The 57304-nt window shown below is 64.3% G+C and carries 49 protein-coding genes, 1 tRNA gene and 1 pseudogene (2 of these 51 only partly in view); 25 read left to right on the top strand and 26 right to left on the bottom strand.

The features are described from left to right. The 5 genes from ACLCGK_RS13385 to ACLCGK_RS13365 all read right to left on the bottom strand — a co-directional run. A protein-coding gene (locus ACLCGK_RS13385) for a phosphoadenylyl-sulfate reductase (protein ID WP_003259694.1) crosses the window boundary here: on the bottom strand, positions 1-497 show its 5' portion. Its footprint begins 238 nt before the window's first position; only the first 497 of its 735 coding nucleotides appear in the window; its start codon is at positions 495-497; its stop codon lies beyond the left edge, outside the window. Positions 498-663: 166 nt separating this feature from the next. Continuing rightward, positions 664-2007 carry an aminodeoxychorismate synthase component I gene (gene pabB / locus ACLCGK_RS13380; RefSeq protein WP_410952173.1) on the bottom strand — a complete coding sequence of 448 codons (1344 nt, stop codon included), beginning with the start codon at positions 2005-2007 and terminating at the stop codon, positions 664-666. 212 nt (positions 2008-2219) lie between these two features. Beyond that, positions 2220-3200 (bottom strand): alpha-L-glutamate ligase-like protein, encoded by a 981-nt coding sequence (locus tag ACLCGK_RS13375; protein ID WP_013971907.1) that lies wholly within the window; start codon positions 3198-3200, stop codon positions 2220-2222. After that, positions 3200-4735 carry an inactive transglutaminase family protein gene (locus ACLCGK_RS13370; RefSeq protein ID WP_410952172.1) on the bottom strand — a complete coding sequence of 512 codons (1536 nt, stop codon included), beginning with the start codon at positions 4733-4735 and terminating at the stop codon, positions 3200-3202. Before ACLCGK_RS13370 ends, ACLCGK_RS13375 begins: the two co-directional genes overlap by 1 nt. Before the next feature lie 5 nt (positions 4736-4740). Then, positions 4741-5277, bottom strand: coding sequence for an ATP-dependent zinc protease (locus ACLCGK_RS13365; protein WP_025338438.1), 537 nt, complete (start codon positions 5275-5277; stop codon positions 4741-4743). Between the two features lie 329 nt (positions 5278-5606). On the opposite strand from ACLCGK_RS13365, the gene ACLCGK_RS13360 reads away from it, so the two are divergent. The 6 genes from ACLCGK_RS13360 (at position 5607) to prpD (ending at position 14259) form a co-directional block, all read left to right on the top strand. Then, a complete protein-coding gene (locus ACLCGK_RS13360) occupies positions 5607-6323 on the top strand; it encodes a GntR family transcriptional regulator (RefSeq protein ID WP_013971909.1) in 717 nt (238 codons plus the stop codon). Continuing rightward, positions 6320-7210 carry a methylisocitrate lyase gene (gene prpB, locus ACLCGK_RS13355; protein WP_003259689.1) on the top strand — a complete coding sequence of 297 codons (891 nt, stop codon included), beginning with the start codon at positions 6320-6322 and terminating at the stop codon, positions 7208-7210. The genes ACLCGK_RS13360 and prpB overlap by 4 nt, the downstream gene beginning before the upstream one ends. 167 nt (positions 7211-7377) lie before the next feature. Then, positions 7378-8505, top strand: a complete 1128-nt coding sequence (gene prpC / locus ACLCGK_RS13350) for a 2-methylcitrate synthase (protein WP_075044544.1) — start codon at positions 7378-7380, stop codon at positions 8503-8505. Between the two features lie 191 nt (positions 8506-8696). Then, on the top strand, positions 8697-11285 hold the full coding sequence (gene acnD, locus ACLCGK_RS13345) for a Fe/S-dependent 2-methylisocitrate dehydratase AcnD (protein WP_015269715.1): 2589 nt from the start codon (positions 8697-8699) through the stop codon (positions 11283-11285). Between the two features lie 144 nt (positions 11286-11429). After that, the gene (prpF, locus tag ACLCGK_RS13340) at positions 11430-12620 is read left to right on the top strand and encodes a 2-methylaconitate cis-trans isomerase PrpF (RefSeq protein WP_013971913.1); all 1191 of its coding nucleotides are present in this window, start codon (positions 11430-11432) and stop codon (positions 12618-12620) included. 154 nt (positions 12621-12774) lie between these two features. Next, positions 12775-14259, top strand: coding sequence for a 2-methylcitrate dehydratase (gene prpD / locus ACLCGK_RS13335; RefSeq protein ID WP_410952171.1), 1485 nt, complete (start codon positions 12775-12777; stop codon positions 14257-14259). A 172-nt stretch (positions 14260-14431) separates the two neighbouring features. Here the strand turns inward: prpD and acnB are convergent, their stop codons facing one another. Further along, a complete protein-coding gene (gene acnB, locus ACLCGK_RS13330) occupies positions 14432-17041 on the bottom strand; it encodes a bifunctional aconitate hydratase 2/2-methylisocitrate dehydratase (RefSeq protein WP_023661205.1) in 2610 nt (869 codons plus the stop codon). 406 nt (positions 17042-17447) lie between these two features. Here acnB and ACLCGK_RS13325 point away from each other — a divergent pair, with 406 nt between their 5' ends. Then, on the top strand, positions 17448-17927 hold the full coding sequence (locus tag ACLCGK_RS13325) for a DUF1289 domain-containing protein (RefSeq protein ID WP_015269719.1): 480 nt from the start codon (positions 17448-17450) through the stop codon (positions 17925-17927). A gap of 130 nt (positions 17928-18057) precedes the next feature. Here ACLCGK_RS13325 and queD read toward each other — a convergent pair whose 3' ends face one another. Both queD and ACLCGK_RS13315 read right to left on the bottom strand, forming a co-directional pair. After that, positions 18058-18414: a 6-carboxytetrahydropterin synthase QueD gene (gene queD / locus ACLCGK_RS13320; protein WP_015269720.1), complete on the bottom strand. Its 357-nt coding sequence runs from the start codon at positions 18412-18414 to the stop codon at positions 18058-18060. 53 nt (positions 18415-18467) lie between these two features. Further along, positions 18468-19547, bottom strand: a complete 1080-nt coding sequence (locus ACLCGK_RS13315; RefSeq protein WP_410952170.1) for a patatin-like phospholipase family protein — start codon at positions 19545-19547, stop codon at positions 18468-18470. A 197-nt stretch (positions 19548-19744) separates the two neighbouring features. Here ACLCGK_RS13315 and ACLCGK_RS13310 point away from each other — a divergent pair, with 197 nt between their 5' ends. From ACLCGK_RS13310 to ACLCGK_RS13290, 5 genes are all read left to right on the top strand, one after another. Further along, entirely contained in the window at positions 19745-20056 is a 312-nt protein-coding gene (locus ACLCGK_RS13310) for a PepSY domain-containing protein (protein WP_003256549.1), read from the top strand. Next, positions 20056-20370 carry a PepSY domain-containing protein gene (locus ACLCGK_RS13305; RefSeq protein ID WP_410952169.1) on the top strand — a complete coding sequence of 105 codons (315 nt, stop codon included), beginning with the start codon at positions 20056-20058 and terminating at the stop codon, positions 20368-20370. Before ACLCGK_RS13310 ends, ACLCGK_RS13305 begins: the two co-directional genes overlap by 1 nt. Then, the gene (locus tag ACLCGK_RS13300; RefSeq protein WP_013971919.1) at positions 20371-21039 is read left to right on the top strand and encodes a response regulator transcription factor; all 669 of its coding nucleotides are present in this window, start codon (positions 20371-20373) and stop codon (positions 21037-21039) included. Next, on the top strand, positions 21036-22355 hold the full coding sequence (locus ACLCGK_RS13295; RefSeq protein WP_015269723.1) for a sensor histidine kinase: 1320 nt from the start codon (positions 21036-21038) through the stop codon (positions 22353-22355). Before ACLCGK_RS13300 ends, ACLCGK_RS13295 begins: the two co-directional genes overlap by 4 nt. A gap of 262 nt (positions 22356-22617) precedes the next feature. Next, entirely contained in the window at positions 22618-23772 is a 1155-nt protein-coding gene (locus ACLCGK_RS13290; protein WP_410952168.1) for an HPP family protein, read from the top strand. Here the strand turns inward: ACLCGK_RS13290 and ACLCGK_RS13285 are convergent. Beyond that, a complete protein-coding gene (locus ACLCGK_RS13285; protein ID WP_023663489.1) occupies positions 23746-24612 on the bottom strand; it encodes a LysR family transcriptional regulator in 867 nt (288 codons plus the stop codon). The genes ACLCGK_RS13290 and ACLCGK_RS13285 overlap by 27 nt on opposite strands. A 180-nt stretch (positions 24613-24792) precedes the next feature. Between ACLCGK_RS13285 and ACLCGK_RS13280 the strand changes: the two genes are divergently transcribed. Next, positions 24793-26682 (top strand): propionyl-CoA synthetase, encoded by a 1890-nt coding sequence (locus tag ACLCGK_RS13280; protein WP_410952167.1) that lies wholly within the window; start codon positions 24793-24795, stop codon positions 26680-26682. A gap of 127 nt (positions 26683-26809) precedes the next feature. On the opposite strand, the gene zapE is transcribed toward ACLCGK_RS13280, so the two are convergent. Continuing rightward, complete coding sequence (gene zapE / locus ACLCGK_RS13275; RefSeq protein ID WP_410952166.1) at positions 26810-27880, bottom strand: cell division protein ZapE; 1071 nt, start codon at positions 27878-27880, stop codon at positions 26810-26812. A 158-nt stretch (positions 27881-28038) separates the two neighbouring features. Here zapE and ACLCGK_RS13270 point away from each other — a divergent pair, with 158 nt between their 5' ends. After that, positions 28039-28464: a DUF1810 domain-containing protein gene (locus ACLCGK_RS13270; RefSeq protein WP_003256418.1), complete on the top strand. Its 426-nt coding sequence runs from the start codon at positions 28039-28041 to the stop codon at positions 28462-28464. A 1-nt stretch (position 28465) separates the two neighbouring features. Here ACLCGK_RS13270 and ACLCGK_RS13265 read toward each other — a convergent pair whose 3' ends face one another. Beyond that, positions 28466-28708: a DUF465 domain-containing protein gene (locus ACLCGK_RS13265; RefSeq protein WP_013971925.1), complete on the bottom strand. Its 243-nt coding sequence runs from the start codon at positions 28706-28708 to the stop codon at positions 28466-28468. Between the two features lie 260 nt (positions 28709-28968). On the opposite strand from ACLCGK_RS13265, the gene ACLCGK_RS13260 reads away from it, so the two are divergent. Then, positions 28969-29043, top strand: a tRNA-Gln gene (locus ACLCGK_RS13260). Between the two features lie 93 nt (positions 29044-29136). Here ACLCGK_RS13260 and ACLCGK_RS13255 read toward each other — a convergent pair. The 3 genes from ACLCGK_RS13255 to ACLCGK_RS13245 are packed head-to-tail and all read right to left on the bottom strand — an operon-like array spanning position 29137 to position 34264. Continuing rightward, positions 29137-31524: a hybrid sensor histidine kinase/response regulator gene (locus tag ACLCGK_RS13255; protein ID WP_100413134.1), complete on the bottom strand. Its 2388-nt coding sequence runs from the start codon at positions 31522-31524 to the stop codon at positions 29137-29139. A gap of 13 nt (positions 31525-31537) precedes the next feature. Continuing rightward, on the bottom strand, positions 31538-31999 hold the full coding sequence (locus ACLCGK_RS13250) for a response regulator (RefSeq protein ID WP_015269730.1): 462 nt from the start codon (positions 31997-31999) through the stop codon (positions 31538-31540). Between the two features lie 15 nt (positions 32000-32014). Continuing rightward, the gene (locus ACLCGK_RS13245; protein ID WP_410952165.1) at positions 32015-34264 is read right to left on the bottom strand and encodes an ATP-binding protein; all 2250 of its coding nucleotides are present in this window, start codon (positions 34262-34264) and stop codon (positions 32015-32017) included. Positions 34265-34527: 263 nt separating this feature from the next. Here ACLCGK_RS13245 and ACLCGK_RS13240 point away from each other — a divergent pair, with 263 nt between their 5' ends. The 7 genes from ACLCGK_RS13240 (at position 34528) to ACLCGK_RS13210 (ending at position 40856) form a co-directional block, all read left to right on the top strand. Continuing rightward, positions 34528-35055 carry a spore coat U domain-containing protein gene (locus ACLCGK_RS13240; protein WP_405047146.1) on the top strand — a complete coding sequence of 176 codons (528 nt, stop codon included), beginning with the start codon at positions 34528-34530 and terminating at the stop codon, positions 35053-35055. 30 nt (positions 35056-35085) lie between these two features. Next, positions 35086-35622, top strand: coding sequence for a spore coat U domain-containing protein (locus ACLCGK_RS13235; RefSeq protein ID WP_410952164.1), 537 nt, complete (start codon positions 35086-35088; stop codon positions 35620-35622). A gap of 18 nt (positions 35623-35640) precedes the next feature. Further along, complete coding sequence (locus tag ACLCGK_RS13230) at positions 35641-36171, top strand: spore coat U domain-containing protein (protein ID WP_054573133.1); 531 nt, start codon at positions 35641-35643, stop codon at positions 36169-36171. 3 nt (positions 36172-36174) lie between these two features. Continuing rightward, on the top strand, positions 36175-36678 hold the full coding sequence (locus tag ACLCGK_RS13225) for a spore coat U domain-containing protein (protein ID WP_410952163.1): 504 nt from the start codon (positions 36175-36177) through the stop codon (positions 36676-36678). Positions 36679-36717: 39 nt separating this feature from the next. Continuing rightward, positions 36718-37494 carry a molecular chaperone gene (locus ACLCGK_RS13220; RefSeq protein ID WP_023662546.1) on the top strand — a complete coding sequence of 259 codons (777 nt, stop codon included), beginning with the start codon at positions 36718-36720 and terminating at the stop codon, positions 37492-37494. Between the two features lie 99 nt (positions 37495-37593). After that, positions 37594-39891, top strand: coding sequence for a fimbria/pilus outer membrane usher protein (locus ACLCGK_RS13215; RefSeq protein WP_410952181.1), 2298 nt, complete (start codon positions 37594-37596; stop codon positions 39889-39891). Further along, complete coding sequence (locus ACLCGK_RS13210; RefSeq protein WP_410952162.1) at positions 39888-40856, top strand: spore coat protein U domain-containing protein; 969 nt, start codon at positions 39888-39890, stop codon at positions 40854-40856. The genes ACLCGK_RS13215 and ACLCGK_RS13210 overlap by 4 nt, the downstream gene beginning before the upstream one ends. A 193-nt stretch (positions 40857-41049) precedes the next feature. Here ACLCGK_RS13210 and ACLCGK_RS13205 read toward each other — a convergent pair whose 3' ends face one another. From ACLCGK_RS13205 to ACLCGK_RS13185, 5 genes are all read right to left on the bottom strand, one after another. Further along, the gene (locus ACLCGK_RS13205; RefSeq protein ID WP_024086645.1) at positions 41050-42198 is read right to left on the bottom strand and encodes a M14-type cytosolic carboxypeptidase; all 1149 of its coding nucleotides are present in this window, start codon (positions 42196-42198) and stop codon (positions 41050-41052) included. 109 nt (positions 42199-42307) lie between these two features. After that, on the bottom strand, positions 42308-43081 hold the full coding sequence (locus tag ACLCGK_RS13200; protein ID WP_023662542.1) for an AraC family transcriptional regulator: 774 nt from the start codon (positions 43079-43081) through the stop codon (positions 42308-42310). 36 nt (positions 43082-43117) lie between these two features. Beyond that, positions 43118-44350, bottom strand: coding sequence for an MFS transporter (locus tag ACLCGK_RS13195; RefSeq protein WP_410952161.1), 1233 nt, complete (start codon positions 44348-44350; stop codon positions 43118-43120). A gap of 289 nt (positions 44351-44639) precedes the next feature. Then, complete coding sequence (locus ACLCGK_RS13190; protein ID WP_085721258.1) at positions 44640-44873, bottom strand: hypothetical protein; 234 nt, start codon at positions 44871-44873, stop codon at positions 44640-44642. Next, positions 44863-45645 carry a VacJ family lipoprotein gene (locus tag ACLCGK_RS13185; RefSeq protein ID WP_191472933.1) on the bottom strand — a complete coding sequence of 261 codons (783 nt, stop codon included), beginning with the start codon at positions 45643-45645 and terminating at the stop codon, positions 44863-44865. The genes ACLCGK_RS13190 and ACLCGK_RS13185 overlap by 11 nt, the downstream gene beginning before the upstream one ends. A 168-nt stretch (positions 45646-45813) precedes the next feature. Here ACLCGK_RS13185 and ACLCGK_RS13180 point away from each other — a divergent pair, with 168 nt between their 5' ends. Both ACLCGK_RS13180 and ACLCGK_RS13175 read left to right on the top strand, forming a co-directional pair. Further along, positions 45814-46524: a response regulator gene (locus ACLCGK_RS13180; protein WP_003256403.1), complete on the top strand. Its 711-nt coding sequence runs from the start codon at positions 45814-45816 to the stop codon at positions 46522-46524. Further along, positions 46521-47876, top strand: a complete 1356-nt coding sequence (locus ACLCGK_RS13175; protein WP_015269743.1) for an ATP-binding protein — start codon at positions 46521-46523, stop codon at positions 47874-47876. The genes ACLCGK_RS13180 and ACLCGK_RS13175 overlap by 4 nt, the downstream gene beginning before the upstream one ends. Here ACLCGK_RS13175 and ACLCGK_RS13170 read toward each other — a convergent pair whose 3' ends face one another. From ACLCGK_RS13170 to ACLCGK_RS13150, 5 genes and pseudogenes are all read right to left on the bottom strand, one after another. After that, positions 47877-48341, bottom strand: a complete 465-nt coding sequence (locus ACLCGK_RS13170; protein ID WP_013971940.1) for a DUF1348 family protein — start codon at positions 48339-48341, stop codon at positions 47877-47879. Between the two features lie 153 nt (positions 48342-48494). Beyond that, positions 48495-48923, bottom strand: a pseudogene (locus ACLCGK_RS13165) (LLM class flavin-dependent oxidoreductase); the annotation flags it as partial. 4 nt (positions 48924-48927) lie between these two features. Continuing rightward, positions 48928-49731, bottom strand: coding sequence for a 2,5-didehydrogluconate reductase DkgB (gene dkgB / locus ACLCGK_RS13160; RefSeq protein WP_410952160.1), 804 nt, complete (start codon positions 49729-49731; stop codon positions 48928-48930). Between the two features lie 355 nt (positions 49732-50086). Further along, entirely contained in the window at positions 50087-50581 is a 495-nt protein-coding gene (locus tag ACLCGK_RS13155; RefSeq protein WP_013971943.1) for a DUF934 domain-containing protein, read from the bottom strand. Beyond that, positions 50565-52217 (bottom strand): nitrite/sulfite reductase, encoded by a 1653-nt coding sequence (locus ACLCGK_RS13150; RefSeq protein WP_013971944.1) that lies wholly within the window; start codon positions 52215-52217, stop codon positions 50565-50567. Before ACLCGK_RS13150 ends, ACLCGK_RS13155 begins: the two co-directional genes overlap by 17 nt. Positions 52218-52430: 213 nt before the next feature. On the opposite strand from ACLCGK_RS13150, the gene ACLCGK_RS13145 reads away from it, so the two are divergent. Beyond that, on the top strand, positions 52431-53507 hold the full coding sequence (locus ACLCGK_RS13145) for an ABC transporter substrate-binding protein (RefSeq protein WP_410952159.1): 1077 nt from the start codon (positions 52431-52433) through the stop codon (positions 53505-53507). A 263-nt stretch (positions 53508-53770) separates the two neighbouring features. On the opposite strand, the gene ACLCGK_RS13140 is transcribed toward ACLCGK_RS13145, so the two are convergent. Further along, on the bottom strand, positions 53771-53986 hold the full coding sequence (locus ACLCGK_RS13140) for a DUF2970 domain-containing protein (RefSeq protein WP_003256398.1): 216 nt from the start codon (positions 53984-53986) through the stop codon (positions 53771-53773). 171 nt (positions 53987-54157) lie between these two features. Beyond that, a protein-coding gene (gene metH, locus ACLCGK_RS13135; protein ID WP_013971946.1) for a methionine synthase crosses the window boundary here: on the bottom strand, positions 54158-57304 show its 3' portion. The gene runs 561 nt beyond the window's last position; only the last 3147 of its 3708 coding nucleotides appear in the window; its start codon lies beyond the right edge, outside the window; the stop codon is at positions 54158-54160.

The following is a 57304-nucleotide window of genomic DNA, read 5'->3' as shown; positions in this document are numbered from 1 at the left end:
GTGCGTTCGGGCGTGGAGAACGCGCTGTCGATTTCCACTGCGGCCACCTGGCTGCGGGTGCCCGGGCTCTGGTCGCGGCGCTGGCCGGTGGCCCAGGCGCTAACGGTGGCCAGCTTGCGGCGCAGCGGCTCGATCTTGCGGATGCCGCAGCACTCGCCGTGGCCGTCCTTGTAGAAGCTGAACAGGCCCTTTTCCTTGACGAACGGGTCGAGCTTGGCGCGGTCGGGGCTGAGGATTTCGATTGGCAGGTCGTACTGCTCGCGGACCTGGTCGATGAACCGGTAAGTCTCCGGGTGCAGGCGGCCGGTATCGAGGCTGAACACCTTGACCTGCTTGTTCAGCTTCCAGGCCATGTCCACCAGCACCACGTCCTCGGCGCCGCTGAAGGAGATCCACAGGTCATCACCGAAGTGCTCGAAGGCAAGCTTGAGGATGTCCTGCGGGGACTTGTTGGCATAGGTCGCGGCCAGGGCGGCGACGTCGAAGGGTTGGCTCATCAGGCGGTTTCCATCTTGGCTGTGGCGCTGTGCGCTCGTAGTGAGGTGATGGTAACAAAAAATGCCGGGTTAGGCGGGCTTGGAGTCGGTGGCGCCTGCGCCCACAGGTACAGCGCACATCTGCCAGTTGTGGGAGCGGGCGAGCCCGCGAAGCAGGCGCCGCCGATCACAAGCCCTGCAAGGTCTCCATCAACACCCGCACCTTGGCAATCGACTCTTCATATTCGGCCTGCCACTCGGAGTCGGCCACCACCGCGCCGCCGCCCCAGCAACTGACCTGCCCACCCTTGACCAGCAGGCTGCGAATGGCAATCGAGCTGTCCATCTCGCCGCGCACATCCACGTAGAGCAGTGAGCCGCAGTACAGCGCCCGGCGTGCCGGCTCCAGTTCATCGATGATCTGCATGGCGCGGATCTTCGGCGCGCCGGTGATCGAACCGCCGGGGAAGCTGTCGCCGATCAGGTCCAGGGCATCCTTGTCGCTGGCCAACTGGCCGGTGATGCTGCTGACCAGGTGGTGCACGTTGGGGTAGCTCTCCAGGCTGAACAGCTCCGGCACCTTCACCGAGCCGATCTCGCAGGTACGCCCCAGGTCGTTGCGCAGCAGGTCGACGATCATCAGGTTTTCCGAGCGATCCTTGGGGCTGTGCAGCAGCTCCTCGGCATTGCGCATGTCTTCTGCCGGGTTGCTGGCGCGCGGGCGGGTGCCCTTGATCGGCCGGGTTTCCACCTGGCGCTGGCTGACGCGGATGAAGCGTTCGGGCGAAAAGCTCAGCAGGGCGCTGCCGTCGGCCAGTTGCTGGTAGCCGGAGAAGGGGGTGGGGCAGGCTTTGCGCAGGGCCTGGTAAGCGTGCCACGGGTCGCCCTGGCAGGGCGCGCGGAAGCGCTGGGTAAGGTTGATCTGGTAGCAGTCGCCGGCCTGGATGTAGCGCTGCACCTGGTCAAAGGCGGCCTTGTACTGCTCGGGCTGCAGGTCGCCGGCCATCGGCGCGAGTAGCTGGAAGCTGCCGCTTTCCGCGTTGTCGACACCTTCGAACAGGGCGGTCAGGCGTTCCCGTTCGCTGCCCGGAAGGCTCGGGTGGAACACCAGTTGGCTGGTCGCGCACTGGTGGTCGGTCACCAGCGCCCAGGCATACAGGCCCAGTTGCGCGTCCGGCAGGCCAAGGTCGTCCACGGCCAGGCTGGGCAGGTGTTCCAGGCGGCGGCCGAAGTCATAGCTCAGGTAGCCGATCAGGCCGCCAGCAAACGGCAGCTCGCTGCCTGCGGGCAACTGCGCATGGCCCAGTCGTGCCAGGCCGGCGCGCAGGCGCTGGAGGAAGGTGCGGCCATCTTCGTCGGGCTGCGCTTGCAGGTGTTGCAGCGGCCAGGCGCTGAGCAGGTCGAAGCGCCCGCGTTCGGCGCCGGGGCGGGCGCTGTCCAGCAGGATGGCACCGGGGGCCTGGCGCAGGCGGGCGAAATAGGCGGCAGGGTCGGGCTGGTAGGGCAGGGGGTGGAGCGTACAGGTCGGCATCAGTGTGGACGGCGATGTAAAAGCGAGGAGGGCGATTGTAGACCTGTGCAGGAAATGCGCCTAGCGCTGGGCGCGACATTCAACATTGTGTTTGGCGCCGGGGGCTGCTTTGCAGCCCATTCGCAGCACAAGGCTGCTCCTACAGGAGATAGCGTAAACCTGTAGGAGCAGCCTTGTGCTGCGAATGGGTCGCAAAGCGGCCCCCCGGGTTGCTAGCGCGGATGCACGTGCCCGAACAAACCTTGCGATACTCGCACGCGCTGTTCGGCATCTTCGCTGATGCCATCCTTGGCCAGCGCTTCCAGGTGCGCCTCGATGGCGTGGGTGCGCTGGGTCAGGCCGCAGTCGTTGGCGATCTGGATGTTCAGGCCGGGGCGGGCGTTGAGTTCGAGGATCAGCGGCCCCTTGTCCTGGTCCAGTACCATGTCGACACCGATGTAGCCCAGGCCACACAGCTCGTAGCAGCCGGCCGCCAGCTTCATGAAACCGTCCCAGTTCGGCAACTGCACGCCATCCACCGCATTGGTGGTGTCCGGGTGCTTGCTGATGATGTTGTTCAGCCAGGTGCCGCGCAGGGTAACGCCGGTGGCCAGGTCGACACCCACGCCGATGGCGCCCTGGTGCAGGTTGGCCTTGCCGCCGGACTGGCGGGTCGGAAGGCGCAGCATGGCCATCACCGGGTAGCCCATCAGCACGATGATGCGGATGTCCGGCACGCCTTCGTAGCTGATGCTCTTGAAGATCTGGTCGGGGGTGACCCGGTACTCGATCAGTGCGCGGTCGCGGTGGCCGCCCAGCGAGTACAGGCCGGTGAGGATGCTCGAGATCTGGTGTTCGATCTCCTCGTGGCTGATGATCTTGCCCGATACCGTGCGGTAACGGTCCTCGAAGCGGTCGGCGATCACCAGGATGCCGTCACCGCCAGCACCCTGCGCCGGCTTGATGACGAAATCGTTGCGCCCGCCGATGATCTGGTCGAGCTTCTCGATCTCTTTCTCGGTCTCGATGATGCCGTACATTTCCGGCACATGGATGCCGGCCGCCAGGGCGCGCTCCTTGGTGATGATCTTGTCGTCGACGATCGGGTACAGGTGGCGCTTGTTGTACTTCAGCACGTAGTCCGCGTTGCGCCGGTTGATACCCATGATGCCCCGGGCCTCCAGGGCTTTCCACGTCTTGATCAGGCCAAACATCAGGCGTCAGCCTTCTTCAGGAATGCCTTGAAGCGCACGAGCTCGGTCAGGCGGTAGCCGCGGTAGCGACCCATTGCCAGCATGAAGCCCACCAGGATCAACAGCACGGCCGGGAAGGTGAACACGAAGTACACCAGCTCCGGCACCATCATCAACAGGTGCGCCAGGGAAGCGGCGAACAGGGTGCCGATGGCCACTTTCATGGCATGACCGCCGCCACGCTCTTCCCAGGTGATGGACAGGCGCTCGATAGTCATGGTCAGGATCACCATCGGGAACAGCGCTACCGACAGCCCGCGCTCCAGGCCCAGCTTGTGGCTGAACAGGCTGATGGCGGCAATCAGCACCACGACGAAGGTCAGGACCACAGACAGGCGTGGCAGCATCTGCAGCTTCAGGTGTTCCAGGTACGAGCGCAGCGACAGGCCCAGGGCGGTGATTACCGTGAACAGCACGATACCGAAGCCCAGCTGGGTCTCGCGGAAGGCCAGGGCGATCAGTACCGGGGTGAAGGTACCCAGGGTCTGCAGGCCGACCAGGTTGCGCAGCACCAGGATCACCAGCACACCGATCGGGATCATCACCATGATCATGAAGGTTTGCTGGGTCTGCAGCGGCAGGCCGTACAGCGAATATTCGAGGAAATCGGCGTCGGTATTCTCGTCGGTCAGCTTGGCCAGGCGGATGGCGTTCATCTCGCTGTTGTTCATGCTGAAGGTAACGTTGGCCTTCTTGCCGCCATCGACGGTGATCAGGTTGTCGTCACCGGTCCACCACAGCAGGCGATCGCTGGGCAGGCCCTGCTCGCCGGTGTCGGGGTTGAAGTACAGCCAGTCGGAGCCATTGAAGCTGCGCAGCCACAGTTCCGGGGTTTGCGGGGTGTCGGCCACCAGGCGAATGGTGTGCACCTTCTCCATCGGTACGTGGGCGATCGACAGCAGCAGGTCGATGACCTGGGCCTTCCTCATGGCCGAGGTGTCGCCGGCCAGCAGCAGCTTGACGTTGTCGTCGTTGAGGTTGTTGACCCGCTTGATGGTCTCGCTGACGAAGGTCTCGACGTCGGCCGAGTGCTGGCGAATCGGCGCCATCAGGGCCTCGGCGGCGATCTTTTCGGGGCCTTCCACTGCCAGGCTGTCACGGAAGGTCGGGCCTTTGACCGTGGTCTTCTCGTTGCTGTAGCGCTTGGTCAGCACCAGGCGGTAGTAGAGGGTCTGATTGCCGCTGGCGCGGCGGGCCGACCAGGTGACCTTGCGGTTGCCGTCGGCACGGTTGACGCTCACCCCATAGTTGTTGGAGATGAAGCTCTCGTTGAGGCTGACGTAATCGCGGTTCAGCGGTGGCACGAACATCTGCACCTTGACCGGGTCCTTGGTGCTGGCCACGAACTCGACCTTGGCGTCGATATTCCACAGGTCGTCGGTTTCATCCTCGGTTACCGGGATGCCGAGTACGAAGATCTGATAAGCCGTGACCGCCACGCCCAACAGCACCAGCACGGTGATCAGGACTTTCAGATGGAGGGTAAGAGAGCGCATCGGGATTACTCTGCTTTGGGAGCGTCGGTGGCACAGGCAGGTTTGCCGGCCGCGTATTTAAGGCTTGGGTCGACCAGCGCGTCGAAGTGCTTGAGCGCCTCGGAGCCGATCAGCAGCGGGAACTGGAAGGCGCTGCGGTCGGTGAGGTTGACTTCGATGGTGCGCATGGCCTGGCCCATGCAGATTTCAAGTTCGATGACCGGGCGCGCGGTGTAGGCCTTGCCCGATTCGGCATCATAGTCGCCGGCCCGGCGCTTGATCTTGCTTACGCGTGCCAGCGGGCGTTCGATGGGGTGCGAATGGGCGGCGTCGATGGCCAGGTAGAAGCGCACCCAGCTTTCGCCGTTGCGCTTGAAGCGCTTGATGTCGCGGGCGCTGAGCGACGCGGTCTTGGCGCCGGTGTCGAGCTTGGCGGCCACTTCCAGGTCCAGGTCGCCCAGGCGTGCATATTCGTTGAGACCGTACACGGTCTTGCCTGCGGCCTGGCCAAGGGCCGGCAGCAGGGTGAGGCAGAGCAGCAATAATGCGGGTGTAAGTCTCATATTCCTGGCGCGGTGCAGTGCAAGGTTCGGGGCTGTTTTCAAAGCCATGTTCAGAGCCGTGTTCAGGGCAAGGCGACTGGCAGCGACTGCGCAAGCTTCCTCGTTAATCTGTCAACAGCATGAATGGATGACAGACAGGCTATCCATACTCCATCGGAGGCGCGGCATTCTATCACGCCGGCGCCTTGACGCCAGCGGTGCGCGATCTGACAGCACCGGGCTGGCATTAGTTCGTTCTTAGACAATTGTCGACAATATTGATTTTGTCTTTGACTGCTTCGGTCTAATTCGCTAATTTCTGGCAAAGAGTTTTTCAAGGTGTCGACAATATGCAGGACCTATCCACCCCCAGCCCGGTGCTGACAGACGAAACGGAAACCTTGTCCGAAAACGTCTTCCGGCGCATCCAGGCAGCTATCGTCAAGGGCGATATCGCCCCCGGCAGCAAGATTTCCGAGCCGGAGCTGGCGCGTACCTATGGCATCAGCCGCGGGCCGCTGCGCGAGGCCATCCACCGCCTCGAAGGCCAGCGCCTGCTGGTGCGCGTGCCGCATGTGGGGGCGCGGGTGGTGTCGCTCAATCATGCCGAACTGATCGAGCTGTACGAAATTCGCGAATCGCTGGAAGGCATGGCTTGTCGCCTGGCCGCCGAACGCATGAGCCAGGCCGACATCGACGAACTGCGCCGGGTGCTCGACACCCACGAGCGCGATGCCGCATTCCAGGCCGGCCTGGGCTATTACCAGCAGGAAGGCGACTACGACTTTCATTACCGGATCATCCAAGGCAGCGGTAACCAGACCCTGGTCAAGATGCTCTGCGGCGAGCTGTACCAGCTGGTGCGCATGTACCGCATCCAGTTTTCCGCCACGCCCAACCGGCCGCGCCAGGCCTTTGCCGAACACCACCGCATTCTCGATGCCATCGCCGACCGTGACGGCGAGCTGGCCGAACTCCTGATGCGCCGCCACATCGGCGCGTCCAAGCGCAATATCGAGCGTCACTATCTGGACGCCCACAACAACAGCCCACGAGGTGAGAAATGACTGTGAAGAGCACCCCCGGTCAGCGTTTCCGCGACGCCGTTGCCGCTGAACATCCGCTGCAGGTGGTTGGCGCCATCAATGCCAATCATGCCCTGCTGGCCAAGCGCGCCGGCTTCAAGGCCATCTACCTGTCCGGTGGCGGCGTCGCCGCCGGTTCGCTGGGCCTGCCAGACCTGGGCATCAGCGGCCTGGACGATGTACTCACCGATGTGCGCCGCATCACCGACGTGTGCGACCTGCCGCTGCTGGTGGATGTCGACACCGGTTTCGGTGCCTCTGCCTTCAACGTCGCCCGTACCGTGCGCTCGATGAGCAAGTTCGGCGCTGCCGCCATCCATATCGAGGACCAGGTTGGCGCCAAGCGCTGCGGCCACCGCCCGAACAAGGAAATCGTCAGCCAGCAGGAAATGGTCGACCGCATCAAGGCCGCAGTCGATGCCCGTACCGATGACAGCTTCGTGATCATGGCGCGTACCGACGCCCTGGCCGTCGAGGGCCTGAACGCCGCCCTGGACCGCGCCGCCGCCTGCGTCGAGGCCGGTGCCGACATGATCTTCCCGGAAGCCATCACCGAGCTGCAGATGTACAAGACCTTCGCCGACCGGGTGAAGGCACCGATCCTGGCCAACATCACCGAATTCGGCGCCACGCCGCTGTACACCACCGAGGAGCTGGCCTCGGTCGACGTGTCGCTGGTGCTGTACCCGCTGTCGGCGTTCCGCGCCATGAACAAGGCAGCCGAGAACGTGTACACCGCGCTGCGCCGCGACGGCACGCAGAAGAACGTGATCGACACCATGCAGACCCGCATGGAGCTCTACGATGCCATTGGTTACCACGCCTTCGAGCAGAGCCTCGATGCGCTGTTTGCCCAGAAAAAAGGTTGAGCCTGTGAGGGCCTCATCGCCGGCAAGCCGGCTCCCACAGGTACCGCACAAGGTTCGAGCCCTGTGCAAGACATTGTGGGAGCTGGCTTGCCGGCGATAGGGCCGATACAGCCACCCCCGAATTAGCCAGAAAGAATCCATAACAAGTTCAAGAAAGGAGAAACACCATGGCCGAAGCAAAAGTACTCAGTGGCGCAGGCCTGCGCGGCCAGGTGGCCGGCCAGACCGCGTTGTCGACCGTGGGCCAGGCCGGTGCCGGGCTGACCTACCGTGGTTACGACGTGCGTGACCTGGCCGCTGGTGCCGAGTTTGAAGAGGTCGCCTACCTGCTGCTGTACGGCGAGCTGCCGAGCAAAGCCGAACTGGCCGACTACAAGCGCAAGCTCAAGGGCCTGCGTGACCTGCCGCAAGCCCTGAAGGAAGTGCTCGAGCGCATCCCGCGTGACGCCCACCCGATGGACGTGATGCGCACAGGTTGCTCGGTGCTGGGTACCCTGGAGCCCGAACTGACCTTCGAGGCCCAGCGTGACAAGACTGACCGCCTGCTGGCGCTGTTCCCGGCGGTGATGTGCTACTGGTACCGCTTCACCCACGACGGCGTGCGTATCGACTGCACCAGCGACGAAGACACCCTCGGTGGCCACTTCCTGCACCTGCTGCACGGCAAGAAGCCGAGCGAGCTGCACGTCAAGGTCATGAACGTGTCGCTGATCCTCTACGCCGAGCACGAGTTCAACGCCTCGACCTTCACCGCCCGCGTCTGTGCCTCGACTCTCTCCGACCTGTACTCCTGCGTAACCGCTGCCATCGGTTCGCTGCGCGGCCCGCTGCATGGCGGTGCCAACGAGGCGGCGATGGAGCTGATCGAGCGCTTCCAGAACCCGCAGGAAGCCACTGCCGAGCTGCTGCGCATGCTCGAGCGCAAGGACAAGATCATGGGCTTTGGCCATGCCATCTACAAAGAGTCCGACCCGCGCAACGAGGTGATCAAGGGCTGGTCGAAACAGCTCGCCGACGAAGTGGGTGACAAGGTGCTGTACCCGGTTTCCGAAGCCATCGACAAGACCATGTGGGAGCAGAAGCGCCTGTTCCCCAACGCCGACTTCTACCATGCCTCGGCGTACCACTTCATGGGCATCCCGACCAAGCTGTTCACCCCGATCTTCGTCTGCTCGCGCCTGACCGGCTGGGCGGCGCACGTCTTCGAACAGCGCGCCAACAACCGCATCATCCGCCCGAGCGCCGAGTATGTCGGTGTCGAGCAGCGCCAGTTCGTGCCGATCGAACAGCGCTGACAGGCCGTACCTGTGGGGGCCTGTTCCGGCCTCATCGCCGGCAAGCCGGCTCCCACAGGTATTGCACTGCTCCTGAGGCTGGTGCAGTCCCTGTGGGAGCCGGCTTGCCGGCGATGAGGCCGGAACAGCTGACACAGGGCTGCAACTAGAAAGCTATCCACGACCGTACCGTGACCGAGCCTGATAACGATATGAACACTGCATTCCGCAAGCACCTGCCAGGCACCGACCTGGACTACTTCGATGCCCGCGCGGCGGTCGAGGCCATCAAGCCCGGCGCCTACGATGGTCTGCCTTACACCTCTCGCGTACTCGCCGAGAACCTGGTGCGCCGCTGCGACCCGGCTACCCTCGACGCCTCGCTGGGCCAGCTGATCGAGCGCAAGCGCGACCTCGACTTCCCGTGGTTCCCGGCCCGCGTGGTGTGCCACGACATTCTCGGCCAGACTGCACTGGTCGACCTCGCCGGCCTGCGTGACGCCATTGCCGACAAAGGCGGCGACCCGGCCCAGGTCAACCCTGTGGTGCCGGTGCAGCTGATCGTCGACCACTCGCTGGCCGTCGAGTGCGGTGGTTTCGACCCGCAGGCCTTCGAAAAGAACCGCGCCATCGAAGACCGCCGCAACGAAGACCGCTTCCATTTCATCAACTGGACCAAGAAGGCGTTCAAGAACGTCGACGTGATCCAGCCGGGCAACGGCATCATGCACCAGATCAACCTGGAGAAGATGTCGCCGGTGATTCACAACGACCGTGGCGTGGCCTACCCGGATACCTGCGTCGGCACCGACAGCCACACCCCGCATGTCGACGCCCTGGGCGTGATCGCCATCGGCGTGGGTGGCCTGGAGGCCGAGAACGTGATGCTCGGCCGTGCCTCGTGGATGCGCCTGCCGGAAATCGTCGGCGTCGAGCTGACCGGCAAGCTGGCGCCGAACATCACCGCCACCGACCTAGTGCTGGCCCTGACCGAATTCCTGCGCAAGCAGAAAGTCGTCGGCGCCTACCTGGAGTTCCACGGCGAGGGTGCACGTGCCCTGACCCTGGGCGACCGCGCCACCATTTCCAACATGGCCCCGGAATATGGCGCCACTGCGGCGATGTTCGCCATCGACCAGCAGACCATCGACTACCTGCGCCTGACCGGTCGCGAAGAGCAACAGGTCAAGCTGGTGGAAACCTATGCCAAGGCCACCGGCCTGTGGGCCGACAGCCTGGGCGGTGCAGTCTACGAGCGCACGCTGAGCTTCGACCTGTCGAGCGTGGTGCGCAACATGGCCGGCCCGTCCAACCCGCATGCCCGCGTCGCCACCAGCGACCTGGCGGCCAAAGGCATCGCTGGCAGCTGGGAAGAAGTGCCAGGGCAGATGCCAGATGGCGCGGTGATCATTGCTGCCATCACCAGCTGCACCAACACCAGCAACCCGCGCAACGTGATTGCCGCAGGCCTGCTGGCGCGCAATGCCAACAAACTGGGGCTGGCCCGTAAGCCGTGGGTCAAGTCGTCGCTGGCGCCTGGTTCCAAGGCCGTGCAGCTGTACCTGGAAGAAGCCGGGCTGGAGAAGGAGCTTGAGCAGCTCGGCTTTGGCATCGTCGCCTTCGCCTGTACCACCTGCAACGGCATGTCCGGTGCCCTGGACCCGGTGATCCAGCAAGAGATCATCGACCGTGACCTGTACGCCACTGCCGTGCTGTCGGGTAACCGCAACTTCGACGGGCGCATCCATCCGTATGCCAAGCAGGCCTTCCTCGCTTCGCCGCCACTGGTGGTGGCATACGCCATCGCCGGTACCATTCGCTTCGACATCGAAAAGGATGTACTGGGCGTGGTCGATGGCAAGGAAATCCGCCTCAAGGATATCTGGCCCAGCGACGAAGAAATCGACGCGGTGGTACGTGCTGCGGTCAAGCCGGAGCAGTTCCGCAAGGTGTACATCCCGATGTTCGCCATCGAGGAAGACCGTGGGCCGAAGGTGGCGCCGTTGTATGACTGGCGCCCGATGAGCACCTACATCCGCCGCCCACCGTACTGGGAGGGTGCCTTGGCCGGTGAACGGACCCTGCGCGGCATGCGCCCGCTGGCAGTGCTGCCGGACAACATCACCACCGACCACCTGTCGCCGTCCAACGCCATCATGCTCGACAGCGCTGCCGGCGAGTACCTGGCGAAGATGGGCCTGCCGGAGGAGGACTTCAACTCTTACGCTACCCACCGTGGCGACCACCTGACCGCCCAGCGCGCCACCTTTGCCAACCCCAAGCTGTTCAACGAAATGGTGCGCAAGGAAGACGGCAGCGTGAAGCAGGGCTCGCTGGCGCGTATCGAGCCGGAAGGCAAGGTCACCCGCATGTGGGAGGCGATCGAGACCTACATGGAGCGCAAGCAGCCGCTGATCATCGTCGCCGGTGCCGACTACGGCCAGGGTTCGTCCCGTGACTGGGCGGCCAAGGGTGTGCGCCTGGCCGGTGTCGAGGCGATCGTCGCCGAAGGCTTCGAGCGTATTCACCGTACCAACCTGGTGGGCATGGGCGTGCTGCCGCTGGAGTTCAAGCCGGGCACCGACCGCAAGACCCTCGGGCTGGATGGCAGCGAGACCTATGACGTGCTGGGCGCGCGTACGCCGCGGGCGACGCTGACCCTGGTGGTTACCCGCGCCAACGGCGAGCGTCTGGAGGTACCGGTGACCTGCCGCCTGGACACCGCCGAGGAAGTGTCGATCTACGAGGCTGGCGGGGTGCTGCAGCGCTTCGCTCAGGACTTCCTCGAAGCGACCGCCTAATTGCAGGGGGCCGCTTTGCGGCCCATCGCGACACAAGGCCGCTCCTACAAGAGTTACCAATTCCCTGTAGGAGCGGCCTTGTGTCGCGATGGGCTGCAAAGCAGCCCCAGAGGCCATATGCATCTCAGACAGGACAGCACATCCATGGCTCATGTACCGCAAGTAAAAATCCCCGCCACCTACATCCGTGGCGGCACCAGCAAAGGCGTGTTCTTCCGCCTGCAAGACCTGCCCGAGCAGGCGCAGATCCCCGGCCCGGCCCGCGACGCACTGCTGCTGCGGGTGATCGGCAGCCCCGACCCTTACGGCAAGCAGATCGACGGCATGGGCGGTGCCACTTCGAGCACCAGCAAGACCGTGATTCTGTCGCAGAGCATCAAGCCTGAGCACGACGTCGACTATCTGTTCGGCCAGGTCAGCATCGACAAGGCCTTCGTCGACTGGAGCGGTAACTGCGGCAACCTCTCCGCCGCGGTCGGTTCGTTCGCCATCAGCAGCGGCCTGGTCGACCCGGCGCGCATTCCGCGCAATGGCATCGCCACCGTGCGCATCTGGCAGGCCAACATCGGCAAGACCATCATCGCCCATGTGCCGATCACCGAAGGTGAAGTGCAGGAAACCGGCGACTTCGAGCTGGACGGGGTGACCTTCCCGGCCGCCGAGGTGCAGCTGGAATTCCTCGATCCGGCGGCCGACGAAGATGGCGACGGCGGGGCGATGTTCCCCACCGGCAACCTGGTCGATGACCTCGAGGTGCCGGGTGTCGGTACGTTCAAGGCGACCCTGATCAATGCCGGCATCCCGACCATCTTCGTCAATGCGGCGGATATCGGCTACACCGGCACCGAACTGCAGGACGCCATCAACGGTGACTCGCAGGCGCTGCTGCGCTTCGAGACGATTCGCGCCCATGGCGCCGTGCGCATGGGCCTGATCGACAACGTCGACCAGGCTGCCGGGCGTCAGCACACGCCGAAAGTGGCTTTCGTCGCGCCGCCGAGCACCTACACTGCGTCCAGTGGCAAAGCGGTGCAGGCAGGTGATATCGACCTGCTGGTACGGGCCTTGTCGATGGGCAAGCTGCACCATGCAATGATGGGGACGGCCGCGGTGGCCATCGGTACCGCGGCGGCCATTCCGGGCACGCTGGTCAACCTCGCCGCAGGCGGGGGCGAGCGCAGCGCCGTGCGTTTCGGCCACCCCTCGGGCACCCTGCGGGTGGGGGCCGAGGCGCGCCAGGTGAATGGTGAATGGACAGTGACCAAGGCAATCATGAGCCGCAGTGCTCGCGTGCTGATGGAGGGCTGGGTTCGCGTGCCTGGCGATAGCTTCTAACGCACCACTGGCGCTCGGCTTTAGTTCGTTGGGGCCGCTTTGCGCCCCTTCGCGGGCAAGCCCGCTCCTACACGGTTAGCGCGGTACCTGTAGGAGCGGCCTTGTGTCGCGAAGGGCTGCAAAGCAGCCCCGGCAATTCTGAAGGGAGCTGGATATGAGCGCCAACGTAGACCTCAACGCCCGCCCGGACTACGACCGGGTGCTGCAAACCCTTGCCGATTACGCCCTTACGTACCGGGTCGAATCCGCCGAAGCCCTGGATACCGCGCGCAACTGCCTGATGGATACCCTCGGCTGCGGCCTGCTGGCCCTGCGCTTCCCCGAATGCACCAAGTTGCTAGGCCCCCAGGTGGAAGGCACCGTGGTGCCCAATGGCGCCCGCGTGCCCGGCACCGCTTACCGCCTCGACCCGGTCAAGGCTGCCTGGGACATCGGCTGCACGGTTCGCTGGCTGGACTACAACGATACCTGGCTGGCCGCCGAATGGGCCCACCCCTCGGATAACCTTGGCGGAATCCTGGCCGTTGCCGATCACCTGTCGCAGAAGCACGTGGCCGCAGGTGAAGCACCGCTGCTGATGCGCGATGTGCTCGAAGCCATGGTCATGGCTCACGAGATTCAGGGCGTGATGGCGCTGGAAAACGCCTTCAATCGCGTTGGCCTCGACCATGTGATTCTGGTCAAGGTAGCCTCCACCGCCGTGTGCGCCAGGCTGATGGGGGCCAACCGTGAGCAGATGCTGAGCGCCTTGTCCCACGCGTTCGTCGATGGCCAGGCGCTGCGTACCTACCGCCATGCGCCCAACGCTGGTTCGCGCAAATCGTGGGCCGCCGGGGATGCTTCCAGCCGTGGCGTGCGCTTGGCCGACATTGCCCTGCGTGGCGAGATGGGCGTGCCTGGCGTGCTCACCGCGCCGCAGTGGGGCTTCTACGATGTGCTGTTCAGCCACACCAACAAGGACCTGGCGCTCAAGCCGTCCGAGCAGCAAGAGCTGCGCCTGCCGCAAGCCCTGGGTAGCTACGTGATGGAAAACGTGCTGTTCAAGGTCAGTTTCCCTGCCGAGTTCCACGCCCAGACCGCCTGTGAGGCTGCGGTAACATTGCATCCGCTGGTACGTAACCGCCTGCACGAGATCGACCGTATCGTCATTACCACTCAGGAGTCGGCGATCCGCATCATTTCCAAGAGCGGCTCGCTGGCCAATGCCGCTGACCGCGACCACTGCCTGCAGTACATGGTGGCAGTGCCGCTGATTTTCGGGCATCTGGTGGCCGAGCATTACGAAGACGCCTTCCATGCCAACCACCCCAGTATCGACCGCCTGCGCGAGAAGATGGAGGTGGTGGAAGACCCACGCTTCAGCCGTGAATACCTGGAGCCGGACAAACGCTCGATCGCCAATGCGCTGCAAGTGTTCTTCAAGGATGGCAGCAGTACCGAGCAGGTGGTGGTGGAATACCCGATCGGGCATCGCCGGCGGCGAGGGGAGGGCATACCGTTGCTGGAGGCCAAGTTCAGGGACAACCTGGCGACGCGCTTTGCGCGGCAGCGGTGTGGGGAGATCGTGGATGTGTGCAAGGACCAGCAGAAGCTGGAGCAGATGGCGGTGCACAGGTTTGTGGATTTGTTTGTGATCTGAATCGGCCTCTTCGCGGGCTTGCCCGCTCCCACAGGCACAACGCAGACCTGATGGCAGTGGTGTACCTGTGGGAGCGGGCAAGCCCGCGAAGAGGCCGGTAAAGCCGACACAACCCCCACAAAAAAGCCCCGGCATTTCTGCCGGGGCTTTCCTTTACATCTTACAACTCAGCTTACGCCTGAACTACCGGGATCTTGGCGTTGGCTGCCGCTTCGCGGAACTCGGCGATCTGGTCGAAGCTCAGGTAGCGGTAAACGTCGGCAGCCATGCTGTCGATGTCCTTCGCGTACTGCATGTACTCTTCGACGGTCGGCAGCTTGCCGATGATCGAAGCGACAGCGGCCAGCTCGGCCGATGCCAGGTACACGTTGGTGGCGTCGCCCAGACGGTTCGGGAAGTTACGGGTCGAGGTGGAGACCACGGTCGAACCGGTCTGCACACGTGCCTGGTTACCCATGCACAGCGAGCAGCCTGGCATTTCCATGCGCGCGCCAGCCTTGCCGTAGATGCCGTAGTAGCCTTCTTCGGTCAGCTGGTGAGCGTCCATCTTGGTTGGCGGAGCCAGCCACAGACGGGTCGGGATACCGCCCTTGACCTTGTCCAGCAGCTTGCCGGCAGCGCGGAAGTGGCCGATGTTGGTCATGCACGAGCCGATGAACACTTCGTCGATCTTCTCGCCCTGTACCGAAGACAGCAGGCGGGCATCGTCCGGGTCGTTCGGTGCACAGAGCACAGGCTCTTTCACTTCGGCCAGGTCGATTTCGATGATCTCGGCGTATTCGGCATCGGCGTCGGCCGACAGCAGCTCAGGCTTGGCCAGCCAGGCTTCCATGGCCTGGGCGCGGCGCTCCAGGGTGCGGGCATCGCCGTAGCCTTCGCCGATCATCCAGCGCAGCAGGGTGATGTTGGACTGCAGGTACTCGGCGATAGCCTTCTCTGGCAGCTTGATGGTGCAACCGGCAGCGGAACGCTCGGCCGAGGCATCGGACAGCTCGAAGGCTTGCTCGACGGTCAGCTCGTTCAGGCCTTCGATCTCGAGGATGCGGCCGGAGAAGATGTTCTTCTTGCCCTTCTTCTCGACGGTCAGCAGGCCCTTCTGGATGGCGTAGTAAGGGATGGCGTGGACCAGGTCACGCAGGGTGATGCCTGGCTGCAGTTTGCCCTTGAAGCGCACCAGCACGGATTCTGGCATGTCCAGCGGCATGACGCCGGTGGCGGCGGCGAAGGCCACCAGGCCGGAACCGGCCGGGAACGAGATGCCGATCGGGAAGCGGGTGTGCGAGTCGCCACCGGTACCCACGGTGTCAGGCATCAGCATGCGGTTCAGCCAGCTGTGGATGATGCCGTCGCCCGGGCGCAGCGACACGCCGCCACGGGTGCGGATGAAGTCTGGCAGGGTGTGGTGGGTGGTGACGTCGATCGGCTTCGGATAGGCCGCGGTGTGGCAGAACGACTGCATCACCAGGTCAGCGGAGAAGCCCAGGCACGCCAGGTCCTTCAGCTCGTCGCGGGTCATCGGGCCAGTGGTGTCCTGGGAACCGACGGTGGTCATCTTCGGCTCGCAGTAGGCACCTGGGCGCACGCCCTGGCCTTCCGGCAGGCCGCAGGCACGGCCGACCATTTTCTGTGCCAGGGTGAAGCCCTTGCCCGAATCGGCAGGCTGCTCCGGCTTCTTGAACAGGTCGGAGGCGCCCAGGCCCAGTTCGGCACGGGCCTTCTCGGTCAGGCCACGGCCGACGATCAGCGGGATACGGCCGCCAGCGCGGACTTCATCCAGCAGCACTTCGGTTTTCAGCTCGAAGGTGGTGACCAGTTCGTCGCTGCCGTTACGGCGCACTTCGCCCTTGAACGGGTAAACGTCGATGACGTCGCCCATGGCCAGGTTGGTGCAGTCGAATTCGATCGGCAGGGCGCCGGCGTCTTCCATGGTGTTGTAGAAGATCGGGGCGATCTTGGTACCGAAGCAGAAGCCACCGGCGCGCTTGTTCGGTACGTACGGGATGTCGTCGCCGAAGAACCACAGCACCGAGTTGGTGGCGGATTTGCGCGAAGAACCGGTACCGACCACGTCACCGACGTAGGCAACTGGGTAACCCTTGGCCTTGACCGCTTCGATCTGGGCCAGCGGGCCGACCGAACCAGGCTGCTGCGGCTCGATGCCGTCGCGGGCCATCTTCAGCATGGCCAGTGCGTGCAGCGGGATGTCAGGGCGCGACCAGGCGTCCGGGGCAGGGGACAGGTCGTCGGTGTTGGTTTCGCCAGGCACCTTGAACACGGTCAGGGTGTACTTGTCGGCGATGGCCGGACGCGAGGTGAACCACTCGCCGGCAGCCCAGGATTCCAGCACGGCCTTGGCGTGAACGTTGCCGGCCTTGGCTTTTTCGGCCACGTCATGGAAGGCATCGAACATCAGCAGGGTGTGCTTGAGCTGTTCGGCCGCGACGGCGCCCAGTTCGGCGTCATCCAGCAGTGCGACCAGCGTTTCGATGTTGTAGCCGCCCTGCATGGTGCCCAGCAGTTCGGTGGCGTGCTTGCGGTCGATCAGAGGCGACTTGGCTTCGCCTTTGGCGACGGCGGAGAGGAAAGCGGCCTTGACATAGGCAGCTTCGTCGACCCCTGGCGGTACGCGGTGGGTGATCAGGTCTACGAGGAAGGCTTCTTCGCCGGCCGGCGGGTTTTTCAGCAGCTCGACCAGGCCTGCAGTTTGTTCGGCGTTCAGCGGCTGGGGCACGATACCCAGGGCGGCACGCTCTTCGATGTGTTTGCGGTAGGCTTCAAGCACAGTTATTTCCCTCATCAGTGGTCCCTAAAGGGGGTCCGGGACGCTCATCCAGCATTCAATGCACCCATGCGCTGCCACGGCTTTGTGGGCCGCCCAGCCAGAGTCGCAAAGAATCCTTACAGAAGCTGCTTTCAAAGTTTTACGCCTGCAGAACGGGGAGCTGATGAGGGCTGGCACGGGCATGCGAGGGATGCATGGCCCGGGCCAACGCCGTTCTACCGGATGAACTGTGCTCGTGACGCTTTGAAAACAGCTTCCAACGGACATTGTTGCCTTTGAAAAGGCGGGATGATTCTACGGCAAAAAAAGCCCGAAGGTAAGGCGGCGAAGATGACTTTAACGAGTGACCCTGGTTAGACAAAGGGCTAACATGGGTTCGTGTTCCATCGCCAAGCTGTTGTTTTTCATGTCCAACAAGTCCATCAAGACCCCTTGTGTCGGCCTGTGCTCCACGGTTTACGGAGACACGGTTTGCCGTGGCTGCAAGCGGTTTCACCACGAAGTGATCAGCTGGAACGGCTACGACGATGCGCAGAAGCGCGCCGTGTGGCTGCGCCTGGAGCAGCTGCTGGTGCAGGTGATGATGGCCAAGCTGGAGGTGTTCGACAAAGGTTTGCTGCGCCAGCAACTGGAGCAGCGTTCCATCCGCTTTGTCGAGCAGCAGTCGGAATATTGCTGGGCGTACCAGCTGATTGCCCGCGGGGCGCGGATGATCCGTGACCTGGAAGCCTATGGCATGGTGCTGTTGCCGGAATTTCGCGACTGGGAGCTGCCGCAGTTGCGCGACGCCATCGACCGCGAGTTCTTCCTGCTGTCCGAGGCGCATTACCAGCGCTACATCGCCCCCGGTTTCCTGCGCGATGCCTTGGAGGCGGGGCAGGGCTGAAGCTTTGTTGGTGAAGCTGCCAGCCTCTTCGCGGGCACGCCCGCTCCCACAGGTGTATCACAGACCTCGAGAACGGTGGGCATCCTGTGGGAGCGGGCATGCCCGCGAATGGGCTGGTGCGTTTACCAAATCAGTCGCCGGTATATTCGCAACCGCTGGTGCAGGTTTCGTGGATGCGCACCTTCGACAGTTCCGGCAGCAGCGGCTTGACCTGGTCCCAGATCCACTTGGCGATCACTTCGCTGGTAGGGTTTTCCAGGCCCGGGATGTCGTTCAGGTAGTTGTGGTCCAGTTGCTCGTAGATCGGCTTGAAGACCGCCTTGATCTCGGCGAAGTCGCGGATCCAGCCGGTGTGCGGGTCGAGCGGGCCGGTCAGGTGCAGGCCGACCTTGAACGAGTGGCCGTGCAGGCGACCGCATTTGTGCCCGGCAGGGACGTGCGGCAGGCGGTGGGCCGACTCGAATGTAAATTCTTTAAAAATTTCCACGCTGTCATAACTCTGTGTGAATCAAGAATGCGCGCAGTCTACCAGCATGGCCGCTACAAGGCTTGCAGGCGTTCATGCAACCGCCCGGTGGCAATCAGCTCCAGCAGCTCGTCGCCCAGCCGCTGGCTCTCGGCAATGGCCTTGTACCAGTAGCGCTTGCGGCCAGGCGCATCGCCCATGAAACGCTTGAAGTCATTGCGGTCGGGCAGCTTGCCGTAGGGCAGGGCCGCCAGGTACTGCGGCGAGGGCGTCATCAGCAGCACGTTCTGCAGGCGCGTGGCATCGCCCTTGCGCCAGGGCAGGGCCTTGTCGAACCAGCCGGGTACGACCTTGTCGGTGAAGTGCGGGTACAGCACCAGGTCGTCGCCGCGGTAGGGCAGGTCGAGGTGGTAGTCGAGCAGGCCGCCGTCGCGGTAGGTGCCTGCACCTGCGCCAGGGATGTCTTTCACGCCTTCCATGACCATGGGGATGGAGCCCGAGGCAAGCAGGGCATGGCGCAGGTTGGCCAGGTCCAGCGGCAGGCAGCGCGAGGGGAAGTCGGTCAGTGCGTCGAGCGGCGGCGTGGCGCGGCCGTCGTGCAGGATGATGCGCTCGAAGTGCCGTGCCAGGCGCGAGCGGCCGAGCAGGTTGCTGGCGATCACCGAACCCAGGCCCAGGCCCAGGCGGCCCCGATGGTCGTGGGCGAGCTGGCCATGGCTCTTCACCACCAGGATGTTCAGGCGATAGTGCGGGTTGGCCAGCAGCTGGCTGTCGCGGCCTTGCAGCAGGTCATCGAGCATGTGTTGGCAGCTGCGGCTGATTTCGGCCGGGGTGACGCCCTTGGCGAAATCCTGCTCGGTGTACAGTTCGCCCAGGCGACGGATGCCTGCTACCGGGTCGTCGAGGCAGGCACTGGCAAAGCGCCAGGCGCCGATCGAGGCGCCGATCAGCGCACGTTGGCGTGGTGCCGACGGCAGCCACTCACCGAACAGCGCCAGGTCCAGGCCCTGGATGCCCAGCGGCTTCGGCCCGCCAGCCGCACCCGGCAGCACACCGACATCGGCCGCCTGCAGGCCGCGCTCGCGGACCTGCCGCAGGGCACGTTGGCCGGCCTTGAAGGTGAGGGCGGGGTATTTCATGTGAATGGCGCTCATGGCGGGTCTCTTGGGCGGCAGGCGAGTCATTGTAAAGGGTTCAAGGCATGCACAGGTATTTGTGCCATTGCCGAGGCCTGTGATGAACGGGTGGGAGCTGCGCTATCATGGCGCCAGTTGTTTTCAGGTTGAATTAAGGACCGGTGGTTAATCTTAACCCCGTAGACAACTTGCACAGTTCTCAGGAGAGAAGAACGATGAAACGCATGACTGCCCTGTTCACCGTAGCCGCCGCCCTTGCCCTGGGCGCCCATTCCGCCATCGCCAAGGATGTGCAGCCCGACGAAGTGGTCAAGCTGGTAAATGCCAAGACCGTCAAGTCGCTGGACGAACTCAAGGCCGCCGCCGTGGCCAAGCACCCGGGTGCCACCGTCACCGACTCGGAACTTGAAGATGAGTACGGTCGCTACGTCTACAAGGTCGAGCTGCGCGACACGCAGAACGTCGAATGGGATGTGGCGCTGGACGCCAAGACCGGTGAAGTGCTGAAGGACGAGCGGGACAACTGATGATCCACCTACTGCGGCCGGCGCGCTACTTCGCGCTGGCGCTGCTGGCCGTGTGTTCCCTGGCCGTTGCCCGTGACCTGGACCAGGACGAAGCTCTGGAACTGCGCCAGAAGGGCATCATCCTGCCGCTCGAGCAGCTGTTGGAAACCGCCCTGGGGCGTCACCCCGGGGCGCGCCTGCTGGAGGCCGAGCTGGAAGAAGACGACAATCGCTACGAATACGAAGTCGAGTTGCTGACAGCTGAAGGCGTGGTGCGCGAGATCAAGCTCGACGCCAGCAGCGGTGCCCTGCTCAAAGACGAGGAAGACGACTGAATGCGCCTGTTGCTTGTCGAGGACAATGTACCGTTGGCCGATGAACTTACCGCCGGCCTGCAGCGCCAGGGCTACGCCGTGGACTGGCTGGCCGATGGCCGCGACGCGGTGTACCAGGGCCAGAGCGAACCCTACGACCTGATCATCCTGGACCTTGGCCTGCCGGGCCTGCCGGGCCTGGAGGTGCTGGCCCAGTGGCGTGCCGCCGGCCTGGCCACGCCGGTGTTGATCCTTACTGCCCGTGGCTCGTGGGCCGAGCGTATCGAAGGGCTGAAGGCCGGGGCCGATGATTACCTGAGCAAACCCTTTCACCCCGAAGAACTGCAGCTGCGCATCCAGGCGTTGTTGCGCCGTGCCCGTGGCCTGGCCAACCAGCCAACGCTGGAAGCGGCCGGACTGCATCTGGACGAAAGCCGGCAGTGCGTGAACCGTGACGGCGTGGATATCCAGCTGACCGCCGCCGAGTTCCGCCTGCTGCGCTACTTCATGCTGCATCCGCAGCAGATCCTGTCCAAGAGCCACCTGGCCGAGCACCTCTACGACGGTGAAACCGAGCGCGACTCCAACGTGCTGGAAGTGCACGTCAACCACTTGCGACGCAAGCTGGGCCGCAGCGTCATCGAGACCCGCCGCGGGCAGGGCTACATCTACGCCGGGAGCGCCGCGTGAAGTCGATCCAGGCGCGCCTGAGCCTGGGCCTGGTGGCGGTGCTGGTGGTGGTCGGCCTGGTGCTTGCGCAGCTGACCCTGTGGTTGTTCGAGGTCGGCCTGCAGCGCTACCTGGAGAATGGCCTGCGCAAGGAAAGCGAAAACCTGCTGGTGGCCCTGGTGCGCGGGCCTTCGGGTCTGCAGCTGGATGAGCGGCGTATCTCGGCCGCCTACCAGCGGCCGTTTTCCGGCTATTACTTCCGCATCGATTTCGATAAAGGCACCTGGCGTTCCCGGTCGCTGTGGGATCTGGACATGCCCAAACCCGCCGCGCCGGGCCTTTCCGACAGCCACGAACTCGGCCCGGAAGGCCAGCAACTGCTTGCCCTGCGTGCCGACTACCGGCGCCTGGGCCAGGACATCTCGATCAGCGTGGCACAGGATTATTCGCCGGTACGCGAAGGTTTCCGGCGCCTGCAGCAGATCGGCCTGGGCATGGGCCTGGTGGCGCTGATCCTGGTGCTGGTGTTGCAGCGCATCACCGTGACTCGCTCGCTGCGGCCGCTGGAGCGGGCACGCCAGCAGATCGCTCAGTTGCAGCAGGGCCAGCGCTCGCAGCTGGATGCCGAAGTGCCCAGCGAACTGGCGCCGCTGGTGGGGCAGATCAACCACCTGCTGAGCCATACCGAAGACAGCCTGCGCCGCTCGCGCAATGCCCTGGGCAACCTGGGCCATGCATTGAAGACGCCACTGGCGGTGTTGCTGAGCCTGGCCTCCAGCGAGCGCCTGAAAGACCTGCCGGATGTTCGCGCGCAGATGCGCGAGCAACTGGAGCAGATTCAGCAGCGCCTGGCGCGTGAGCTGAACCGTGCGCGCCTGGCGGGGGATGCGCTGCCTGGTGCGCAGTTCGACTGCGACGTCGAGCTGCCGGGGCTGCTGGGGACACTGGGCATGATCCATGGCGAGGGCCTGCTGCTGGCCAGGGATGTGCCGCCCGGGCTGCTGCTGCCTTGGGACCGCGAGGACATCCTGGAGCTGCTCGGCAACCTGCTGGACAACGCCTGCAAGTGGGCCGACAGCGAGGTGCGGCTGGGTATCGCGCCGAGTACCGATGGCTACCAGGTGTGGGTCGATGATGATGGCCCCGGTATCCCCGAGGGCCAGCGGCAGCAGGTGCTGGAGCGCGGCTCGCGGCTGGACGAGCAGGTAGACGGGCACGGGCTGGGGTTGGGCATCGTGCGCGATATCGTCGAGGCCTGGGGCGGGCGCCTGGCGCTGCTGGATAGCCCGTTGGGCGGCTTGCGGGTAAGCATCGACTTGCCGCGCAAGGCTCGGTAATGCCGGGGCCGCTTTGCGGCCCATCGCCGGCAAGCATGACCCCGTGGGCCATATCACCACTGCAAAAAAAATGCAGTACAGCCGCATTTTTTTGAATTAGCCCAATCTCGCCCCACCCGGCAAAATTCCCCCACGAAACCCTGTGGTTTCCATCTCTCCACGGACGGAGCCCCTTGTGCTATTGCGACCGCAATACGAGGCCCAGGCCACCTCGGCTGGGCTTTCTTTTTAACCAGAAAAACTACAGATTCCGATTACCTACATGCCTGCCTCGCGTTTCGAAAGTCGTTTGCAGCGGCTGTTGCCAGCGCCCCTGAATATTCCCCCCAAAGAATGGTTGCGTGCCGGTATCGGCGCGTTGTTCGGCCTTTTCCTCGCCGGCTGGCTGACCAGCATGGCCTACGGCCCCAGCATTGCCTTGCACCTGCTCGGCCCGCTGGCGGCTTCGGCCGTGCTGGTGTTCGCCGTGCACTCCGGCCCATTGGCCCAGCCCTGGCCTGTGCTGGGCAGCTACGCCTTGGCCGGTGCGGTCGGCCTGGCCATGCGCCAGGGCTTCGGCCCGCAGCTGTGGGTTGCCGCTGCAGCCCTGGGTATCTCGATTCTGGTGATGTGCCTGCTGCGCTGCCTGCACCCGCCAGGCGGCGGGGTGGCGGTGAGCGCGGTGCTGGCCGACCCCGGGCTTACCGCCATGGGCGACCACCTGCTGGAGCCGGTGCTGCTCAACGCGTTGATCCTGGTAGCGGTGGCGATCCTCTACAACCACCTCACCGGCGTGCGCTACCCGAAAGGCGCGGTGCCGCGCAAGGACCTGCACCACACCCATGACCCGCTGCCCAGCGAGCGGGTCGGCATCCGTGGGGAAGACCTGGATCAGGCTCTGGAAGAACTGGGCGAGTTCGTCGATGTCACCCGTGACGAACTGGAGCGCATCATCCTGGCCACCGAGCAACACGCCCTGCAGCGCAGCCTCGGCGGCATCACCGCGGCCTCGGTGATGTCCCGCGACGTGCAGTTCGCCACGCCCGACACCACTCTGGAGCAGGCCTGGAAACTGCTGGCCAGCCACCACCTGAAAACCCTGCCGGTACTGCAGCAGGGCAAGTTGGTGGGAATAGTCAGCCTCAGCGACCTGGTCGGCCCGGCCATGCAGCGTGGCCGCTTCAGTTGGCGCGGGTTGTTCGGCCGCAAGGCGGTGCGCATGGAGCAGGTGATGAGCCGCCGGGTAATCAGCGTCAGCAGCCAGCACCCGCTGGAGCGCTTGCTGCCACTGCTGTGCGAACAGGGCCTGCATTGCCTGCCGGTGCTCGATGCCGACCAGTTGGTGGGGGTGATCACCCAGACCGATCTGATCGCCGGCCTCAAGCGCCAGTTGCTCAGCGAGGCCGAGGCTTCAGATAAGCGGGTCCCAGCGTTGTGACCAGTCGCTGGCGCCGGCGGCTACCAGCCGGCGCAGGATGGCAAAGGCCTGTTGCAGGGCTTCGCTGTCGCGCTTGCGCGGGTACACCAGGAAGGTCGGGTAGGTGAATTCCGGCGCCTGCGGTACCCGCTCGAACACCCCGCTGTCCAGATAGGCCTGCACTACCCGCGTGCGGAAGTAGCCACTGCCGCCCTGGTCGAGTATGAACTGCAAGGCCAGCGGGCCCAGGTTGAAACTCAGCGCCGGGCGCGCGCAGTCGGGCAGGGCGGCATCGTGCTGGCGACGGAAGGCTTCGCCCCAGTCGATATAGATGTACGGGTCTGGCTGGGCGACCCGGCGCACACGGATCAGCTTTTCCTCCATCAGCTGCTCCACCTGCAGGCCCGGGCCGTAGGTCGGCTGGTAGACCAGCGCGGCATCCAGCAGGCCCATCTCGACCTTGCGCAGCAGCGATTCGCCGTCGCTCACCTCGCTGCGGATGGCATGGCTGGGCAGCTCGCGGTGCAGGGCACTGACCCAGTCGAGCAGCATCGGGTTGCCCAGGCTCACCTCAGCGCCCACGTGCAGCACTTGCTGGCAGCCTTCGGGCAGCGGCAGGTCGCGACGCGCCGCTTCCCAGGTTTGCACCATCTGGTTGGCATAACTGACGAATGCCTCGCCGTCGCTGGTCAGGCTGGCGCCGTTGCGGCTGCGCACGAACAGCTGGCAGCCCAGTTGCTGCTCCAGGCGCTGCACCCGCGCGGTGATCGCCGTCTGTGACACGAACAGGCGTTCGGCGGCGGCGACCAGGCTGCCGCAACGCACGATTTCCAGAAAGGTACGGGCCTGATCGATGTCCATGAGCTGCTCGGTGGCTGAAGGGGTGGCCTATTCTAGAGGCTTTGCACCGTTATGGGGCGTTTTTGCGTTGTCTGCAAATTTGCAGGTCGGTTGTGACTTTAGTCCCATGGCGGCGCGGGTGTAGCGGTCCATACTCAAGTTTCGCCCTTCAATAACAACAAGTACCGGGTTTCTTTCGATATGAGCTACCAGCACAGCTACGCCCATTCCATTTCCGACCCTGCCGCTTTCTGGGCGGAGCAGGCCGCGCACCTGGCCTGGCACCGCAAGCCGGCCCTCACGCTGCAAGAAAATGCCGACGGTACCCACCGCTGGTTTGCCGATGGCCGCCTGAACAGCTGCTACCTGGCCCTCGATCACCAGATCGAGCAGGGCCGTGGCGAGCAGCTGGCGCTGATTTACGACTCGCCGGTGACCGGTGTGCAACAGGCCTACACCTACCACCAACTGCGTGACGAGGTGGCGCGCCTGGCCGGTTTGTTACGCCAGTTGGGGGTGAACAAGGGCGATGGCGTGATCATCTACATGCCCATGGTGCCGCAGGCGGCCATGGCCATGCTTGCCTGCGCGCGGATTGGCGCAGTGCACTCGGTGGTGTTCGGTGGCTTTGCCGCCAACGAGCTGGCCTTGCGCATCGACGATGCCCGGCCGACGCTGCTGCTGACGGCGTCCTGCGGGCTGGAGTTCGACCGGGTGATCGAATACAAGCCGCTGGTCGATCGTGCCCTGCAACTGGCCCGCCACCAGCCGCGCAACGTGCTGGTGCTGCAGCGCCCGCAGGCGCGTGCCCAGCTGCAGCCAGGCCGCGACCTGGACTGGCAGGCGGCATTGGCCAAAGCCGAGCCGGTGCCACCGGTGGAACTGGATGCGGGTGATCCGCTTTACATCATGTACACCTCTGGCACCACCGGCAAACCCAAGGGCATCGTGCGGGAAAACGGCGGCAATGCCGTCGCGCTGTGCTACGCCATGCGCCATATCTACGGCATGCAGGCCGGCGATGTGTGGTGGGGCATATCCGACGTGGGCTGGGTGGTTGGCCATTCGCTGATCGTCTATGGGCCGCTGATGAGCGGCTGCACCACGGTGTTCTACGAAGGCAAGCCGATCCGCACCCCGGATGCCTCGGCCTACTGGCGGGTGGTGGAGCAATACAAGGTCAACGCATTGTTCTGCGCCCCTACGGCCATGCGCGCCATCCGCAAGGAAGACCCTGAGGGGGAGCTGATCCGCAAGCACGACCTGAGCTCGCTGCGCCAGTTGTTCCTGGCTGGCGAGAAACTGGATTCCAGCACCCACGAATGGCTGGAACGGGTCAGTGGCAAGCCGGTGCACGACCATTGGTGGCAGACCGAGACCGGCTGGCCGGTCACCGCGCCCTGCGTAGGGCTGGAAGGCAGTGCGGCGAAGCCCGGGTCGAGCAACCGGGCGGTGCCGGGCTACCACGTGCGCGTGCTGGATGACGAGGGCCACCTGCTGGGGCCCAACCACCAGGGCTCGATCGTCATCGCCCTGCCATTGCCGCCCGGGTGCAGCCAGACGCTTTGGGGCGACCACGAGCGTTACCTGCAGGCTTACCTGCGGACTTACCCGGGGTATTACCACACGGGTGACGGTGGCTACCTGGACGATGACGGCTTCGTCTACATCATGGGGCGCACCGATGACGTGATCAATGTGTCCGGGCACCGGCTGTCCACCGGCGAGATGGAAGACCTGGTGGCACGCCACCCGGCAGTGGCCGAGTGCGCGGTGATTGGCGTGCATGACGAGATCAAGGGGCAGGTGCCGTTGGCGCTGGTGGTGCTCAAGGACGGCGAGGGCATTGCTGAGGCGCAGTTGCTGGTGGACCTGGTGGGCAGCGTGCGCGAGGAGATTGGCGCGTTGGCGTGTTTCAACCGGGTGCGGTTGGTGAAGCGACTGCCCAAGACCCGCTCCGGGAAGATTCTGCGGGCGGTGCTGCGCAAGATTGCCGACGGGCAGGACTATTTGCCGCCTTCGACCCTGGATGACCCGGCGGTGCTGGGGGAGATCGAGGCGGTGCTGGGGGATTTGCCCAGGGCTGGCTGAGGGTTTGACCTTGCTGGCCTCTTCGCGGGTAAACCCGCTCCTACAGGGATGTCACAGGCCTTGAGAACTGTGCAATACCTGTGGGAGCGGGCGTGCCCGCGAAGAGGCCGGCCCGGGCAAAGCAGTTCTAGGGTCCTACCTGATGCAGCTGCCCCAACCGGCTGCGCGTACGCATCAGGTCGGCAAGCGGCCCGCCCAGGCTTTCTTCCAGTGGCCGCTTGCCGATCACCAGCACCTGCCGGTCCTGGTCATACAGCACATCCACCAGGTTGACGAAGCGCTGCTGCGCCGCCAGGGAACATTCCGACAAGTCATCCAGCCCATCGATGATCCACTCATCGTATTGCCCGGCCAGCACCAGGTAGTCGATCACTGCCGTGGCCTTTTCGCACAGGTCGTCGAAGCCCAGCACCACCCGCCGGCCGTCCACCGCCAGTGCGCGCAGCGGGCGCTTGTTCACTTCCAGCATCACCGGCTGCGGCTCGGGCACATTCAGCGCCTGGCGCTGCGCTGCATTGCCCGGCCAGACATAGTGGCCCCGGGTAAAGCGCTGATGTTCGCGGTTGGCCGGCAGGCTGCGGAAATCGGTATCGCCCCCCACTTCCAGCACTTCCATCGCGCTGTTGATCAGGCGGATCACCGGCAGGAAGCGCTCGTGGTACAGCGGGTTGGGCAGCAGCCCTTCGGGTGCATAGTTGGACGTCACCAGCAGGAATACGCCACGGCTGAACAACGCATTGAACAGCCGCGTGAGCAGCATGGCATCGCCAATGTCGTGCACATGTAATTCGTCGAAGCACAGCACCTGGCAATCACCCACCAGCTCGTCGAGGGTCGCGCCCAGTGCATCATCCAGCGCCCGGTGGCGGTGCATGCCCTGGTGCAGGCGGGCAAAGAAGTCATGGAAGTGCAGGCGCAGCTTGGCCTGCACCGGCACGGCCTGGAAAAAGCCGTCGAGCAGCCAACTCTTGCCACGGCCCACCGAACCGTACAGGTACAGGCTGCGTGGCTGGCCTTGTTCGAGCTGCGCCAGCTGTTCGGCCATGCAGTGGATTACCCGGCGTTGGCCGTCGCTGAGTTGGTAACCGCGGCTGTGCGCCTTGTCCTCGAACCAGCCGAGCAGTTCGCTCTGGTTGGCGGCGGCGCCGCGCAGGCGTTGGCCAAGCTGGCGTAGCGGGGTAGGGATCCAGGCAGGCAAAAGCAAAGCTCCTTGGGCGATGGCAGGGCAGGGTGCAGCTTGCCCGAGGGCAGCCATTTTGACTAATACAGAAAGTGCGCGGCAATCATCGCCTGACGAGATAGGTTCGCCATGCAGGCGTACAGTAAAGGCTGGAACCGGTGCGAGGAGGGGCGAGCATGCACGCCGACTTTGATCTGCAGCGCTTCGTAGAGGCGCAGAACCCTGTGTATGACCAGGTGATGCAAGAGCTGCAGGCCGGGCGCAAGCGCAGCCACTGGATGTGGTACGTGTTTCCGCAGCTCGATGGCCTGGGCCACAGCGCCATGGCCGAACGCTATGCGCTGGCCGGTATCGACGAAGCCCGTGCCTACCTGGCTCATCCGCTGCTCGGCCCGCGCCTGCAAGCGTGCGTGACTGCGCTGTTGCAGCACCATGACAAGAGTGCCCGTGAAATGCTCGGCAGCCCTGACTACCTCAAGCTGCGCTCGTGCCTGACCCTGTTCGCCCAGGCCGCGCCCGGCAACCCGTTGTTCCAGCTGGCGCTGGTGCAGTTCTACGACGGTGAGCCGGACGCCCTGACGCTGGCCATGTTGCAGGGTTAGTTCAGGCCTTTTGCTCCAGTTGGCGCTCGATCATGTACTTCACTGCCAGCCGACGTTCTTTCAGGCGGCGCAGGTCTTCATCCTCGAAGTTGCCCGCCGAAATCGACTCGGCGGCCAGCACCTGGTTGTCGATGTCCATGTATTCGTCCAGCAGACGGTCCAGTGCCTTGTCCTGCTGTCGGCGCTGCTGGACGATTTCGCGCGGGTAGTGCAAGTCCTGGTAAAGATCGTGGGAGACAGGCATGGGGTCCTCCTTGGTCAATGCAGATGGCTCATCTGATTGGAAGGGAGGAATGCGATTGTGTTGAAGCCAAGCGGGCGGAAAGCGACGGATGGTCGCCTCGCCAACTGCGAAAATGACTAACTCGCTGTTTTTTGGTAATTTTTTTTCATCAGGGGGTTCACAGACCGAAAGTTTGTTGTTAAAGTGCCGCGCATTCCAAGACAACAACCCAGTTGTCACTCAGTTGGAATTGTCAGAGCAGCAGATGCTGCATCCGATACAGGGGCGTCGCCAAGCGGTAAGGCAGCAGGTTTTGATCCTGCCATGCGTTGGTTCGAATCCAGCCGCCCCTGCCATTTTCTTGCTTCAAACGTATCTCGGTCCGGTGCTTGGAAATACAAGCGCTGGGCTTTGTCGTTTCCACAGGTTTTGCCGAAGGCTCTGTTCGGTCACCTGGCCGTTCCAAGCATCTCGTTCAGCAAGCGGGCCAGTTCATCGGCCTGTACCGGCTTCTGGATCACCAGGCTGCCCGGCAACTCCAGTCCCTGCAACTCTGCATAACCGGTAAGAAGCACCACCGGCAGGTGCGGGTAGCGCTCGCGCGCCGCCAGGGCCAGTTGCGCACCGTTGAACTCGGGCATGGCGAAATCGCTCAGTAGCAGGTCGATCTGCTCATCCAGCAAGGCCAAAGCCTGTTCGCCACTGTGCGCCTGGCGTACCTGGTAGCCGTACTGGCGCAACACATCACCAAGCATGTCGCGTACCAGATGGTCGTCATCCACCAGCAGCACGGTGCGATTACAACCGCTTTCGCTAGTCGAGTGGCTGAGCAGCGACGGCATCGGTTCGTTGACGGCTTCACCCTTGACTGCCGGCAGATACACGGCCACCTGCGTACCACGCCCCGGCGTGGTGTCGATGCGCACGCCACCCCCGGACTGTTTGGCGAAGCCGAATACCTGGGCCAGGCCCAGGCCCGAACCCTTGCCGATATCCTTGGTGGTGAAGAACGGTTCGAACACCTTGGCCAACACCTCTTCGCTCATGCCGCAGCCGGTATCGCGGATACTCAGCATCACGTACTCGCCCGGGTCCGGGTCTTCCGGGCGCTGTGGACGTGCGTCGATCCGGGTGTTGCGGGTCGACAGCGTCAGCTGGCCACCGTCGGGCATGGCATCGCGGGCATTGATCGCCAGGTTGAGAATGATCATTTCGGTCTGGGTCGGGTCGGTCAAGGCCTGCCACAGGGTTGGTTCCAGGTCCAGGCGCACCGAGACATTGCCGCCCAAGGTGCGGCGCAGCAACTCTTCCAGCCCGGCCAGGGTGCGGTTGAGGTTCAGCGCCACCGGCTCCAGGCGCTGGCGGCGGGAGAAAGCCAGCAACTGCGAGGTCAGCTTGGCGCCGCGCTCGCCGGCTTCGCGGATGTGCTTGAGCCGCGCACTGGCCTTTTCCAGGTCGGCTTTGGCCAGGTCGCGCTCAAGGAAGCTGGCGCCGGTGAGGATTACCGTCAGCAGGTTGTTGAAGTCGTGAGCCACACCGGCGGTCAGCTGGCCGACCGCTTCCAGGCGCTGCATCTGCTGCAGCGCGGCCTCGATGCGTTCGCGTTCGGCGATCTGCTCGCGCAGGCGGGCGTTGGCTTCGGCCAGGCCCAGGGCGGCCTCGCGCTCGCTGGTGATGTCGCGTGCCACCACATACAGCAGGGTGTCTTCCGGCACCACCACCCAAGACAACCAGCGCTGCTGACCACCGGCATCCAGAATACGCCCGACAAAGCGGGCGCTGGTGCGACCATGGGCGAGGGCGGCCAGTTCGGTGAGCATCAGTTCCTGGTCATGCTCGGGCAGCAGGTGCAGCAAGGACGACTGGCTCAGACGTTCGCGGGACAAGCCCAGGCTGGCTTCCCAGGCGGGGTTCAGCGCGACTGGGGTCAGGTCCTTGTTGAGCACGGCCAGCAAGTCTTGCGACAGCTCCCAGGCACGGTCGCGTTCGCGGGTGCGGCGCTCGACCCTTTCCCCCAGCATTTCGTTGAGCTGGCGCAGTGCCTGGGTGGCCAGGCGTTGGGTGTGGATGTCCTGCAACACCCCGGAAAAGCGCACGCACTGGTCGTTGACGAACCGGCTCTGGCCGCTGCTGAGCAACCAGCGCGGTTCCAGGCCGTCGGGTTGGGCGATGCGGAATTCGACCCGATACAGGCCGCCACCTTCCGGGCACATGGCCTGTTCCACCGCCTCGCGCACCTGCGGCAGGTCGTCGGGGTAGATGCCGGCGTAAAACACCTCGAGGCTCATTTCAGTATCGGTGGGTAGACCGAACAGGGTCTTGCAGCGGTCATCCCACAACAACAGGCCTTCCTGCGGGCGCATGTCCCATGTGCCCATGCCGGCAGCGTCGATGGCAATGCGTGCACGTGCCTCGACGTCTGCCAGGGCCTCTTCGGCGCGGCGCCGGCGCTGGCGCTCCTGCACTTCGGTCAGGGCCCGGCGCACGGCCTTGGGCAGCAGCGGCAGGTTCTTCTTCAGCACATAGTCGGTGGCGCCCAGGCGGATCATTTCCACCGCATGTTCTTCGCCATAGATACCAGACAGGAAAATGAACGGAATGTCGGGTGCCAGGCGCTGGGCGATGGCCAGCACATCGGTGCCGGACGAGCCCGGCAGCACGCAGTCGCACAAGATCAGGTCGTAGTGGGCCTCGCTCAGGGCTTGCTCGACACCGGCATGGTCGAACACCAGCTGCGCCTGCACCTGCAACCCGCTGCGTTCCAGGCGCATCAGGGTCAGCTCGGCGTCCATCGAGTTGTCTTCGACCATCAGCAGTTTCAGCGGCGTTGGCTGCATCGTCGCGGCCACCTCAGATGCTGCCACGCCGGTTCAGGCGCAGCGAGCCGGGTGGCGGTTCGTTGAGTACCGCCCAGAACACCCCCAGGTCGGAAATGGCGGCGACGAATTCCTTGAACTCCACCGGCTTGACCACGTACGCGTTCACCCCCAGCTCGTACGCGCGCAGCAGGTCGGGCTCCTCGCGCGAGGACGTCAGCATCACCGTCGGGATACTGCGCAGCTCGGCGGTGGCGCGCACTTCCTTCAGCACCTCCAGGCCGTCGACCTTTGGCAGTTTCAGGTCCAGCAGCAACACGGCGGGGTTGCCATCGTCACGTTCGGCATAGGCATTGCGCCGAAGCAGGTAGTCGAGTGCCTCGGCACCGTCACGCAGCACAATGACCTCGTTGGCCAACTGGCTGCGCTCCAGCGCCAGGAGCGTCAGCTCCAGGTCCCGTGGGTTGTCTTCGACCAGCAGGATGGGTTTGAGCATGATGGTAGCGGTGCCTCAGGTAGTTGCGGGATGGCGCGGGAGGGTGAAGTGGAAGGTTGCACCCTGGCCAACCTTGCCATGGGCCCAGACCCGGCCGTCATGGCGTTCGATGATGCGACGCACGCTGGCCAGGCCGATCCCGGTGCCTTCGAAGTCTTCCATGCGGTGCAGGCGCTGGAACACGCCGAACAGTTTGTTGGCGTAGGCCATGTCGAAGCCCACGCCGTTGTCGCGAATACAGATCTCGGTTTCGCCCGGATGTTGCACGGCGCTGATGCCGATGCGCGCCGGTGTGCGCCCACGTGTGTATTTGATGGCGTTGGCCAGCAGGTTGTGCAAGGCCATGTTGATGAACGCCGGGTCACCGACCACCTTGGGCAGTTGGGCGATGTCCCAGACAATTTCGCGGTTTTGGTAGTCGGGCGCCAGTTCGCTGCGAATGGCCTCGACCAGGGCGTTGAGGTCGACCTCGGACAGGCGCAGGGCCGAGCGGCCCATTTGCGAGAAGTTGAGCAGGTTGTCGACCAGGCTTCCGGCAAAATGCGCGGCTTCCTCGATGTGCTGCAAAAAACGCCTGCCGCGCTCGCTGAGGCTCTGGCCCTCGATTTCGCCGAGCAGTTCGGAGTAGCCGGCAATATGGCGCAGGGGGGCGCGCAGGTCATGGGACACGCTGTAGGAAAACGCTTCGAGCTCCTTGTTCGAGCGGCGCAGCTCCCCAGCCAGCTGCGCCAGTTCCTCGGCCTTGCGCAGGACAATGCCGAGCACTGCCGTGCGCAACTCCTGCACGCCTTCGATGACCAGCGGGTGCCAGGGTTCACAGTAGCCGCGCAGTTTTTCCTGCCAGCTTTCGAAACTGTGCCGCGGGTCGAGGTTGCCCTGCGGCCCGACCTGTTTGTTCGGCTGCCCGGCCCAGTTCACCGTGCGCACCTGCTCGGGACGGAACCACAGCAGGTAGTGCGAGTGGATCTGCGAAATGGCCACTGCCAGCACACCGCCTGCATGGGCCGCGAGCTCGGGCAGTTCATCGATGTCGCGGCACAGGTTGTCGCTGTGGAACACGCTGTCTTCGCCACGCTGGGAGAGCCAGTGCACCAGGGCGTTTACCTGCGCGGCCGGAGGGGTCTTGCCGATCAGGTCGCAACGTTCGGCGGATATGACCGCGGCACCTTGGGCGCCGGCGAAGGCCAGCAGTACTTCGGGCAAGTCGCGCAGGCCGTCGCCGACACTGTCATGGTCGGCCATGGACGAGATCATGCGCACGATGTGCTGGCGCAGCTCCAGCAACTGGCGAGTGTTGGCGTGGGACTCGCGCGACTCGATCTGCAGCGACAGCACACTGGCCAGCAGTTCGCAGGCGGTACGGGTGCGCAGGTCCACCGGGCGTGGCTGTTCGTGGTGACAGGACACCAGCCCCCAGAGTTGCCCGTCGACCACGATCGACAGCGACATCGATGCCAGGGTACCCATGTTGCGCATGTACTGCAGGTGCACTGGCGACACGCTGCGCAGCGCGGCAAAGCTCAGGTCCAGCGGCTTGCCGGTGCGTGGGTTGGCAGCGGGCAGCAACGGCGAGGCCTGGTAGTTGGCGTCCTCGATCACGCGGATGCGGTTGATTCGGTACAGCTCGCGCGCCTGGCGCGGTATGTCCGAAGCGGGGAAACACAGGCCCAGGTAGCTCGGGTAGCCCGGGTCGGCCACCTCGGCCAGCACCTGGCCGTTGCCTTCGGCATCGAAGCGATAGGCCTTGACCCTGCCAAAGCCGGTGATGCGCTTGAGCTGCAGCACTGCTTGCTGCAGCAGTTCCTCGAGGCTGCCGGCCTGGTGCAGGCGGCCTACGAAGCTGCGCACCAGCGGGTAGTAGTCGCCTTGCCCGACAAGATCGGCCGGCAGGCGAGGGGGTTCGAATTCGGTGATCAGCACCTGGTCGTGACGATGGACCAGCAGGTGCAGGTTGCCACGATATGGAGCGTCCTGGCGCAGGTGTACATCGCTGATGTGGAACGGAAAGACCTCGTCCTGCGGCAGGCGGGCCAGGTGCAGGCGCAAGTCGAAGGCCCCGCTGACCAGTTCGGCGAACTCGCGACCTATCAGTTCACTGGCCGGTATGCCCAGCCAATGCTCGACATTTTCACTGGCCTGGAGTACCCGCATGTCGGTTTCGTCCAGCACCAGCAGAAAACCGTGGGGCTGGATGCTGCCAGGTAGCTGGATCGGCTCCTGGGCGCAGCGCTCGAGGGCTTGGGTGAGCGTGCTGTCTGCAATCATCTATGAAAACGCTCCTGTCGTGTCCGTCCATGCATGCCGCATGAGTCTAGGCAGGATGAAGGGAATACACCTTAACAGAATACCCGCCGGGATAACGGCCCTTGGCCATTTGAGGAGAATGCCGGCGATGCGTTCTGTGTCGTGTGGTTTTTTTTTCAGGTGGTAGCGCTTTTTGGCTAATACAAAAAAATGGCTCGATGCCAGTACCGTGATGTCGCGTCGCTGCTACGCTCAGCTCAGCAGACATCGACAAGGATAATAAGGTGACGGACCGCTACCTGGCCGCCCTGTTGGGCCTTATGTTGAGCAGCAGCGCAATGGCGGCGGACTTCCTGGTGGAAGTGCGGGTGCTGGTGCAGCGTGGCTGCATGCTGGTCAACCAGCCCCGCGATGCTGGGGCGCAGGCGCTGGGGCGCATCGATCTGGGCGCTGCTGCACGGCTGGATGGCCCTGGTGCGCCGCTCACCGGCGCGCTGCTGAGCCAGCGCCCGCCACGCCTGGAATGCAATCCCCACACCCCCTATCAGGTCCGCGTCGATGGTGGGCAGCATGGCGGCGTCGGCGAGTTGCGCTTTCTGGCCAGTGACGATGACACGGCCCGGCTCATCCCTTATCGCCTCTACCGCGACGCTGCCTGGCGCGAGCCGCTGGCGGTGAATGTGGCGCATTCGGCGCGGGTGCCGGACAGCGGCTCGGTCGAGCTGCCGTTGTACGCACGGATCGACAAGCTGGCCTGGGTACCGCCTGCCGGCCTGTACGCCGACCTGCTCAAAATCACGGTCACCTGGTAGGGATGCAACCATGTTCAAGGACGCGACGCCATGAACCGCACCTCGATCCTGCTGCTTTCCCTGGGCCCGCTGCTGGTGCCTGGCGGTGCCGCGCATGGCACCAGCACCGGTTTCATCCAGGCGCGGCTGGTGATCAGCACCGCTTGCCAGATCAGCAGCAACGAGACGCAACCGGCAACGGTGGGTAACCCGGGAGTGCTGGACTTCGGCGAGCGCGGTCCGAGCTGGCGCCAGCCGCTGCGCAGCCGGGTTGACGATGTGAGCGGCGAAGGCAGCCTGCAGATCAGTTGCACGCCCGAGGTGCGGGCGTTCAACGTGCGCATCAACGGCGGCCTGAATGGCAGTGACGGCATACGGCGGCTGAGCAACGGCCGCGAGCTGATCCCCTACCAACTGGCGATCGACCCAGGTGGTAACAGCCGCTACGGCATCGGCCAGGCGCGTGCCTTCACCATCAGCAGTACCCGGCAGATACCGATCCCCATCTACGGTGTGGTAGTGGCGCAACCGCGTGCGCTGCCAGCCGGCCTGTACCGTGACACCCTGAGGGTGACCCTGGACTGGTAACGACACAAGGAGACTTCGATGCGAACGAACCTTTCACGCTGCATCCTCGCCGGTCTGGGGCTGATGCTGACTTACCAGGCGCAGGCCGCCACCACCGGGACTATCGAGTCGACGCTGACCTTGACCGCAGCGTGTCAGGTCAACGGCAGCTCAGCCACATCGGGGACCGACTTCGGTACCTTGGACTTCGGCACTCACGATGCCTTGTTCAACACCGCCGACGGCCAGGTAATCGGCGGCGGCGGTGGGGCGATCAGCATTCTCTGTTCGGCTGGCACGGTACCAGTCATCCGCGTGGGTGCAGGTTCCCACGATGGCCAGTCGGCCGGGGGCAGCCGTGCGCTGGCGGATGGCGTCGGCAACTTCGTGCCGTACGACTTCTACACCGATGCCGGGCGTACGCAGGTGTTGGCCATCAACGGCACCATCACCTTGCCGCTCAGCAGTGGTGTGGCCCAGACCGTCAACCTGTATGGCCAGGCGCGCGGCAAGGTCGGCCTGCCGGCGGGGGAGTACACCGACACAGTGTCCGTCGAGCTGTCGTTCTGAACCATGCGCAGCTGGCTGGCGGGCAGCATGAGCGTCCTTGGCGTACTGCTGGCCGCGCCTCTGGATGCGGCGACCACCAGCAGCTTCCTGGTAACGGCGCAGATCGTCGCCGGGTGCCTGGTGGTGGGCGGCGTGACCAGCTACGGGACGCTCGACTACGGCTCGCAGTCGGCACTGGCCACCGGAACTCTCGGCACCTCGTTGGGCGGTACCACGGTGACCTTCCAGTGCACCCCGGGCGTGGCCTTGAGCATGAGCGTGGATGGCGGGCAGAACAGTGCCAGTGGCACACGCAACCTCAAACGCACGGGCGGCAGGCAGGTGCTGGCCTACCAGTTGTACCGGGACGCGGCATACAGTCAGAGCCTGGGGATCGGCCAGAGCGTGGCCGTGGGCTATACCGACCCGACGGCGATCAAGCTGCCGGTGTACGGGCGGGTTCAGCTGACCGGCACGATGCCGGCGGGGACTTACACCGATGTGGTGCAAGTGACGGTGACCTGGTGAATGCATCGGCACCAATGACCAGTATCCAAGGAGAGCTTCATGGGGGCAGGCGCGAAGTGGGCGCGAGGATTGATCGGAGTATCGTGGCTGGCGAGCCTGCCAGCCTGGGCGGCCACCTCGGTGCTGATCTGGCCGATCGACCCGGTATTGGAGGCTGACCAGAAGGCTGGCGCACTGTGGCTGGAAAACCGCGGAACCGCACCGGCCAACCTGCAGGTGCGGGTGTTCGCCTGGCGCCAAGGTGACTACCAGGAACAGTACCAGGCACAGCGCGAGATCATTGGCAGCCCGCCGGTGGCCAACGTCGCCCCCGGGCAGAAGCAATTGATCCGCCTGACCCGCACCGGCCCCTCGCCAGTCGGCCAGGAGCAGGCCTACCGCATCATCATCGACGAAATCCCGCCCGCCATCCCGGTTGACAAGGCCGAGCCCGGCACCACCGCGGCGATCCGCCTGCAGATGCGCTACTCGGTACCCCTGTTCGTCTACGGCGAAGGCCTGTGGGGCAAGGCAGGCCCTGAGGGCAAGGGCAATGCCGAGGGCGTCGGCAAGCCGCAACTCAGCTGGCGCGCAGTGACCGTGCAGGGCAAGCCGTACGTGGAACTGCGCAACACCGGCCCGGTGCATGCACGCCTGACTGATGTGGTGGTGCAGCAGGGCAGCCAGAGCAAACCACTGGCCGATGGCTTGCTGGGTTATGTGCTGCCAGGGGCCAGCATGCGCTGGCCGGCACCGTTGGCACCGAGTGCCGGCAGTGTGCTGAAGGGGAGGGTAAACGGCCAGAGCAGCGCGGACGCCATCCGCCAAAGCCAATGAGCCTGCGCCTGAATGCCGCGCAGAGGCCGTGGAGAACCCGGCAATGGTTGGACACCGTGTGTGAGGTGGCTGACCCACCGTTGGTGCCTGGGGCTCGCCCTGGTCGGCCCAGGCCTGGTGCTGGCCGACGACCTGCCGCCACCACCTACGGAGATGTCCGCTATCGCCGATGCTACGTTGTACCTCGAGTTGCTGGTGAACCAGGTGCCCAGGGCTGAGCTGGTACCGGTGCAGCAGCGCGCCGGGCAGTTGTACCTGGACAGCGAGGTGTTGCGGGCGGCCGGCGTCTCGCTGCCAGGCAACCCGCAGGGCGAGGTGGCGCTTGAGGCCATCGTGGGGATGCATGCCGACTACGACAGCCAGAACCAGCGCCTGCTGCTGCAAGTGCCGCCGGCCTGGCTGCCCGACCAGCAACTGGGCGAACGCAACCTGTACCCGGCCAGCGATGCGCGCAGCAGTTTCGGCGCCTTGTTCAACTACGACCTGTACCTGAACGACACCGATGACGGCGGCAGCTACCTGGCGGCCTGGAACGAACTGCGTCTGTTCGACAGCTGGGGTACGTTCTCCAGCAGCGGGCAGTGGCGCCAGTCGTTCAATGGTGCGCCGACCGACGACACGCGCCAAGGCTTCTTGCGCTACGACACTACCTGGCGCTTCACCGATGAGCAGCGCCTGCTGACCTACGAAGCTGGTGACCTGGTAACCGGGGCCTTGCCCTGGACCAGCTCGGTGCGTGTCGGTGGCCTGCAGTTGTCGCGCGATTTCGCTGTACGCCCCGACCTGGTCACCTATCCGCTGCCGGCGTTCTCCGGTGAAGCGGCGGTACCGACCTCGCTGGACCTGTTCATCAATGGCTACAAGTCCAGCACCAGCGAATTGCAGCCGGGTCCCTACACCTTGACCAACGTGCCGTTCATCAACGGCGCCGGGGAGGCGGTGGTGGTCACCACCGATGCCCTTGGCCGGCAGGTGTCGACCACCTTGCCGTTCTACGTCACCAGCAGCCTGCTGCAGCAGGGCCTGGCGGATTATTCGGTAGCGGCCGGCAGCCTGCGGCGTGACTACGGGGTGCGCGATTTTGCCTACGGCCCCGGGGTTGCTTCGGCCAGCCTGCGCTACGGGGTCAGCGACGTCTTCACCCTGGAGACCCATGCCGAAAGCGCCGAATCGCTGATGCTGGGAGGCCTGGGTGGCAACATGCGGCTGGGCAACTTCGGCGTGCTAAATGCGGCGCTGGCGCAGAGCCGGTTCGACGGCGACAAGGGCCACCAGGTCGCCCTCGGCTACCAGTACAACAGCCAGCGCATCGGCTTCAGCTACCAGCGCCTGCAACGCCATGGCGACTATGCCGACCTGACCCGGGTCGACAGCCGGGACATACAGCTGAGCCAGCGCAGCGAGCAGGTCACGCTGAGCCTGAACCTGAACGAATACGGCAACATCGGCGCCGGCTATTTCGATGTGCGCGCCGGCGACGGCACACGTACCCGGCTGATCAACCTGAGCTACAGCAGGCCGCTGTGGGGCAACAGCAGCGTTTATCTGTCGGCCAACCGTGAAGTGGGGGACAGCCAGTGGGCAGTGCAGGCGCAACTGGTGATCCCGTTCGACCTGCACGGCACCCTGGCCCTGGGCATGGAGCGCAGCCAGCAAGGCGAAACCCTGCAGCGGGTCAACTACAGCCGCGCGACGCCTGTGGGGGGTGGTGTCGGTTACAACCTGGGCTACGCCGCCGGTAGCGAGCGCGATGCCTACCGCCAGGCCGATGTCACCTGGCGCCTGCAGTCGGTGCAGTTGCAGGCCGGTTTGTATGGCAGCAGTGGAGAGATGACCCGCTGGGCCGACGCCAGTGGCTCGCTGGTTTGGATGGATGCCGGGCTGTTCGCTGCCAACCGTATCGACGATGCCTTCGTGTTAGTCAGCACCAGTGGTTACGCCGACGTGCCGGTGCGCTATGAAAACCAGGAGGTCGGCCGTACCGATACCGATGGTCACCTGCTGGTGCCGTACAGCAGCGGTTACTACCGCGGCAAGTACGAGATCGACCCCATGGGCTTGCCGCCGGACATCCTCGCGCCGGAAGTGGAACAGCGGGTGGCGGTGCGCCGAGGCAGCGGCTACTTGCTGGAGTTCCCGCTCAGGCGCGTGCTGGCGGCCAGCCTCGAACTGGTGGACGCCGAACAGCAGGTACTCAAGCTGGGCAGCCGTGTCACCCATGCAGAAAGTGGCAGCCAGGCGGTGGTCGGTTGGGATGGCCTGGTTTATCTGGAGAACCTGACGCCGCATAACCGACTGCTGGTTGAGTTGCAGGGGGGCGGGCATTGCCAGGTGGCGTTCGATCTGCCTGAGTCGCAAGGTTCGATCCCGTTGATTGGCCCGTTGGTGTGCAAGTGAAGGCCTGCTGGCGTGGTTTGTGGGCATGCGCCTTGTTGTTGTGGGCGGGCTCGGCCTGGGCCAAGTGCACGTCAGTGTTGACTGCGCCGGCGGCGTTTGGTTCGCTCAACTCGACTCAGGTACGTGGCACGGTCCAGACAGCTTCCAGCACCAACTCGGGCCTGCAATGCAACGGTTCGGTGATCAGCGTGCTCAGTAGCACCGACTCCTTCAAGATCAAGATCACCTCCACCACCAGCGGCCTGGTAGGGCCTACCGGGGATGTGATCCCCTACACCCTCTATGCCGACGCCACAACCAACTATCCGATCACCCGTGGCACCCCCTTCGAATTCAGGACCACCGGCATCCTCGACTTGCTCGGGTTGCTTAACGGTACACCGAAGAATGTGCCTATCTACATGCGCACGCAGGTGGGCAGCAACGTATCGGCGGGGCTATATCAGGAAATCCTCGATGTCGAGTGGACCTGGGACTATTGCGACGGGATTGGTGTTGGCGGGCTTTGCATAGGGCGAGACCAGGGCTCCGGTACCAGGACCCTGCTGGTAAGCATGACGGTGACCAACGACTGCCAGATCACCACGCCCAGCATCAACTTTGCCAGCGCGCCGGTGGTGGCGGGGTTCGGCACGGTGAGCCAGAGCCTGAGCGTGTCGTGCACCAAGGGCAGCAACTACACGGTGGGCCTGGATGACGGGCAGAACGTGGCCAATGGTCGACGGCGGATGAAGTCGGCGGCCAACAACTACCTGGCCTATGACATTTTCAAGGGCACCGGGGCGGTGCGCTGGGGTTCGACAGGGGCTGCGCGGCGGGCCAGTGCCGATGCCGATGTGAACCCCGGCACGGGGACCGGCACCGGTAGCCAGGTGTTCAACTACAACGCCAAGGTCTACACCGACCAGGCTACACCACCGGCTGCGACCTATACCGACAGCGTGATTCTGGATGTGCAGTTCTGAGCGCAGGGACCTTGTGGGAGCGGCGGTTAGCGTAACCTGTGGGAGCGGCTTTAGCCGCGAAGAATCCAACGCGGTGCATGGCACCGGCTACGCCGGTGTTCGCGGCTAAAGCCGCTCCCACAGGGTCCCTGCTAATTCCATGAGTCATGTGCAGTCCTGTGAGAGCCGACTTGCCGGCGATGGGCCGTTTCAGTCAGCGCAAATCGCCAACCATCTTCGCCAAGGTCTCAAGCACCGCCCCGGCCAACGCCTTCGAGCGCGCCCCCGACCACCCGGTGACGGCATCCGGCGCGTCGTCATGGTCCTTGAACGGCATTTCCAGGGTCAGTGACAGGCAGTCATGCGCCATCCCCACCGCATTGCAGGCCAGCGTCGTGTTGGCTTGCCCCGGTTCGTCGCGGGTATAGCCATGCACGGTCTGGAAGTCGCGGGTCAGGCTGCACAGGGTGCTGCGGAACTGCTCCTCCAGTTTGGCCAGACGCGGTGTGTAGCCCGGGTTGCCCTCGCAGGCCGCGGTGAACACATGGGGAATTTCTTCGTCGCCATGCACGTCGATGAACGCATCCACGCCGTGTTGCTTCATCTGTGCCTGGGCGAAGAAGACCTCGGGGCTGAGCTCGACGCTGGCGTCCTGCCAGGCACGGTTGAGGTCCTTGCCCTTGAAGTTGGTGCGCAGGTGGCCGAGGAAGGCACCGTCGGGGTTCATGTTGGGGATCAGGTACAGGTCGGCCTTGGCCAGCAACTGCCGGATCACCTCGTCGTTGGCCTGCAAGCGGTCGATCACGCCCTCCATGAACCATTCGGCCATGTGTTCGCCCGGGTGTTGCTGGGCAATCAGCCACAGCTTGCGCTTGCCTGCGGCACCATCACCGGCACGCAGCAGGGGAATGTCGCGGCCCTGTACGCTGCGGCCACTGGCGAGCAATTCCACCCCCGGCAGTTGCCGTGCACGTTCGATCAGCTGGTTGTGACGAGCGCGCGGGTAGGGCTCGAAGTAGGCGAACCAGATGTGCGGCTGTTCGGCCTTTATCTCGAACGACAGCGCCGTGCCGTCGAACTGGCTGGGGACGCGGAACCAGGTTTGCTGGTCGTAGGAGGCCACGGCGTTGTAGCCGCTCCAGGCGTTCTTGTAGGAGGAACCGGAGGCATTGTCGAGGCTGAAGCGATGGACCTGGCCTGGCGTCAGCCCGCTGACCTTGAAGTGGAACCACTGGTAGTGGCCGCTGTGGGTGTCCGGGCGGATGGCCAGGTGCACCCGGGCCGGGTTGCTGGCATCCAGCACCTGGATGTTGCCGGAGTCGAAATCGCAGTCGATCTGCAGGGGGGACAGCGTCACGGTCATGTGCCGGGCTCCTTCTGGGGGCTTTGTTGTGAGGGTACTGTACACGGCTTGACAGGGTTGCTGTGCGAGATCAGGCGACGCGGGGGCGATCTCATATGTTTCCTACAGGCTATTTGAAGAACTGACTCGGCGTGATACCGAACTGGCGCTTGAACATGCTGGCGAAGGCACTGGGGCTGTCATACCCCAGCGTCCCCGCCACATCGATGATCCGCTCGCCCAGGGCGATCAGCTCCAGTGCCTGCATCAGCCGCGCCTGCTGGCGCCACTGGCCGAAGGTCATGCCGGTTTCCTTGCGGAACAGGCGCTGGATGGTCTTTTCGTCCACCCCCAGCTGCTGGCCCCAGTCGGCCACGGTGGCGTTATCGTCAGGCCGCTCGTGCAGCGCGGAGCAGATCGCCTGCAGGCGCTTGTCGCCGGGCTGCGACAGCTTCAGCGGCAAGGTCGGCAGCACGCAGATCTCGTCGAGGATCAGGCGCATCACCCGGGCTTCACGCGAGTCTTCGGCAAACGGCGCGGTAAAGCCTACGGAGGCCTTGATCAGTTCGCTGAGCAACGGCGAGATGCTGATCGCCTTGCTCTGCAGGGGCAACTGCACTGCCGCGTCGGCGCGCACGAACACACTGCGCATCTTCACCTCGCCCACGCAGCGTATCGCGTGCACCTGGCCGCAGGGCATCCATACGCCGCGGCTGGGAGGCACGGTCCAGCGTTCGTTACCGGACTCGACGATCATCAGGCCTTTGGTGGCATAGATCAGTTGATGCTTGGCATGGCTGTGGGGCTCGATGAACCAGTCGGTCGGGTAGTCCGTCGCACGGCTGCCCACCTCCCAGCTCCACTCATCCACCTCCACCAGCAATTCGTGCTGCGGCTTCAGCATTTCGACCTCTTGTACGGGCAGCCTGGCACGCCCACTTTAACAGCAGCGGCTGGGGCGGGCTTGCGAGCGGGTTGCCGGCAGCAGCGCGGTGGCCAGCCCCAGCAGCGGCAGGAACGAGATGATCTGGTACACCCACGCGATGCCATGCCGGTCGGCCAGTTCGCCAAGCCCGGCGGCGCCGATGCCGCTGATACCGAACATCAACCCGAACATCACCCCCGACACCATGCCGACCCGGCCCGGCACGGCCTCCTGGGCATACACCACCAGGGCGGCGAAGGCCGAGGACATCACCAGGCCGATGGCCACCGCCAGTACCGCCGTCCAGGCCAGGTTGGCGTAGGGCAGGGCGAGGGCGAAGGGCGCCACGCCGAGGAACGAGACCCAGATCACCGCCTTGCGCCCGATACGGTCACCCACCGGGCCACCAGCGAAGGTGCCCAGGGCCACGGCCGCGAGGAACACGAACAGGTACAGCTGGCTGTGCTGCACGCTCAGGCCGAAATGCTCGATCAGGTAGAAGGTGAAATAGTTGGTGAACGAGGCGATGTAGACGAACTTGGCGAACATCAGCACGGCGATGACCGCCACGGCGCGCCACATGGCGCCACGCGACAGGCCGGGGGCCTGCTGGCCGGCGAAGGTCTTGAGCCGGGTCTGGCCGTGACGCACGGTCCAGCCGGTCACCCGCAGCAGCACGAATACCGCCAGCGCGGCCGCCAGCATGAACCAGGCGATGGCCGGCTGGCCGTGCGGAATGACGATGGCAGCGGTCAACAGCGGGCCGAGGGCCGAGCCGGTGTTGCCACCGACCTGGAAGGTCGATTGCGCGGTGCCAAAGCGCCCGCCGGAGGCCATCCTGGCCACCCGCGAGGCTTCGGGGTGGAAGGTCGCCGAGCCCACGCCGACCACCGCGGCGGCCACCAGCAGCATTTCATAGCTGCTGGCGAAGGCGAGCAGGGCGATGCCCACCAGCGTCACCAGCATGCCGGCCGGCAGCAGGTAGGGCTGCGGGCGCTTGTCGGTGTACAGGCCGACCCAGGGTTGCAGCAAGGACGCGGTCACCTGGTAGATGAGGGCGATCCAGCCGATCTGGGCAAAGCTGAGTGCGAAATCGCTCTTGAGCATCGGGTAGATGGACGGCAGCACGGCCTGGATCAGGTCGTTGAGCAGGTGGGCGAATGCCGCAGCGCCGACGATGCGGACCAGAAAGCCCTGGGGTTGGTCGGCAGGTGTGGTGGCGGCCATGGAGGCGGTGGAGGTCGTCATGGGCGATCTTCTTCTGGCGAAAGGGAACAAGGCATTTGCCGAAGAAGGGTAGCCAGTGCCCGGTTTGCCTGTCTCACGTCGAACAGGCAGCCACTGTCGCGTTTCGGACATATCCGTTGAGGCTGGGGCTTTATAGGGGCTGCTTTGCAGCCCTTCGCGGGGGGGCACAGCTCCCCCCCGAAAACAGACCCCCTCTGGGTCGGCGGCGTCGCAAACGCCCGCTCCCACCGGAACCACGTATTCTGTGGGAGCGGGCGTGCCCGCGAAGGGCCGCAAAGCGGCCCCAATTTCACTGTCCCTGCCGCGCCACCCAGCGCAGCAATGCTGCAATCGGTACGCTGCGGTGAGCCTCGTGTCGGTAGGGCTTGCCCTCGGCGGTAAAGCGTTCGCGATAGCGGCTCAGCACCAGGCTCCGGCCATCGGCCGAAACCCGGGCCTCCAGTTCATGCAGCAACAGCGGTTGCCGGGCAGCGCCTTCCAGGCGCCTGAACAGCAGCATGGCACCTTGGGCATCATTCTTCATGGGCACCCCCTGCGCAATCCACTGGCCAGGTGCCCGGCTCGCCGGCCTTGCCTTCTGCCACCCGGTTGCTGCGCCGCTGCGCGGTGTAGTCACGCATCGCAACGTAGTAGTCAGGCCAGGTGCGCAGCAGGTCGGTCAGTGGCAGTGCTTCGGCCCGTGCATCGACGATGCCGCCGGCCGTGGCTACGTTGCCCATGGTTTCGACGGTATCGCTGTTGCCGCCAAACGGGTCCAGTGCCAGGCCCAGCAGCGTGCCGGTGGCATCGCGCAGGTTGTGGGTGCCCAGCAGCGGCAGCTCGACGATGGGGCCAGAGGCGATGTTCCACACCCCGAAAGTCTGGCCAAAGTCCGAGCGATGCTGGCTCAGCCCCATCTTGCCAGACACGTCGACCAGCCCTGCCACACCCAGAGTGGTGTTGAAGATGAAGCGGGAGAGGCTGGTCATCGCCCGTTCGCCATTGCCCTGCAGCAGGTCGTTGACGAACACCTTCGGCTCACCGAAGTTGCTGGCAAAGTTGTGCATGCCCTGCCGGGCAAAACCGGGCAGCGCGGTGTAGCCCCGTGCGACGGGGGCCAGCAGATAGTCGTCGACCGTGCGGTTGAAAGCGAATACGGCGCGGTTGGCGGGCTCCGCCGGGTCACTGACCTGATAGGCGACATTGCCGCAGGCCGCCGTGGCCGGTGCACGTTGGCTGCAGCCTCCCGCCGCAAGCAGCGACAAGGCCAGCGCGGCTGAGCGCGCTGAGCGGGAGGCGGATGATGAACGGGACATAGATACATTCCTGGCAAGAACTGGCGGCGATGCTGCGCAGTTTTCTTTGCCCGGGGATGTCCGGATTGTCTCGGCGTCGACACTTTGTTTCCGGGTTGAAATATATGACGGCTGCGTGAGGATGGCCTTAAAGTACGGCTTGGTAACCTTGTTTTGCGGTGCTTTTTTGTGAGCCATTTGCTGATAGTCGACGATGATGTCGAGGTGCTCGACCTGCTGCAGAAGTTTCTCTGCCAGCATGGCTACGAGGTTGATGTGGCCAGGGATGGCAAGGCGCTGTGGCAGGCCGTTGAGCGGCGGGTGCCGGACCTGGTCATTCTGGATGTGATGCTGCCTGGCGACAGTGGCCTGGTGTTGTGCCAGCGCTTGCTGGCCGAGCACAAGGTGGCAGTGATCATGCTCACCGCCATGGGTGAGTTGAGTGACCGGGTGGTTGGCCTGGAGCTGGGGGCAGACGACTACCTGACCAAACCGTTCGCCGCCCGTGAACTGCTGGCCCGGGTGAGGGCAGTGCTGCGCCGTGCCGGCGAAGCGGCCGGGAGCGCGGCGGGCCATGCCTGCGCGACCCTGGAGTTTGCCGGCTGGCGGCTGGATGTGGTGCGGCGTGAGCTGCGTTCGCCGGACAACGTCATGATCCCCTTGTCCAACGGTGAGTTCGAGCTGCTGCTGGTGTTCGCCGAACATCCGCGGCGGGTGCTCAGCCGCCAGCAGTTGCTGGACATGGCCCGTGGCGATGCCTACGACGCCTATGATCGCAGCATCGACGTCCAGGTCAGCCGGCTGCGCCGCAAGCTTGAAACCGACAACGGCAACGAGCCCTTGATCCGTACCCTGCGCAACGCCGGTTACCTGTTCACGCCCACGGTCGCGAAGCGATGAAGCTGCTCGCCAGGGTTCGCCAGGCCCTGCCACGGCCCAGGATCACCATTGCCCGCTGGATCGCGCTGACCACCCTGACAGCGATGCTGTTCCTGTTGCTGCTCAAGGGGTTGTTCAGCCTGTTGCTGAGTGTCTGGGCGCAGCCACCGCTGCTGGAGAGCGGGGTGATCGAGAAGGTTGCAGCGGTCACTCGCATCCTCGACGTCGCGCCCATGGCGCAGCGCGCCAACATCGCCAGTGCGGCGGGCGACGGCTCATACTCCGTGCGCTGGCTGCGCCGCCATGACGAAGCGGGCGTACCCGTGCTGGTCGATGCCGAGTTCAGCGAGGGCACGCCTATCCTGCGCGCATTGCTCAAGCGCCCGGATGCCAGGGTCGAGGCCTTCGCACCGTCCGACATGCCGGAGTACGCACCTGAACGTGGTTATGCGCTGATGATCGAGCTGACCGACAAGTCCTGGGTGCTGTTCCGTGCCACCAGCCGTAGCTGGGGCCTGGACGAACTGCCGCGCAACCTGATCATCCTCGGGCTGATGCTGGTTTCCAGCCTTGTCGTCGCGCTGCTGGCCACCCGCTACCTGGCCAAGCCGCTGGAACGCTTTGCCGAAGGTGCGCGGCGTTTTGGCAAGGACTTCAACGCCCCGCCCATTCCGGTGGTTGGCCCGCACGACCTGCGTCAGACCATTCTTGCGTTCAATGCCACCCAGGCGCAGCTCAAGCATTTTCTCAACGACCGCACCCAGATGCTCGCGGCCATCTCCCATGACCTGCGTGCACCGCTGACGCGCATGCGCTTGCGCGCCGAGTTCATCGACGATGCCCAGCTACAGGCCAAGTTGTTCAAGGACGTCGACGAGATGCAGGCGATGGTCGATGCGGCGTTGGGGTTCTTCCGTGATGACGCGCGGCTGGAACAGACGACCGTATTCGACCTCGGCGAATTGCTGCTGACCGTGGTGGACGACTTCAAGGATGCGGGGGTCGAGGTCGGCCTCAGCGGGCCGCGTCGCTGTGTGTATACGGGGCGGCCGGTGGGTATCAAGCGGGTGCTGGTCAACTTGATCGACAATGCAGCGAAATACGGCTGCGAGCCCACGGTGGTGTTGGCGGTAAACGCCAGGCAGATCGAGATTACCGTGCAGGATCGCGGGCCGGGCATCGCGCCGGAGCTGCACGAGCAGGTATTCGCGCCGTTCTACCGTATCGAAGGTTCACGCAACCGCAATACCGGTGGCGTGGGGCTGGGCCTGCCCGCAGCACGTGCCATCGTGCTGGAGCAGGGGGGCAGCATGTCCCTGGGCAACCGCCCGGGTGGCGGGCTGGAAGTCAGGATCATGCTGCCGCAGGGCTGATCAGAGCCCCAGTTCGCTGAGCCCGGGGTGATCATCCGGGCGCCGGCCCAGCGGCCAGTGGAACTTGCGCTCGGCTTCACTGATAGGGTGCTCGTTGATGCTCGAATGGCGGTTCTGCATCAACCCGTCCTCGGCAAACTCCCAGTTCTCATTGCCATAGGCGCGGTACCACTGGCCACTGTCGTCGTGGTACTCGTAGGCATAGCGCACGGCAATGCGGTTGCCGGTGAAGGCCCAAAGCTCCTTGATCAGGCGGTACTCCAGTTCATGGTTCCATTTACGCGTCAGGAACGCCTCGACCTCGGCACGACCGCGCGGGAACTCGGCGCGGTTACGCCAGACGGTGTCGATGGTATAGGCAAGCGCGACCTTGGCCGGGTCGCGGCTGTTCCAGCCATCCTCGGCCAGGCGGACCTTTTCGATGGCGCTTTCGCGGGTGAAGGGCGGCAGGGGTGGGCGGGACATCGCGATACTCCTCAGTTCGATTGGCTGGTAGGAGAGTAGTAGCCGCTGGCCGAATAGAGAATGGGTGTGCCTGGCACATCATAATTGCAGTGCGTGGAACAATGAAGACCGCCGGAGATGGGGCAAGGGGGCTCTATCAGGCTGCGTCGGCTGGTACTCCACCGGCCGGTCACCACTGGCCACGCCCAGCAGCAGGCGGTTGCCACTGAGGCGCTGCACGCTGTTGGCCGATTTCAGGGTCAGCAGCGGTTCGCGAATCGGCAGCACCACGGCGGCCGTGCCAAGCAGGATGTCGCGGGTTACCCCGGCCAGGTAGCCGAGGTAGGCAAACACCTCGAACACCTGGGCGGCATCGCCGAACGACGGGTCGTACAGCGGCACATCGCGGACCCACAGGGCGCGGTAGCCCAGGCGATCAGCCAGTTGTGCCAGTTCTGCGTGGCGGGCCAGGTCAGGCTCGCCGAACTGGCGGCCATCGCGGCGCCGCGCCTGGCCGCCGGCGGGCGTCCAGTCGTGGTCCAGCGGCGCTTCCAGGCCGATGCTGAAGCCGCCAGCGGTCAGGCGTTCGAGGGGCGTGGTCATGGCATCAATCCCAGATTGGCGCCAGGCCGTCAGGGCTGACTTCACGGCCGTTGCGCTCGAGCTTGGCGATGCGTGCCATGTCGTCAGCGTCCAGCTTCAGGTCACGTGCGAGCAGGTTGCTGGCCAGGTTTTCCCGCTTGGTCGACGACGGGATCACCGCGTAGCCCAGCTGCAGGGCCCAGGCCAGGGCAATCTGGGCCACGGTGGCCTTGTGCTTGGCAGCGATGTCGGCCAGTACCGGGTCTTTCAGCACCTTGCCGTAGGCCAGGGTCATGTACGAGGTGACGGTGATGCCTTGCTCCTTGAGGAACGCGGTCAGCTTGCCGTTCTGCAGGTAGGGGCTGAGTTCGATCTGGTTGGTGGCGATCTCGCCTTCGCCGACCACTTCGATGGCCTGGCGGGTCAGTTCGATGTTGAAGTTGGACACACCGATCTGGCGGGTCAGGCCCAGCTTCTTGGCTTCGGCCAGGGCGGCCATGTACTCGGGCAGCGCAACGCCGTTGCCTGGGGCCGGCCAGTGGATCAGCAGCAGGTCGACGTAGTCGGTGCCCAGTTTTTGCAGGCTGTCGCGCAGGCTGGGGACCAGCTTGTCGGCGGCGTAGTTTTCGACCCAGATCTTGGTGGTGATGAACAGCTCGCCGCGCTTGACGCCGCTTTCGGCGATGGCCTGGCCGACGTCGGCTTCGTTCTTGTAGATCTGCGCGGTGTCGATGACGCGGTAGCCAAGTTCCAGGGCCGACTTGACCGAATCGATGACGGCTTGGCCGGTTAGGCGAAAGGTGCCGAGGCCGAAGGATGGAACGCTCATGGATCTGCTCCTGGTGAGTGAGGGGGGGAGCCGAATCGAGCTTGGTCGCTCGGGTTCGATCGCTCTTCGTGTGGGGAGCAGTGTGCGGCTTTGAGGGGGATTGATTAAGGTGGGGCGGGGCCAAGGTCATTTGATTCACAGTCAAGAATCAGCGGCAAAGTCGTGACTGTGTTGCTGGAATAGCAGATTCTTCCTGTACCGGCCTCTTCGCGGGCTTGCCCGCTCCCACAGGTACACCACAGGCTTCAAGGAATGTGGCATTCCTGTGGGAGCGGGCAAGCCCGCGAAGAGGCCGGTACAGGAAAATGAAACGGCCCGCCATAGAGGCGGGCCGTCTGGCATTGCAAGGTGACGATCAGCGCCGGCGGAACAGCGGCAGCGGCTCGTCGGTGGCGGCCTGGTAGGTCACCGAGAAGTCCTTCAGGCTTTGCAGCGCGTCTTCCGGGTCCTTGTCGGCACGGATGGCGAACGCGTCAAAGCCGCAACGGGCCATGAAGAACAGCTGGTCGCGCAGCACGTCGCCAATGGCGCGCAGCTCGCCCTTGAACTTGTAGCGGTCACGCAGCAGGCGCGCATTGGAGTAGTTGCGCCCGTCGGTGAACGCCGGGAAGTTCAGTGCGATGACCTGGAAGTGCTGCACGTCTTCGCCGATTTCTTCGGCTTCTTCGTCACTGTCCAGCCATATGCCCAGCCCGCCGTCACGGGCTTTGAGCGCATGGGCATGGTCGCGCCACATCTGCAGCGGGACGATGTAGTCGTCGCAGTTGGTCAGCTCGTCGAAGGATGTTTCCTTGGGCAGCAGATGCCAGGTTTCGTCGACGATCTGGTTGTTCTTAATGATTCGCTGCATAGACGCGTTCCTTGAAGGGGTCGATGCCGATACGCTGGTAGGTGTCGATGAAACGCTCTTCCTCGGTACGTTGCTCGACGTACACGGCGATCAGCTTCTCGATCACATCGGCCATGTCATCCTGGGCGAAGGACGGGCCGAGGATCTTGCCAAGGCTCGCGCCACGCGCGGCATTGCCGCCCAGCGACACCTGGTAGAACTCCTCACCCTTCTTGTCCACGCCGAGGATGCCGATGTGGCCCACGTGGTGGTGGCCGCAGGCGTTCATGCAGCCGGAGATGTTCAGGTCGATCTCGCCGATGTCGAACAGGTAGTCCAGGTCGTCGAAGCGGCGCTGGATGGATTCGGCAATCGGGATCGACTTGGCGTTGGCCAGCGAGCAGTAGTCACCGCCCGGGCAGCAGATGATGTCGGTCAGCAGGCCGATGTTCGGCGTGGCGAAGCCGTTTTCACGCAGCTCCAGCCACAGGGCATGCAGCTGACGCTGCTCGACGTCGGCAAGAATGATGTTCTGCTCGTGCGAGGTGCGCAGGAAACCGAAGCTGTAGCGCTCGGCCAGGTCGGCCACGGCGTCCAGCTGCTTGTCGGTCACATCGCCCGGGGCAACGCCGGTGGGCTTCAGCGACAGGGTCACGGCCACGTAGCCAGGGCGCTTGTGGGCGCGGGTGTTGCGCGAGCGCCAGCGGGCGAAGCCTGGGTACTCGGCGTCCTGCGCGGCGTAGTCGACGTTGTCCAGGGCCAGGTAGGCCGGGTCGACGAAGTGGCGCGATACACGCTGCACTTCGGCTTCGGTCAGGGTGGTGCTGCCGCCGCGCAGGTGGACCATTTCGGCCTCGACCTTCTCGGCGAACACTTCCGGGGTAAGGGCCTTGACCAGGATCTTGATCCGCGCCTTGTACTTGTTGTCACGGCGACCGTAACGGTTGTACACGCGCAGGATGGCGTCAAGGTAGCTGATCAGGTCCTGCCACGGCAGGAACTCGTTGATGAACGAGCCCACCACCGGGGTACGGCCCAGGCCGCCACCGACCAGTACCCGGAAGCCCAGCTCGCCAGCGGCATTGCGCACCGGCTCCAGGCCGATGTCGTGCACTTCGATGGCGGCGCGGTCTTCCTGCGAGCCGTTGATGGCAATCTTGAACTTGCGCGGCAGGTAGGCGAATTCCGGGTGGAAGGTGGTCCACTGACGGACGATTTCGCACCACGGGCGCGGATCGACGATTTCGTCTGCGGCCACACCGGCGAACTGGTCGGTGGTGGTGTTGCGCAGGCAGTTGCCGCTGGTCTGGATCGCGTGCATCTGCACGGTGGCCAGTTCGGCGAGGATGTCCGGGATGTCCTCCAGGGCCGGCCAGTTGAACTGCACGTTCTGGCGGGTGGAGATGTGGGCGTAGCCCTTGTCGTAGTCGCGGGCGATCCTGGCCAGGGTGCGGACCTGGGTGGCGTTCAGCTGGCCGTACGGCACGGCGACGCGCAGCATCGGTGCGAAACGTTGGATGTAAAGGCCGTTCTGCAGGCGCAGAGGGCGGAATTCTTCTTCGCTCAGCTCACCGGCCAGATAGCGGCGGGTCTGATCACGGAACTGCTTGACGCGGTCCTCGATGATCCGCTGATCGTACTCGTCGTATACGTACATAAAAGTCCTGTCTCAGGCATGCAGCTATTCGCGCGCACGGCCGCGCACTCCGCTTCGGAGCCGGGGAACGATAGCAGGTTGCGTTTATGCGCTAAAGTGATGTTTTTGCATATGAAAAGAACCAAATGGACTATGTGAGACTGACTGCCATTTGTGCGTTGGGCGTGGCCTGGCGTTTATAATCCGATGTTTGCTTCGCAGGGATGTCAGCCCATGCTCAAGGCATTGTGCCAAAGCTTGTGTCTTGCCTTGCCGCTGGCGGCGAGCGCGCAGCCGGCTTCGGTGGTTTTCCTCAATCCGGGGCTGTCTACCGAGACGTTCTGGACCAGTTATACGCGCTTCATGCAGGCCGCCGCAGACGAGCTGGGCATGACCCTGCGCGTGGAGTACGGCGAACGCCGCGCCGACCTGGCGCTGACCCAGGCCAGGGCGATCCTGGGCGGGCCGCAGCGCCCGGATTACCTGGTACTGGTCAACGAGCAGTACGTGGCCCCGGAGATCATCCGCCTGTCGCGCGGCAGCGGGGTCAAGCTGTTCCTGGTCAACAACGGCCTGACTGCCAGCCAGGCCCGCAGCATCGAGGCCCAGCCCGACAAGTATGCCGAGCTGCTGGGCACCTTGACGGCCAACGACGAGCAGGCGGGCTTCCAGATGTTGCACCAGATGGTCGCGCAATTGCCCCGTGACAGCGGGCCGGTGGACCTGCTGGCGTTTGCCGGGGTCAAGACCACCCCGGCCTCGCAACTGCGCGAGGAAGGCATGCGCCGGGCCCTGGCCGACTTCCCCCAGGTACGCCTGCGCCAGGTGGTATATGGCGGCTGGAGCCGCCAGCGCGCTTACGAGCAGGCGCAGCAACTGCTGGAGCGCTACCCGGCCACCCGCCTGGTGTGGTCGGCCAACGACGAAATGGCCTTTGGTGCCATGCAGGCGTTCGAGGAGGCAGGGCGCAAGCCGGGGCGCGATGTGCTGTTCAGCGCCATCAACAGCTCGCCCGAGGCCCTGCATGCACGTATCGACGGGCGTCTTAGCGTGCTGATGGGCGGGCATTTTACCCTCGGCGGCTGGGCCATGGTGATGCTGCACGATGATGCCCAGGGAATGGCGGTGAACCGCGACGGCCTGCGCGAGCATCGCATCCCGGTGTTGCAGTCGATTGACCAGGCCAAGGCAACCCGTTGGCTGAAACTACTGGAACGGCCCGACTACGGTATCGATTTCCAGCATTACAGTGCCGAAGGGCGGCCGCCCGACTACCAGTACCCATTTCTGACATCACCGATCAATTATTGAAAGACCCTGCTTGAGGGAAGGGCATTGCTCGTCTTAACTGCTGGTGGTGAAGTGCATTCCCATAACCACTACAAGAGGCAATGCAATGGGAAACTCAACCAAGGTCCGCAAAGCTGACAGCAGCGTCGATGCCTGGGCGATCCTCTGCCTGATCGTTCTGGTGGTGGTCACTGCCGTGTATTGGGTCAGCCACCAGTAGACTTGTATTCAAGACCGTGATGCAGCCAGAGCGCCTGCGGGAGGGAGTCCCGCAGGCGTTTTTGCTAGCGCGCAAGGTGCAGGGCCAATTGCACCAGGCCGATCAGTACGGCAATGAACACCAGGGTGAACAGTGTCCCCAGCGCAATGAAATGGCTGGCCTTGCCGTGGGTGAAGTCGCGGGCGCGGTTCTTGCCGCTTTGCACGCCGAAGGCGGCAGCGAGGATGCTGTGCAGCATCTGCCAGAAGGTAGGGGGCTTGCCCTGGCTGGAATCGTCCATGGTGGCTCCTGAGGAAATCAGAGGCAATCAGGGACAGTGTAGGCAATGAGGCTGAGGTTGGCTTTGCCGGCCTCTTCGCGGGCTTGCCCGCTCCCACAGATACTGCGCAGCCCTGAAGAGCAGTGCGGTCCCTGTGGGAGCGGGCAAGCCCGCGAAGACGCCAACGCCGATTTAGCTGTCGTAACCCAGGTTAGGCGCCAACCAGCGCTCGCTGACGCTCACATCCTGGCCCTTGCGCGCGCTGTAGCGCTCGATCTGGTCCTTGTCGACCTTGCCCACCGCAAAGTACTGCGCCTGTGGGTGGGCAAAGTACCAGCCGCTGACCGCCGCTGCCGGGAACATCGCAAAGTGGTCGGTGAGGAACACGCCGCTCGGCCCGGTCTCACCGATGGCAGTGCCATCAAGCAGGCGGAACAGGGTTTCCTTCTCTGTGTGGTCCGGGCAGGCCGGGTAGCCGGGGGCCGGGCGGATGCCGCGGTACTGCTCCTTGATCAGCGCCTCGTTGTCGAGGTGTTCGTCGCGGGCATAACCCCAGTGCTCTTTACGCACCTGCTCGTGCAGCCATTCGGCACAGGCCTCGGCCAGGCGGTCGGCCAGGGCCTTGACCATGATCGAACTGTAGTCGTCGCCCTTGTCCTGGTAGGCCTTGGCCACTTCCTCGGCACCGATGCCGGCGGTAGTGATGAAACCGCCCACGTAGTCGGTAACGCCACTGGCCTTCGGCGCGACGAAGTCGGCCAGCGACCAGTTGGGCTTGCCGTCCGGCTTGATGGTCTGCTGGCGCAGGTGGTGCAGGGTAGCCAGGGCCTGGCCGTCCTCGCCGTACACTTCGATATCGTCATCGGCCACCTGGTTGGCGGGCCAGAAGCCGAACACCGCGCGGGCGCTGATGAGTTTTTCGTCGATCAGTTTGTCGAGCATCTCGCGGGCATCCTTGTACAGCGCCGTCGCCGCCTCGCCGACCACTTCGTCGGTGAGGATGCGCGGGAACTTGCCGGCCAGGTCCCAGGAGATGAAGAACGGGGTCCAGTCGATGTACTCGGCCAGCGTGCGCAGGTCGATGTCTTCCAGCACCTTGACGCCGGTGAAGGAGGGCACCGCTGGCTGGTAGCCAGCCCAGTCGTACTGCGGCTTGGCGGCGATAGCCTGGGCGTAGCTCAGGCGCTCGGTGCGGGCACTGCGGTTGGCGGTGCGCTCGCGTACTTCTTCGTATTCCTGGCGGGTCTTCTCGACGAAGCCGGCTTTCAGCTCCTTGGACAGCAACTGGGTGGCAACACCTACCGCGCGCGAGGCGTCGGTGACGTAGACCACGGCGTCGTTGCTGTACTTGGGCTCGATCTTGACTGCGGTGTGCGCCTTGGAGGTGGTGGCGCCGCCGATCATCAGCGGCAACTGGAAGCCCTGGCGCTGCATTTCGCGGGCCACGTGAACCATCTCGTCCAGCGACGGCGTGATCAGGCCGGACAGGCCGATGATGTCGCACTTCTCGTCGCGGGCGGTTTGCAGGATCTTCTCGGCCGGCACCATCACGCCGAGGTCGACGATGTCGTAGCCGTTGCAGCCCAGCACCACGCCGACGATGTTCTTGCCGATGTCGTGCACGTCGCCTTTTACCGTGGCCATCAGGATCTTGCCCTTGGCTTCCGGCTTGTCGCCTTTCTCGGCTTCGATGAACGGAATCAGGTGCGCTACCGCCTGTTTCATCACGCGGGCCGACTTGACCACCTGGGGCAGGAACATCTTGCCCGCGCCGAACAGGTCGCCGACCACGTTCATGCCATTCATCAGCGGGCCTTCGATCACTTCGATCGGGCGGGCGCACTGCTGGCGGCATTCTTCGGTGTCTTCGACGATGAACGCGGTAATGCCCTTGACCAGCGCGTGCTCCAGGCGTTTTTCCACCGGCAGCGAGCGCCACTCTTCGTTTTCCACTTCCCTGGTTGCGCCGCCGCCCTTGTAGTCGTCGGCAATGGCCAGCAGTGCGTCGGTGCCATGCGGGGTGCGGTTGAGCACCACGTCCTCGACCTTTTCACGCAGTGCAGGCGGGATCTCGTCGTAGATCTCAAGCTGGCCGGCGTTGACGATACCCATGGTCAGGCCGTTCTGGATCGCGTGGTACAGGAACACCGAGTGGATGGCTTCCCGCACCGGGTTGTTGCCACGGAACGAGAACGACACGTTGGACACACCGCCCGAACTCAGGGCGTGCGGCAGGTGGTCGCGGATGTAGGCACAGGCCTCGATGAAATCGACGGCGTAGTTGTTGTGCTCTTCGATGCCGGTGGCGACGGCGAAGATGTTCGGGTCGAAGATGATGTCTTCCGGCGGGAAGCCCACTTCATTGACCAGGATGTCGTAGCTGCGCTGGCAGATTTCCTTCTTGCGCGCGGCAGTGTCGGCCTGGCCGACTTCGTCGAAGGCCATCACCACCACGGCAGCGCCATAGCGCTTGCACAGGCGGGCGTGGTGCTTGAACTGCTCGACGCCTTCCTTCATGGAAATGGAGTTGACGATGCCTTTGCCCTGGATGCACTTGAGGCCCGCTTCGATCACTTCCCACTTGGACGAGTCGATCATGATCGGCACGCGCGAGATGTCCGGCTCGCCGGCGATCAGGTTGAGGAAGCGGACCATGGCGGCCTGGGAGTCGAGCATCCCTTCGTCCATGTTGATGTCGATCACCTGGGCGCCGGCCTCGACCTGCTGCAGGGCGACTTCCAGGGCTTCGGTGTAGTTCTCTTCACGGATCAGCCGGGCGAACTTGGCGGAGCCGGTGATGTTGGTGCGCTCGCCGACGTTGACGAACAGCGACTGGCGGTCGATGGTGAACGGCTCCAGGCCCGACAGGCGGCAGGCCTTGGCAATTTCCGGAATCTCGCGCGGCTTGTACTTGGCCACGGCCTCGGCGATGGCCTGGATGTGGCCCGGCGTGGTGCCGCAGCAGCCGCCGATGATGTTGAGGAAGCCGCTGGCGGCGAACTCCTCGACCACCACGGCCATTTCCGCCGGGGTTTCGTCGTATTCACCGAAGGCGTTCGGCAGGCCGGCGTTGGGGTGGGCCGAGACATGGGTGTCGGCCTTGGTCGCCAGCTCTTCCAGGTACGGGCGCAGGTCCTTGGCGCCGAGGGCGCAGTTCAGGCCCACGGAAATCGGCTTGGCGTGGCGTACCGAGTTCCAGAACGCTTCGGTGGTCTGGCCCGACAGGGTACGGCCCGAGGCGTCGGTGATGGTGCCGGAGATCATGATCGGCAGTTCGATGCCGTCTTCCTCGAACACCTGCTGCACGGCGAAGATCGCCGCCTTAGCGTTGAGGGTGTC

The sequence above is a fragment of the Pseudomonas sp. S1(2024) genome (assembly GCF_046557535.1).
The sequence above is the reverse complement of the archived record's forward strand: the minus strand, read 5'-3'. Positions and strand labels throughout refer to the sequence as shown.

Bases quoted from the DNA above. Each gene is read 5' to 3' on its own strand.
- pabB (WP_410952173.1), bottom strand. From the start codon at position 2,007: ATGCCGACCTGTACGCTCCACCCCCTGCCCTACCAGCCCGACCCTGCC.
- ACLCGK_RS13375 (WP_013971907.1), bottom strand. From the start codon at position 3,200: ATGTTTGGCCTGATCAAGACGTGGAAAGCCCTGGAGGCCCGGGGCATC.
- ACLCGK_RS13370 (WP_410952172.1), bottom strand. From the start codon at position 4,735: ATGCGCTCTCTTACCCTCCATCTGAAAGTCCTGATCACCGTGCTGGTG.
- ACLCGK_RS13365 (WP_025338438.1), bottom strand. From the start codon at position 5,277: ATGAGACTTACACCCGCATTATTGCTGCTCTGCCTCACCCTGCTGCCG.
- ACLCGK_RS13360 (WP_013971909.1), top strand. From the start codon at position 5,607: ATGCAGGACCTATCCACCCCCAGCCCGGTGCTGACAGACGAAACGGAA.
- prpB (WP_003259689.1), top strand. From the start codon at position 6,320: ATGACTGTGAAGAGCACCCCCGGTCAGCGTTTCCGCGACGCCGTTGCC.
- prpC (WP_075044544.1), top strand. From the start codon at position 7,378: ATGGCCGAAGCAAAAGTACTCAGTGGCGCAGGCCTGCGCGGCCAGGTG.
- acnD (WP_015269715.1), top strand. From the start codon at position 8,697: ATGAACACTGCATTCCGCAAGCACCTGCCAGGCACCGACCTGGACTAC.
- prpF (WP_013971913.1), top strand. From the start codon at position 11,430: ATGGCTCATGTACCGCAAGTAAAAATCCCCGCCACCTACATCCGTGGC.
- prpD (WP_410952171.1), top strand. From the start codon at position 12,775: ATGAGCGCCAACGTAGACCTCAACGCCCGCCCGGACTACGACCGGGTG.
- ACLCGK_RS13325 (WP_015269719.1), top strand. From the start codon at position 17,448: ATGTCCAACAAGTCCATCAAGACCCCTTGTGTCGGCCTGTGCTCCACG.
- ACLCGK_RS13315 (WP_410952170.1), bottom strand. From the start codon at position 19,547: ATGAGCGCCATTCACATGAAATACCCCGCCCTCACCTTCAAGGCCGGC.
- ACLCGK_RS13310 (WP_003256549.1), top strand. From the start codon at position 19,745: ATGAAACGCATGACTGCCCTGTTCACCGTAGCCGCCGCCCTTGCCCTG.
- ACLCGK_RS13305 (WP_410952169.1), top strand. From the start codon at position 20,056: ATGATCCACCTACTGCGGCCGGCGCGCTACTTCGCGCTGGCGCTGCTG.
- ACLCGK_RS13300 (WP_013971919.1), top strand. From the start codon at position 20,371: ATGCGCCTGTTGCTTGTCGAGGACAATGTACCGTTGGCCGATGAACTT.
- ACLCGK_RS13290 (WP_410952168.1), top strand. From the start codon at position 22,618: ATGCCTGCCTCGCGTTTCGAAAGTCGTTTGCAGCGGCTGTTGCCAGCG.
- ACLCGK_RS13285 (WP_023663489.1), bottom strand. From the start codon at position 24,612: ATGGACATCGATCAGGCCCGTACCTTTCTGGAAATCGTGCGTTGCGGC.
- ACLCGK_RS13280 (WP_410952167.1), top strand. From the start codon at position 24,793: ATGAGCTACCAGCACAGCTACGCCCATTCCATTTCCGACCCTGCCGCT.
- ACLCGK_RS13270 (WP_003256418.1), top strand. From the start codon at position 28,039: ATGCACGCCGACTTTGATCTGCAGCGCTTCGTAGAGGCGCAGAACCCT.
- ACLCGK_RS13265 (WP_013971925.1), bottom strand. From the start codon at position 28,708: ATGCCTGTCTCCCACGATCTTTACCAGGACTTGCACTACCCGCGCGAA.
- ACLCGK_RS13255 (WP_100413134.1), bottom strand. From the start codon at position 31,524: ATGCAGCCAACGCCGCTGAAACTGCTGATGGTCGAAGACAACTCGATG.
- ACLCGK_RS13250 (WP_015269730.1), bottom strand. From the start codon at position 31,999: ATGCTCAAACCCATCCTGCTGGTCGAAGACAACCCACGGGACCTGGAG.
- ACLCGK_RS13245 (WP_410952165.1), bottom strand. From the start codon at position 34,264: ATGATTGCAGACAGCACGCTCACCCAAGCCCTCGAGCGCTGCGCCCAG.
- ACLCGK_RS13235 (WP_410952164.1), top strand. From the start codon at position 35,086: ATGAACCGCACCTCGATCCTGCTGCTTTCCCTGGGCCCGCTGCTGGTG.
- ACLCGK_RS13230 (WP_054573133.1), top strand. From the start codon at position 35,641: ATGCGAACGAACCTTTCACGCTGCATCCTCGCCGGTCTGGGGCTGATG.
- ACLCGK_RS13225 (WP_410952163.1), top strand. From the start codon at position 36,175: ATGCGCAGCTGGCTGGCGGGCAGCATGAGCGTCCTTGGCGTACTGCTG.
- ACLCGK_RS13220 (WP_023662546.1), top strand. From the start codon at position 36,718: ATGGGGGCAGGCGCGAAGTGGGCGCGAGGATTGATCGGAGTATCGTGG.
- ACLCGK_RS13205 (WP_024086645.1), bottom strand. From the start codon at position 42,198: ATGACCGTGACGCTGTCCCCCCTGCAGATCGACTGCGATTTCGACTCC.
- ACLCGK_RS13200 (WP_023662542.1), bottom strand. From the start codon at position 43,081: ATGCTGAAGCCGCAGCACGAATTGCTGGTGGAGGTGGATGAGTGGAGC.
- ACLCGK_RS13195 (WP_410952161.1), bottom strand. From the start codon at position 44,350: ATGACGACCTCCACCGCCTCCATGGCCGCCACCACACCTGCCGACCAA.
- ACLCGK_RS13190 (WP_085721258.1), bottom strand. From the start codon at position 44,873: ATGAAGAATGATGCCCAAGGTGCCATGCTGCTGTTCAGGCGCCTGGAA.
- ACLCGK_RS13185 (WP_191472933.1), bottom strand. From the start codon at position 45,645: ATGTCCCGTTCATCATCCGCCTCCCGCTCAGCGCGCTCAGCCGCGCTG.
- ACLCGK_RS13175 (WP_015269743.1), top strand. From the start codon at position 46,521: ATGAAGCTGCTCGCCAGGGTTCGCCAGGCCCTGCCACGGCCCAGGATC.
- ACLCGK_RS13170 (WP_013971940.1), bottom strand. From the start codon at position 48,341: ATGTCCCGCCCACCCCTGCCGCCCTTCACCCGCGAAAGCGCCATCGAA.
- dkgB (WP_410952160.1), bottom strand. From the start codon at position 49,731: ATGAGCGTTCCATCCTTCGGCCTCGGCACCTTTCGCCTAACCGGCCAA.
- ACLCGK_RS13155 (WP_013971943.1), bottom strand. From the start codon at position 50,581: ATGCAGCGAATCATTAAGAACAACCAGATCGTCGACGAAACCTGGCAT.
- ACLCGK_RS13150 (WP_013971944.1), bottom strand. From the start codon at position 52,217: ATGTACGTATACGACGAGTACGATCAGCGGATCATCGAGGACCGCGTC.
- ACLCGK_RS13145 (WP_410952159.1), top strand. From the start codon at position 52,431: ATGCTCAAGGCATTGTGCCAAAGCTTGTGTCTTGCCTTGCCGCTGGCG.
- ACLCGK_RS13140 (WP_003256398.1), bottom strand. From the start codon at position 53,986: ATGGACGATTCCAGCCAGGGCAAGCCCCCTACCTTCTGGCAGATGCTG.